Annotated in this window: 42 protein-coding genes, 1 tRNA gene and 1 pseudogene; 21 read left to right on the top strand and 23 right to left on the bottom strand. The window is 62.7% G+C overall.

Annotated features, from left to right (window positions below):
• Positions 1-187: 187 nt before the first annotated feature.
• Positions 188-556, bottom strand: a complete 369-nt coding sequence (locus tag ILT44_RS22095; protein ID WP_204241771.1) for a hypothetical protein — start codon at positions 554-556, stop codon at positions 188-190.
• Positions 557-801: 245 nt separating this feature from the next.
• Entirely contained in the window at positions 802-1,029 is a 228-nt protein-coding gene (locus ILT44_RS22090; RefSeq protein ID WP_204241770.1) for a hypothetical protein, read from the bottom strand.
• A gap of 454 nt (positions 1,030-1,483) precedes the next feature.
• Here ILT44_RS22090 and ILT44_RS22085 point away from each other — a divergent pair, with 454 nt between their 5' ends.
• The gene (locus ILT44_RS22085) at positions 1,484-1,651 is read left to right on the top strand and encodes a hypothetical protein (protein ID WP_204241769.1); all 168 of its coding nucleotides are present in this window, start codon (positions 1,484-1,486) and stop codon (positions 1,649-1,651) included.
• 20 nt (positions 1,652-1,671) lie between these two features.
• Here the strand turns inward: ILT44_RS22085 and ILT44_RS22080 are convergent, their stop codons facing one another.
• The 4 genes from ILT44_RS22080 to ILT44_RS22065 form a co-directional block, all read right to left on the bottom strand.
• Positions 1,672-1,887: a hypothetical protein gene (locus ILT44_RS22080; RefSeq protein WP_204241768.1), complete on the bottom strand. Its 216-nt coding sequence runs from the start codon at positions 1,885-1,887 to the stop codon at positions 1,672-1,674.
• 255 nt (positions 1,888-2,142) lie between these two features.
• A tRNA-Ser gene (locus tag ILT44_RS22075) sits at positions 2,143-2,233 on the bottom strand.
• 196 nt (positions 2,234-2,429) lie between these two features.
• Positions 2,430-2,693, bottom strand: a complete 264-nt coding sequence (locus ILT44_RS22070) for a hypothetical protein (protein ID WP_204241767.1) — start codon at positions 2,691-2,693, stop codon at positions 2,430-2,432.
• Between the two features lie 677 nt (positions 2,694-3,370).
• The gene (locus ILT44_RS22065) at positions 3,371-3,874 is read right to left on the bottom strand and encodes a YidB family protein (RefSeq protein WP_204241766.1); all 504 of its coding nucleotides are present in this window, start codon (positions 3,872-3,874) and stop codon (positions 3,371-3,373) included.
• A gap of 369 nt (positions 3,875-4,243) precedes the next feature.
• Between ILT44_RS22065 and ILT44_RS22060 the strand changes: the two genes are divergently transcribed.
• The 3 genes from ILT44_RS22060 to ILT44_RS22050 all read left to right on the top strand — a co-directional run bounded on the left by ILT44_RS22060 (position 4,244) and on the right by ILT44_RS22050 (position 7,966).
• Positions 4,244-5,479, top strand: coding sequence for a calcium-binding protein (locus tag ILT44_RS22060; RefSeq protein ID WP_204241765.1), 1,236 nt, complete (start codon positions 4,244-4,246; stop codon positions 5,477-5,479).
• A 196-nt stretch (positions 5,480-5,675) separates the two neighbouring features.
• Positions 5,676-6,851: an N-methyl-L-tryptophan oxidase gene (gene solA / locus ILT44_RS22055; protein ID WP_204241764.1), complete on the top strand. Its 1,176-nt coding sequence runs from the start codon at positions 5,676-5,678 to the stop codon at positions 6,849-6,851.
• On the top strand, positions 6,848-7,966 hold the full coding sequence (locus tag ILT44_RS22050) for an ABC transporter substrate-binding protein (RefSeq protein ID WP_204241763.1): 1,119 nt from the start codon (positions 6,848-6,850) through the stop codon (positions 7,964-7,966). Before solA ends, ILT44_RS22050 begins: the two co-directional genes overlap by 4 nt.
• Positions 7,967-8,021: 55 nt before the next feature.
• Here the strand turns inward: ILT44_RS22050 and ILT44_RS22045 are convergent, their stop codons facing one another.
• The 3 genes from ILT44_RS22045 to ILT44_RS22035 all read right to left on the bottom strand — a co-directional run bounded on the left by ILT44_RS22045 (position 8,022) and on the right by ILT44_RS22035 (position 9,776).
• On the bottom strand, positions 8,022-8,453 hold the full coding sequence (locus tag ILT44_RS22045) for a hypothetical protein (RefSeq protein WP_204241762.1): 432 nt from the start codon (positions 8,451-8,453) through the stop codon (positions 8,022-8,024).
• A gap of 145 nt (positions 8,454-8,598) precedes the next feature.
• Complete coding sequence (locus ILT44_RS22040) at positions 8,599-8,877, bottom strand: hypothetical protein (protein WP_204241761.1); 279 nt, start codon at positions 8,875-8,877, stop codon at positions 8,599-8,601.
• Between the two features lie 152 nt (positions 8,878-9,029).
• Complete coding sequence (locus tag ILT44_RS22035; RefSeq protein WP_204241760.1) at positions 9,030-9,776, bottom strand: Crp/Fnr family transcriptional regulator; 747 nt, start codon at positions 9,774-9,776, stop codon at positions 9,030-9,032.
• A 384-nt stretch (positions 9,777-10,160) separates the two neighbouring features.
• On the opposite strand from ILT44_RS22035, the gene ILT44_RS22030 reads away from it, so the two are divergent.
• The 6 genes from ILT44_RS22030 to ILT44_RS22005 all read left to right on the top strand — a co-directional run bounded on the left by ILT44_RS22030 (position 10,161) and on the right by ILT44_RS22005 (position 16,201).
• Positions 10,161-11,579: an amidase gene (locus ILT44_RS22030; RefSeq protein WP_204241759.1), complete on the top strand. Its 1,419-nt coding sequence runs from the start codon at positions 10,161-10,163 to the stop codon at positions 11,577-11,579.
• Positions 11,580-11,750: 171 nt separating this feature from the next.
• Positions 11,751-12,503 (top strand): oxygen-dependent tRNA uridine(34) hydroxylase TrhO, encoded by a 753-nt coding sequence (trhO, locus tag ILT44_RS22025; protein ID WP_204241758.1) that lies wholly within the window; start codon positions 11,751-11,753, stop codon positions 12,501-12,503.
• Positions 12,490-12,711 carry a SlyX family protein gene (locus ILT44_RS22020; protein WP_204241757.1) on the top strand — a complete coding sequence of 74 codons (222 nt, stop codon included), beginning with the start codon at positions 12,490-12,492 and terminating at the stop codon, positions 12,709-12,711. The genes trhO and ILT44_RS22020 overlap by 14 nt, the downstream gene beginning before the upstream one ends.
• Positions 12,712-13,030: 319 nt before the next feature.
• On the top strand, positions 13,031-13,345 hold the full coding sequence (gene groES, locus ILT44_RS22015) for a co-chaperone GroES (RefSeq protein WP_204241756.1): 315 nt from the start codon (positions 13,031-13,033) through the stop codon (positions 13,343-13,345).
• Between the two features lie 55 nt (positions 13,346-13,400).
• A complete protein-coding gene (groL, locus tag ILT44_RS22010) occupies positions 13,401-15,026 on the top strand; it encodes a chaperonin GroEL (protein WP_204241755.1) in 1,626 nt (541 codons plus the stop codon).
• A 104-nt stretch (positions 15,027-15,130) separates the two neighbouring features.
• Positions 15,131-16,201: a S66 family peptidase gene (locus ILT44_RS22005; protein WP_204241754.1), complete on the top strand. Its 1,071-nt coding sequence runs from the start codon at positions 15,131-15,133 to the stop codon at positions 16,199-16,201.
• A 120-nt stretch (positions 16,202-16,321) separates the two neighbouring features.
• On the opposite strand, the gene ILT44_RS22000 is transcribed toward ILT44_RS22005, so the two are convergent.
• Positions 16,322-17,023 carry a hypothetical protein gene (locus tag ILT44_RS22000; RefSeq protein ID WP_204241753.1) on the bottom strand — a complete coding sequence of 234 codons (702 nt, stop codon included), beginning with the start codon at positions 17,021-17,023 and terminating at the stop codon, positions 16,322-16,324.
• 550 nt (positions 17,024-17,573) lie between these two features.
• On the opposite strand from ILT44_RS22000, the gene ILT44_RS21995 reads away from it, so the two are divergent.
• Positions 17,574-18,572, top strand: coding sequence for an LLM class flavin-dependent oxidoreductase (locus ILT44_RS21995; RefSeq protein ID WP_204241752.1), 999 nt, complete (start codon positions 17,574-17,576; stop codon positions 18,570-18,572).
• 231 nt (positions 18,573-18,803) lie between these two features.
• On the opposite strand, the gene ILT44_RS21990 is transcribed toward ILT44_RS21995, so the two are convergent.
• The 4 genes and pseudogenes from ILT44_RS21990 to ILT44_RS21970 all read right to left on the bottom strand — a co-directional run bounded on the left by ILT44_RS21990 (position 18,804) and on the right by ILT44_RS21970 (position 22,654).
• Entirely contained in the window at positions 18,804-19,646 is an 843-nt protein-coding gene (locus ILT44_RS21990; RefSeq protein ID WP_204241751.1) for an ABC transporter permease, read from the bottom strand.
• Positions 19,643-20,590 (bottom strand): ABC transporter permease, encoded by a 948-nt coding sequence (locus ILT44_RS21985; RefSeq protein ID WP_204241750.1) that lies wholly within the window; start codon positions 20,588-20,590, stop codon positions 19,643-19,645. Before ILT44_RS21985 ends, ILT44_RS21990 begins: the two co-directional genes overlap by 4 nt.
• A gap of 150 nt (positions 20,591-20,740) precedes the next feature.
• Positions 20,741-21,151 (bottom strand): annotated as a pseudogene (locus ILT44_RS31065) (endonuclease domain-containing protein).
• A 21-nt stretch (positions 21,152-21,172) separates the two neighbouring features.
• Positions 21,173-22,654 (bottom strand): ABC transporter substrate-binding protein, encoded by a 1,482-nt coding sequence (locus ILT44_RS21970; protein WP_204241748.1) that lies wholly within the window; start codon positions 22,652-22,654, stop codon positions 21,173-21,175.
• Between the two features lie 197 nt (positions 22,655-22,851).
• On the opposite strand from ILT44_RS21970, the gene ILT44_RS21965 reads away from it, so the two are divergent.
• Complete coding sequence (locus tag ILT44_RS21965) at positions 22,852-23,139, top strand: DUF2218 domain-containing protein (RefSeq protein WP_204241747.1); 288 nt, start codon at positions 22,852-22,854, stop codon at positions 23,137-23,139.
• A 2-nt stretch (positions 23,140-23,141) separates the two neighbouring features.
• Here the strand turns inward: ILT44_RS21965 and ILT44_RS21960 are convergent, their stop codons facing one another.
• The 4 genes from ILT44_RS21960 to ILT44_RS21945 all read right to left on the bottom strand — a co-directional run bounded on the left by ILT44_RS21960 (position 23,142) and on the right by ILT44_RS21945 (position 27,889).
• On the bottom strand, positions 23,142-23,687 hold the full coding sequence (locus tag ILT44_RS21960) for an ankyrin repeat domain-containing protein (RefSeq protein ID WP_204241746.1): 546 nt from the start codon (positions 23,685-23,687) through the stop codon (positions 23,142-23,144).
• A gap of 69 nt (positions 23,688-23,756) precedes the next feature.
• A complete protein-coding gene (locus ILT44_RS21955) occupies positions 23,757-24,506 on the bottom strand; it encodes an SDR family oxidoreductase (protein WP_204241745.1) in 750 nt (249 codons plus the stop codon).
• Between the two features lie 284 nt (positions 24,507-24,790).
• Positions 24,791-26,263, bottom strand: a complete 1,473-nt coding sequence (locus ILT44_RS21950) for an aldehyde dehydrogenase family protein (protein WP_204241744.1) — start codon at positions 26,261-26,263, stop codon at positions 24,791-24,793.
• Between the two features lie 12 nt (positions 26,264-26,275).
• A complete protein-coding gene (locus ILT44_RS21945) occupies positions 26,276-27,889 on the bottom strand; it encodes an ABC transporter ATP-binding protein (protein ID WP_239468441.1) in 1,614 nt (537 codons plus the stop codon).
• Between the two features lie 245 nt (positions 27,890-28,134).
• On the opposite strand from ILT44_RS21945, the gene ILT44_RS21940 reads away from it, so the two are divergent.
• Positions 28,135-29,613 carry a coniferyl aldehyde dehydrogenase gene (locus tag ILT44_RS21940; RefSeq protein ID WP_204241742.1) on the top strand — a complete coding sequence of 493 codons (1,479 nt, stop codon included), beginning with the start codon at positions 28,135-28,137 and terminating at the stop codon, positions 29,611-29,613.
• On the opposite strand, the gene ILT44_RS21935 is transcribed toward ILT44_RS21940, so the two are convergent.
• Positions 29,597-31,663, bottom strand: coding sequence for a sensor histidine kinase (locus ILT44_RS21935; RefSeq protein WP_204241741.1), 2,067 nt, complete (start codon positions 31,661-31,663; stop codon positions 29,597-29,599). The genes ILT44_RS21940 and ILT44_RS21935 overlap by 17 nt on opposite strands.
• A 112-nt stretch (positions 31,664-31,775) precedes the next feature.
• On the opposite strand from ILT44_RS21935, the gene ILT44_RS21930 reads away from it, so the two are divergent.
• Both ILT44_RS21930 and ILT44_RS21925 read left to right on the top strand, forming a co-directional pair.
• On the top strand, positions 31,776-33,581 hold the full coding sequence (locus ILT44_RS21930; protein ID WP_204241740.1) for an ABC-F family ATP-binding cassette domain-containing protein: 1,806 nt from the start codon (positions 31,776-31,778) through the stop codon (positions 33,579-33,581).
• A gap of 131 nt (positions 33,582-33,712) precedes the next feature.
• A complete protein-coding gene (locus ILT44_RS21925; protein WP_204241739.1) occupies positions 33,713-34,678 on the top strand; it encodes a DUF6454 family protein in 966 nt (321 codons plus the stop codon).
• A 28-nt stretch (positions 34,679-34,706) separates the two neighbouring features.
• Here ILT44_RS21925 and ILT44_RS21920 read toward each other — a convergent pair whose 3' ends face one another.
• From ILT44_RS21920 to ILT44_RS21905, 4 genes are all read right to left on the bottom strand, one after another.
• Positions 34,707-34,922: a dodecin gene (locus ILT44_RS21920; protein ID WP_204241738.1), complete on the bottom strand. Its 216-nt coding sequence runs from the start codon at positions 34,920-34,922 to the stop codon at positions 34,707-34,709.
• 80 nt (positions 34,923-35,002) lie between these two features.
• On the bottom strand, positions 35,003-35,740 hold the full coding sequence (locus tag ILT44_RS21915; protein WP_204241737.1) for a tellurite resistance TerB family protein: 738 nt from the start codon (positions 35,738-35,740) through the stop codon (positions 35,003-35,005).
• 144 nt (positions 35,741-35,884) lie between these two features.
• Entirely contained in the window at positions 35,885-36,238 is a 354-nt protein-coding gene (locus ILT44_RS21910; protein WP_204241736.1) for a VOC family protein, read from the bottom strand.
• Positions 36,238-37,257, bottom strand: coding sequence for a fumarylacetoacetate hydrolase family protein (locus ILT44_RS21905; RefSeq protein ID WP_204241735.1), 1,020 nt, complete (start codon positions 37,255-37,257; stop codon positions 36,238-36,240). The genes ILT44_RS21910 and ILT44_RS21905 overlap by 1 nt, the downstream gene beginning before the upstream one ends.
• 73 nt (positions 37,258-37,330) lie before the next feature.
• On the opposite strand from ILT44_RS21905, the gene ILT44_RS21900 reads away from it, so the two are divergent.
• From ILT44_RS21900 to ILT44_RS21875, 6 genes are all read left to right on the top strand, one after another.
• Positions 37,331-38,419 (top strand): TRAP transporter substrate-binding protein, encoded by a 1,089-nt coding sequence (locus ILT44_RS21900; protein ID WP_239468443.1) that lies wholly within the window; start codon positions 37,331-37,333, stop codon positions 38,417-38,419.
• A 2-nt stretch (positions 38,420-38,421) separates the two neighbouring features.
• Positions 38,422-39,189, top strand: a complete 768-nt coding sequence (locus ILT44_RS21895; RefSeq protein WP_204241733.1) for a hypothetical protein — start codon at positions 38,422-38,424, stop codon at positions 39,187-39,189.
• A 105-nt stretch (positions 39,190-39,294) separates the two neighbouring features.
• Complete coding sequence (locus ILT44_RS21890; RefSeq protein ID WP_204241732.1) at positions 39,295-39,798, top strand: MarR family winged helix-turn-helix transcriptional regulator; 504 nt, start codon at positions 39,295-39,297, stop codon at positions 39,796-39,798.
• The gene (gene maiA, locus ILT44_RS21885; protein WP_204241731.1) at positions 39,795-40,421 is read left to right on the top strand and encodes a maleylacetoacetate isomerase; all 627 of its coding nucleotides are present in this window, start codon (positions 39,795-39,797) and stop codon (positions 40,419-40,421) included. The genes ILT44_RS21890 and maiA overlap by 4 nt, the downstream gene beginning before the upstream one ends.
• 86 nt (positions 40,422-40,507) lie before the next feature.
• A complete protein-coding gene (hppD, locus tag ILT44_RS21880; protein ID WP_239468440.1) occupies positions 40,508-41,623 on the top strand; it encodes a 4-hydroxyphenylpyruvate dioxygenase in 1,116 nt (371 codons plus the stop codon).
• 503 nt (positions 41,624-42,126) lie between these two features.
• Positions 42,127-42,290 (top strand): porin (locus ILT44_RS21875; protein ID WP_204241772.1); only part of this gene is annotated, 164 nt, incomplete at its 3' end.

Here is a 42,290-nt window from a genome sequence, read left to right as displayed (position 1 = left end):
GTCCACTCCGCGCCCGGCCTCGGCTCATGCCTCAGCTTAACGACACCGTCTGTCAGATTAAGTCCAAACTACTTCAAGTTACTTGAGTGCCGATTGGATTAGACCTGCCTGACCGAGCCGCCGCACATGATAAAGCATTGAGGATTACGCCAATCCCTCCGCGCGGCAGTCGTTCAAGAGGGAGGACTCACTTCGGAGAAAGACCCCTCACGCGAAGCTCAAGACGGATAGCGCGCAGCCGCCGCTTAAACTCAGCCTCCCGCCGTTTGAACTCATCACGCAACTCGCTGAGTCGGGTGAGTTGGCGCTCATGCTCCTGGAGCAATTCGGCATCGCTCAGCTCTGTGGTTGCTGAGAAGAATTGGACCCCGCCTTGGATGAGGAGGCGAATCTTCCGAATGGTTGACGGTCCAACCCCTGGGAGTTTCAGCAGCTCATCATCAGAGATTTTTGCCATTTCAGATATGGATGGACTGCGACCGCCAAAGTGCTCCCGGATGCTGGCCTGAACTCGGTACTCCAAAAGCTCGATTGGAAAGACATCCTCTTGTGGCACTCATACCCTCATCACAAAGCCGTGGACCACTACTGTAACCTTGGCTTTGTGGAGCGACAGGACCACTATCCTAATGCTCTGATGCCTATCCCAAAAGAAGCGCTGAGGTAGACTATAACAACGGAATGGAACCAAGCCGCCTGAAGGTCTTGGACAAGGACAAACCCAAGTACAATTATTCCAGCCTCACCGCTTCTGGGCCTGTCTGGCAGGTGCAACTTCGATGTCTTCCTTCATCAGGATGGCTACATGCCGGTGAAGCGCCGCGTTCCCTGAACGCCTTGAGGTAACTGACTCACTTCGGGCGGGGTGATAACAACCATCGCCTGGGTGCCGGACTGGGACCTGTTGGAGGCCAACATGAGGGCTGCCCAACGGGCCTCTTCCTCGGATGAGTAGAGGTGCAGGGTACGTCCTTGGCAGGATACAGACCAGAGGTCCTCCTGCTCCTGCTTCACCTCGAAGCACTCCATCTTGGTCGCTCCTTCCAAGCATAATAGGAGCGTACCAGTGCGCCTCATCTCAGCAACAACTCAGGTGAGGTAGGACGCCTCAGGAGGCTAATCTAAACCGCAGGCACGAGTGATAGGTGCTTTGCTGTCTGCGGGTGCGCAGTCTGCTTTTGTGGCGGTCCTCACCGTGTGCTCTCTCCAATTCTCCCGAGGCAATGCTCGCCATAGCCCCGTTAACAGTTCAGTTACCTTTCGGGCGCAGCCTCGTCCCTGTGCCATGTGGCACAGTCGTTCTCCCTGGATGGTCGCACCAGCGGCCCACCTAGAGCGCCAGCAGAATGGGCGCTCTTTCTTTGCAGCCCCTCGTCACCAAGAGCTAATCCAAGCTCGTCGCTCGCATGATGCGTTTGCGCACGGTTCGTTCAGGGGAGGGGGTGTAAAATCATCGCTGACATCCCTTTCAAGGGAGGGGATCATGTCTCGCGAACGGCAAGCGCAGTGGACCCATCGGCTTGAGCGCCTGCACGCCCTGAGGGAGCGCTTTACGGCAACCCACCGCTATGACCAAGCATACGAGGCCTACCTCGCTATCCAGCGTGTGTATGACCGATGGGCTGATGAGATGTTTCGCTCAGCGCGATAGCCCTCCGGCTCACGGGGCGGCTACCCCTCAGTACGCGGCTGGATGAGAGGCTGCGACCGATTGAGCAGCCAGCGCGGACGCAGGCTGACAACCCAGTGCCGGGCCGAGGCTTTGGCGATGGACAGCCCCGTATCACATTCGGTGGGCTTGGGAGCCCGAGACCGGTCGTAGTGAAAGAGGTCATCCTCGGGACGATGGCGGGCTGTGCAGGTGTAGGCGGTGCTCTGCAGGCTCATGAGCGCTCCCCATTCTTTGGGTCAGGACAACGGCAGAGCTTCTGCAGAGTTCCAGGGGCGCCATGAAGAAGGCTGCGTTGGTGAGAAGCTTGGAAGTCCGCCCACTGCTCAAGCAGCACAGGGGCAGGCATCTCTGGGTACCCGAGCCTTGATGGTTGGATAGCCAAGCCTAGAGCAAAGGTGGGGAAGAAGGTGGGGAAGAGTTTTGTTGTCCATCATCTTTCGTAATCTTTTCAGTATCTTACGATAAAATGATGGCGGAGACGGAGGGATTCGAACCCTCGATACCCTTTTGGGGTATGCTCATTTAGCAAACGAGTGCCTTCAGCCGCTCGGCCACGTCTCCACGCGGCAAGGCAGGATCGGGATCCTGCTTCGCAGGTGGCGCAATAGACGCGAAGAGGGTCCTTTCGTCAAGGTGCAAAATCGCCTGCTCCGAGGCTGAAACGTGGCGTTTCGGACAAGGGCGGCAAGCAGCGTTCCGAGACTGGGTTGCGCCCTCAAGCATCTGGAAGGCGCCGGAACGACAGGCCGGAGACTTCTCAGGAAGCAGGGGCAGCCTCCGCTTGTGCATAGAGGTCCCTGATCTCTTCCAGGCTGCGGATTGGAGGACCCGAAGGTCTGACGATGACGGCGCTCAACTGCCTGAACTTGTCGTCGGACCACTCCTCCACGACCAGGGTCACCGCCTCTCGAAGAGGCAGGGTCGCGACCTTGCCCGTCATCGTGAGGCTGCCCGATCCCTCGATGGGGCGGTTCAGGGCGAGGAGATCAACCATCTCGTCTAGACTGTAGGCTCCTGTCACAATCCTCTCCAATGAACATTCAAAGCAATCTTGGCTATTGGGCATCCAATTGTGGCAACTGAATGCCCAAGCTTGCGGCAAGCTTGCCAGGTTGGAGAAAGGGAGCCGACAGGCGTTCTCTCCTGATGGAACCCGGAGACGGGATGCACGCCAGAAGTTCAGTTCAGATTTGTCTGCCGTGAGCTTCCTCGAGAGCCCATGACAGCTCCGGCAGAATCGTCCGCATCATCCGGGATGATGAGTACGGATACGGCGTGGCCGCTGGAGGCGAGAACGTCCGCCGCATCGAAGGCGGAGCGCTCAGCATCCTCACGTGTTGCAAATGCTGTCTGCCTTCGATCTGAGTAGGTGACCAGCCACTCGCCCTCGAACTTAAAGACGACAAACCGATCCGTATGCATCAGCCTCTCCCCCGCCTCGTTGCGAAACGAAGTCAGACAAGCCTATCCGATTGGCCGGTCAGATGGAGGAAACGATAGAGGTAGTGGCAGGTACAAAAGGATGAACACCTTCAAGCCGAAGGAGGAGAGACTCGATTGCTGCCTGTTGGGAGATAACGTAGTTCTGGGAGCGAAAGGTGCGACGGACGCAAGGGAAGCGCCGGACGAGTGCGCTCTCAGGATGGATCCCAGGAGCGCACAATCATCCATACATGCTCGGTATAGGCTACCGCTCTGCTAGAGGTCGTTCTCGGTCGGAAGCCGCCCCTGCGGAGTGTACTTGTCCACCGCCTGCGGAAGATTCTGCGACAGGCGCGAGAGAAGCTCCTCGCGCGACAGGCCGGTCTGCTGCGTGAGGGTCGCCAGCACATCGGGACCGATCGCTTGTTCCAGCTGTTGGGGGGCTACTTCCTTGTTGGGGCCGGTGCCGACCCAGGAATCGGCCACGTCCCCGTGGCCGCTCTGGCGGAAGCTGTTGATCAGCTCGCCCAAGCCGCCGCTCACCAACCCTCCCGGGCTGGTGTTGCCGCCCAGGCCGCCCAGCAGGCCGCCGAGGCCCCCAAGACTCCCCATTCCGCCAAGGCTTCCCGGTGCACCCGGCTGCTGCCCTTGGCCTCCCGGCGCACCGCCTGCATTGCCCGAGAGTCCGCCGAGCATCTCGGCAATCTTGTCCCTGTTCTGGTACCCGGCGACAGCCAGAAGTCCCAGAAGAGCTGTCATAGATGGAAAGCCGCGACTCATGTTGTTTCTCCTCGTTCGATGGACGGGAATTGCAGTTGGGCTAAAAGAGTTCCCGCAAAAAGCACAGGACCCGCGGAGCCGACCGACTGTATCGCGACAAAAGCTCCGCCAGGGGGAGCACTTCCAGTGGGAGAGGCCACTTAAGGAGGATCATCCCTAAAAGTATTCCTGCTCACGCCTGCTGGAAATTATTCTAAGGAGCCCAATGGAGGTCTGTTCGCGGCATATGCATAAGCCGAAATGACAGCCTTAAGTTTAGCGGAGCAAGGCTGAGCCTATAACCAATGCCAACGCGTAATCCCACTGAAAACGGCTTGTACCATATGCGGGGCAACACTTTCTGAAAACTCGTGCAGGGAGTAGCCAGCCATGGAAGAGGAACTGCGATACATCTTTTACGGTGGTGTCGAGGGTGCGTTTCAGAGAACAGACCTTTCGGATCTCTCGCTCCTGTCGTCCCAATTCGGTGCAGCTGCCTTCGGCTACACTGAAGGCCAGCTTTTGACCGGCTTCATCAGCTTTACGGGAGCGGCCCTCCAGCTGGTTGAGGATAACCTGCCGCCGGTGCCGCTGACAGCCATCGAGATCCCTATCGGCACCGAAGGACTCGACCTGTTGTTCCCGCAGCCACTCGTGGGCGATTACACGGAGGATGATCTCGTCGGCATCGATGATCCGATCCGCAATGCCATCGACATTCAGTTCACCGGCGCGCCGGATGATCCGCTCGCCTCCCTGTCCATGCGTCTCAGAGATCCCGGGTTGGGGGTCGGCGGGTTCGTAAGAGAGTCCGGCGCCACCTTCTCCAGCGATGCCGCCGCTCAAGCCCAGGTAGACGGCATATGGCTTCCCGAAAGCATTGTTCCGGACTTCAAGTCGGGCGGCTCGGGGAAAGACAATCTGCAGGGCAACGCCGACTACAACTTCCTGGCGGGTCTTTCAGGCAACGACACGCTCACCATCCAGAGCGGCAGAGGCTGGGCATGGGGCGGCAACGGTAACGACGTGATAAAGGGCTCGGAGGACGGTGCCGCCGGCCTCTTCCGCGGCGATTTCCTCTATGGCGGTGCGGGATCCGACACTATCTACGGCGCACGCGGCGGCGATGTCATCGAAGGGGGAGGCAATGCGGATGATCTGCGGGGCGAGGAAGGTGACGACATCGTTGGCGGCGGTGTCGGCAACGACACGGTGAGAGGCGGCAGCGGGGACGACTTCCTCGGCGGCCAAAGCGGATCTGATCGCATCTACGGTAACAGCGGTGCTGACAATATCGACGGCGATTCCGGCAACGATAAGATCGATGGTGGCAGCGGAAACGATACCATCCGCGGGAGACAGGGCAACGATCATCTGCGCGGCGGGCCGGGCAGCGACATCTTCGTGTTCGATATGGAGAACGAGGGACACGACACGATCTACGGGTTCCAGCGTGGCATCGATACAGTTCGGATCGGAGCAACCGGTCTGGAGAGCTTCGCGCAGCTGATCGCGACGGCCGTGGTCGACGATGGAGACGTCACCATCACCTACGGCGCAAACACGCTCACCTTCGCCAACACGGCGCTGTCGTCTCTCAGGGCATCTGATTTCGATATCCTGTGATACGCCCGGGGAAAGCTCTACCCCCGACCTTCAAGGCGCCTGCGCCCCGGCTCTTCCGGGGCGCTTCGTTTCCTGCCGATCAGGCTCCGTAAGCAACAAAAAACGGGTTGGCACGGGTGCAGAAGACTTTACTTTACCGGACGGTACCCGAAGCCGGGTGCCGATCAGCCGCATGGTGCTCGGCAAAGGGGACTCGATGAAGACGTTCGATGTGGCGGTGATTGGGCTCGGAGCCATGGGCAGCGCCGCTCTCTTCAACCTGGCACGACAGGGGCGGCGCGTCGTCGGCATCGAGCAGTTCGAGCCCGCGCATGACAAGGGATCGTCGCATGGGGAGAGCAGAATCATCCGGCTCTCCTATTTCGAACATCCGTCCTACGTTCCCCTGGTTCGCCGTGCTCTCGAGAAATGGCGCGAGTTGGAGGAGTTGTCCGGCCAGACGATCCTGACCGTGACGGGCGTTCTCGAAGCGGGCTATCCCGGAGCATCCATCGTAAGCGGATCCCTTGAGGCCTCCCGGCAGCACGATCTCACCCACGAGGTGCTGAGCGCGGCCGACATCACCCGGCGCTTTCCGGGCTTTAGGGTGCCGTCGAACTGGACCGGCCTGTTCCAGCCTGAGGGCGGGTTCCTGCGGCCGGAGTTGGCCATCCGGGAGTTCATGCGTCAGGCGGAGAACCATGGAGCCGAGACCCGCCTGAGCACACGCGTTCTGGCGATCGAGCCCTTCGGAGCCGGCATCCGCGTGCGGACGGAGGCCGAGGTGATCGAGGTCGGATCGGTAGTCATCGCGGCCGGTGCCTGGATCGGCGATTTCGCGCCCGAACTCAAGCCCCATCTCAAGATCACGCGCCAGGTGCTCGGCTGGTTCTCGCCACTGGATCGGTCTCTCTTCACCCCGGATCGCTGCCCGGTCTTCCTGCTCGAATCCGAGGACGACGCCTGCTACGGCTTTCCCGACTTCGCCGGCACCGGCGTCAAGATGGCCTCCCATCGGGAGGGGCTGGCCCTGCCTGCGGCGGAAGCCCTTGTGCAGGATGGCAATTCCGCCGACGAGGCGCAGATCCGGCGGATGCTCAAGCTGGCGATGCCCGATGCAAACGGTCCCCTCCGGCAGATGCGCACCTGCATGTATACCCGCACGCCGGACGAGGATTTCGTGATTGATCTCTCGCCCGCCGACCCGCGGGTCGTCCTGGCATCGCCATGCTCGGGGCACGGCTTCAAGTTCGCCAGCGTGATCGGGGAGGTGCTCGCTGACCTTGCCTTAGGGAAGGCTTCAAGGAGCGACATCTCCCGTTTCCAGATCAGCCGGTTCGGAGCACAATCGTCTCGAGGCACCACGCATAAGAAGCAGGAGGCAACCCCATGAAGAAAGGCTATGTCCATTCCCTCTCTGCCCTGGCTCTGCTCGCCGGCATGGGCTTCGCCCGGGCGGAGGAGATCAGAATCGCCGTGGCGGGTCCCATGACCGGAGCCGTGGCCAGCATCGGCGAGCAGCTCAAGAACGGAGCGGAGCTTGCCGCACAGGCCGTCAACAAGAACGGCGGCGTGAACGGCAACACCATCAAGGTCGTCGTCTATGACGATGCCTGCGATCCCAAGCAGGCCGTGGCCATCGCCAACCGCATCGTGTCGGATGGCATCAAGTTCGTGGACGGGCATGCCTGTTCCGGATCGTCGATTCCCGCATCGGAGGTCTATGCCGAGGCCGACGTGCTGATGATGAGCCCGGCCTCCAGCAATCCGGCCATGACGGACAAGGCGGCGGAGCAGGGCTGGACGACGATCATGCGCCTCTACGGCCGCGACGATGCGCAGGGCAAGTTCATCGGGCCGTGGATCAAGCAGAACTATGGGACGAAGAAGATCGCCATCCTCCACGATAAGAGCGCCTACGGCAAAGGGCTCGCGGATGTGGTGAGAGCCTCCTTGAACGCTGCAGGCGTCAAGGAGGTGCTCTACGAGGGCATCAATGCCGGCGAGAAGGACTACACGGCGGTGGTCAACCGCCTCAAAAGCCAGGGCGTCGAGTTCCTCTATTTCGGCGGATATCACACCGAAGGCGGCCTCTTGATGCGACAGGCCGCCGATCAGAACTATAAATTCCAGCTGATGATGGGCGACAGCCTCGCGACGCCCGAATTCGCATCGGTGGCAGGGCCTGCTGCGGACGGTACCCTGTTCACCTTCCCGCCGGATGCCCGCGGCAGCGAGACGGCCAAGGAGGCGCTGGGCCAGTTCAAGCAGATCGGTTTCGAGCCGGAGGGCTTCACCCTGTTCTCCTACGCGACGGTCCAGGCTATCGCCGGCGGGATTGCCAAGGCGGGCAGCACGGATCCGAAAGCCGTCGCCAAAACGCTGCGCAGCACCACCGTCGATACGGTTATCGGGCCGGTCACCTTTGATCAGAAGGGCGACATCAAGGATCCGAAATACGACATCAATGTCTGGAAGGGCGGTGCGTACACCAAGCTGACCCAGTAAGCACCGGCTCGGTCAACCAGGAAGGGCGGCTCGGGGATGGGCCGCCCTTTTCTGTTCAGTCCTGTGCCACGACCTCGTCCGTCTTGGCAGGCATGAGGTGCTCGATCGAGACCCAGTCCGTGCAGGCTCTGAGTATCGGAGCGAGATAGGCGCGGTTGCCCTCGATCTCGACAACGCGACATGGATAGGCCCTGCGGTCTCCTGGCGGGCGATAGATCACCGTTGCCCCAGGCCTGATGTCCTCGCCGGTGTGAGCGGGCGGCGCCTTGATCGCCGGGGATTTTTGAGCCTTCTGGTTGTCCTGAGTGAGAGAATTTTGCCGGGCAGCGCGGTAGCGCTCCAAAGCCTCGATCGCGACCCTGGCACGGTCTCGATAGCGATCGCTGACCACCCTCATGAGAGTCCCCTTCTCCCGTCCCGGATACCAAGTCACGCCACCGATCTTGGCCAACTCTTCTGCAACGACTTCAATCTCTTCCTCTGTCATTGGCTACAATCCCACTTGAGCATTCATGAAGTGCTCAGGTCTTGTGACGGCACTCGTGTGACCTGTTCATCGAGTGCTTTAGCCCCCAGAAATTTCTTGTTCTTCAGTCCGGCGCTTGGCGTCTGGTTGCGTCGAACAGATGAGATCAGGCTCTCAGTTCCATCATGCGCTGCTGCAGGATGGCGAGTTGCTGGATGTAGGGTTCGCGCCGCTCTTGGTGCCGTGTTTTGAGCTTCTCGAGGGCACGGATCTTGATGTTGGTGTCTGGTGATGCGCTGCTCAGCCTCTCGCGCTCCTTTTCGTAGTCGAAATCCAGATCGGCCAGGGTTGCTAGGAGCGATTGCATCAAAGGTTGGTAAGTAGGCGAGTAGATTCTTGGAGCCCCATTATTGGGTTTATCTTTATGAAACTTAATATCATCCATTTTCTTCCTCGTATTAACTTAGCGTTAATAGAGTTTTAAGGTACTAAGTCGGGGTTACCTCGTCTGTTGGGTTCCCGACATAACTAAAAGAAATCCTCCTTCGTTTTCATGCCTATGTGTTCCTTCACACATAGTTGAACGGTCACATGGGTTCAGTCGCACCGGAGCGCACCGGGCAGAAGTCTGTCGAAGCTTTGGCAGATCGCCTGGTAGCACTCGCACACCATTTCCTCGAGGCCCTGCCGGTTGGTGATTCTGATGGTGCCCCTTCCCTGGACGATGAAACCTCCTTTCTGAAGTACGCTCGTGACGCTGCTCACCGTTGATCGCTGAACGCCCAGCATCTCGGCCAGTGTTTCGTGGGTGAGGGGAATGTCGTCCTTATCGGTCCGGTCGCGTGTGCTCAGGATCGCGCGGCAGCAACGGGCTTCCACGCTGTGGACGGCGTTGCAGGCGACCGTCTGCAGCGTCTGCGCGAGAAATGCCTCGGTAAAGCGGAAGAGGACCTGCCGCAGGTTCGGCCTGCTTGAGACTGCCTCGTTGAGGCGTTCCAACGCGACGCGGGATCCGGTGCCCGGCACCTGGGTGATGTAGCGCCCGAAGGATTGTCGGGTAATGAGCGCAGAGATGAATCCAAGAGCGCTCTCCCTGCCGAAGACGGCCATTTCGACCGACCCGCCGCTTTGGAGAACCGTCACGAGAGAGACGACTGCATCATGGGGAAAATAAGCATGCCGAATGGGCTCCCCCGTCTCGTAGAGAACCTTGCCGCGCGGCAGATCCACAATCTCGAGATGAGGCTCAAGCCAATAGAAGTCTTCTGGCTCCAGAGCGGCAAGGAGCCGGTTCTTGCGGTTAATGGCAGACTTCGGACCATCCCTCACGGCACGGGTCACCATGTTGCGCAGATTTCCATCAAAGGAAATCAAGCATCTGTGCAGGATTATAGTAACACAACTTGAAGCTGAGGTATGGCCTTTACCTCTTTTGAACCGGCAATTCGGGCCTGACGCTCCGCTCCTCCAAAAAACGATCTTGATGCGCTTCCGGCATCATCCATAGCTGACAAACGCCTCCGGCCAAGCTTTGTGCCATCCCCGGTGTGCATGCCTCCAAAGAGCAAGGCGGAGCCGGCCCTTGGAGTTTCTCTCGGAATTCGAAGGACGTGGTTCGGTGCTGGCGTCATAGGCCCATGCGCTGAGATGTTGGCTAAACGGGTTTACCGTTCGCAAGGATGGCTTCAGCATGGCTGAAGATCGAATCCATGAGCTGGAAACTTCGCATTGAGCACGCCATCATCTTCGTCTCTTCAGGACTTCCCCGCAGACCTTGCCGACTGGTCGGGCGTTCAGCTTCTTGAGGCTTATGCCCGCAAGGCGACATCGCCTGTTGACGTCGCAAAGGCCGTGATCGCCCGGATCGAGGTTTGTGAGCCGCAGCTTCAGGCGCTCTACGCTTTCAGCCCGGAGGCTGCGCTCCGCGACGCACAGGCGTCCGAGCAGCGCTGGATGAAAGGCGAGGCGAGGGCGCTCGACGGAGTTCCGGCGACGATCAAGGAGAACATCGCCACCAAGGGAACGCCCGTGCCGCTGGGCACCGCCGCGCGCCCGCTCGTTCCGGCCGCAGAGGATGCTCCTGCCGCGGCGCGCCTGCGTGAGGATGGTGTGGTCGTTCTCGCCAAGACGACGATGCCTGATTACGGGATGCTCTCCTCAGGCCTCTCCAGCTTTCATCCGCTCACGCGCAACCCGTGGGATCTCTCGAAGAATCCCGGCGGCAGCTCCGCGGGTGCAGGGGCCGCGGCGGCCGCCGGCTATGGCCCGTTCCACATCGGGACCGATATCGGCGGCTCGATCCGCCTGCCGGCATCGTGGTGCGGGATCTTCGGCTTGAAGCCGAGCTTCGGCCGCATCCCCATCGACCCGACCTATTACGGCCGGGTGGCGGGGCCGATGACCCGCACCGTGCGCGATGCGGCGCTGATGATGCGAAGCCTCACGCGTCCGGACGTGCGCGATCCCATGAGCCTGCCTTATCAGGACCTGCCGTGGCTCGACCTCGGCCTCGACATCAAGGGCTTGAGGATCGGCGTCATGATGCAAGCCGGCATCGGCATGCCGCTCGACCCGGAGATCCGCGCCGTCATCGAGCGGGCCGCGAAGATTCTTGCCGATGCCGGCGCCGTCATCGAGGAGGTGCCCGCGTTCATCACCCGCGAGATGCTCGACGGGCTCGACGATTTCTGGCGCCAGCGCGCCTGGATGGACATGGCTCCCTTGAGCGACGAGGAGCGCGGAAAGATCCTGCCCTACATCCTGCAATGGGCCGAAGGCGGGAAGAACCTGACGGGCTCGCAGGTCTATACCGGCATGAACCAGATGATGGTGATGCGCCATGCGGCGGTCGCCGCCACGCAAAGCTTCGACTTCGTGATTTCGCCCGTGGCGCCCTGCGTCGCCTACCCGGCGGAACTCGCATCGCCGATCCACAACCCGGAAGAGCCGTTCGAGCATATCGGCTACACGGTCGCCTTCAACATGTCGGACCAGCCGGCCTCATCCGTGAATGCCGGTTTCACGCAGGCGGGCCTGCCCATCGGCCTCCAGATCATCGGCCGCCGATTCGACGACGTCGGGGTGCTCCGGCTCTCCCAGGCCTGGGAGGAGATGTGCCCGGACAGGCGGCCCTGGCCGAGGGTTTAGCCCGAAGAGCGCCATCCTCTGCGTCATCCCCGGACTTGTTCCGGGGATCCACGTCTTCGAGACCTCAAAAACATGGATGGCCGGGACGAGCCCGGCCATGACGGATGTGAGCGACATCGAGGACAAGGTAAACGGGTTCCCCGTTCAGGCTCGTGCTGATAAACAGCGGCCATGACGTACAAGGTTGCCGCTCTCTATCAGTTCGTTCCGCTGCCCGATTTCCGGGAGGTGAAGGATCCGCTTCATAGGCTCTGCACGGATCTGGAGATCCGGGGCACGCTCCTGCTCGCCCAGGAGGGGATCAACGGCACCGTGGCCGGAACGGAGGAGGGTATCGATGCGCTGATGGTCGAGCTGCGGGAGGGGCCGCTGTTCTGGGGCCTTCTCGACAATCTGGAGCTGAAGTTCTCCACCGCGTCCGAGATGCCGTTCAAGCGCATGAAGGTGCGGCTCAAGAAGGAGATCGTCACGCTGGGCGACCCGCAGACCGATCCCCTGCGCCGGGTCGGCTCCTATGTCTCGCCCGCCGAGTGGAACAGGCTCCTGGAGGAGCCCGGTATCGTTGTCCTCGACACGCGCAACGACTTCGAGGTCGAGATGGGCACATTCGAGGGTGCCATCGATCCCCGGATCAAGCGCTTCAGCGAGTTCAAGGATTTCGTGAGGAACGAACTCGATCCGGACAAGCACAGGAAGGTCGCCATGTTCTGCACGGGCGGCATCCGCTGCGAGAAGGCCAGCTCTTACATGCTGGCCCAGGGCTTCGAGGAAGTCTTTCACCTGAAGGGCGGCATCCTCAAATATCTGGAAGATGTGCCGGAGGCTGAGAGTCGGTGGAAGGGTGAATGCTTCGTGTTCGACGAGCGGGTTGCACTTGGCCATGGGCTTGTGGAGGCAGGAGGACTGAGCGATGACCAATCCTGATTCCGTCCATGCCCATATCGAGGCCCTGGAGGTGCGCGTCGCCTACCAGGATAAGATGATCGAGGACCTGAACCAGGCCGTCATCGATCAATGGAAGCAGATCGACAGCCTCAAGCGCCAGCTCAATGAGGTGCTGGACCGGGTCCAGGAGGTCGAAGACAACGCTGGGGGGGTGGCCGCGCCGGAGCCCCCGCCACCTCATTATTGAAACTAGAATCGGTCGTCCCGGGGCTGCGCAGCAGAACCCGGGATCACAAGCTGATACTGGCGCTGGTTCACCTGTCCTTGAGGAAGAGGGAGGTCATCGCCTCTTCCTGTACGCGATCCCGGATCTTCGCTGCGCTTCATCCGGGATGACTCCAATGCTGGACGCTCAGAAGCAAGCCGGCCCTCAGTTCCCACAAGTGCCAAAATTTTTTTCACACCCTCTTGAACGGTGAAGTTCGTCCAACCAAATCATCGACCGCGGAGGCCCGAACGGCTCCGCTTGAGCGAGTTAACAGACTGATATCATTGGAGGAAGCTTCATGAAGTTCCGTCCTTTGCATGACCGGATCGTGGTCCGGCGCATCGATGCCGAGGAGAAGACCGCAGGCGGGATCATCATCCCCGACACCGCCAAGGAGAAGCCCCAGCAGGGCGAGGTGATCGCCGTCGGACCTGGCGCCCGCAACGAGCAGGGCCAGCTCGTCCCCCTCGACGTCAAGGCGGGCGACACCGTGCTCTTCGGCAAGTGGTCCGGCACGGAGGTGAAGATCGATGGCGAGGATCTCCTGATCATGAAGGAGAGCGACATCATGGGCGTGCTGGAAGAAAGCATCGCCCAGAAGAAGGCCGCCTAAGGCCAATCCCACAATCAGAGTCACATATCGTTACGTCTCATAGGAGTGACGAACAATGGCTGCTAAGGAAGTCAAATTCGCCCTGGACGCTCGTGACAAGATGTTGCGAGGCGTCGATATCCTCGCCGATGCCGTGAAGGTCACGCTGGGTCCCAAGGGCCGCAATGTGGTGATCGAGAAGTCCTTCGGGGCGCCGCGCATCACCAAGGACGGCGTCACCGTCGCCAAGGAGATCGAGCTCGCCGACAAGTTCGAGAACATGGGCGCCCAGATGGTGCGCGAGGTCGCATCGAAACAGAACGACCGCGCCGGCGACGGCACTACGACTGCCACCGTTCTGGCCCAGGCCATCGTCCGCGAGGGCGCCAAGGCGGTTGCCGCCGGCATGAACCCGATGGACCTCAAGCGCGGCATCGATCTGGCTGTCGAGGCCGTGGTGGCGGATCTCAAGAAGAACGCCAAGAAGGTTACGTCCAACGACGAGATCGCCCAGGTCGGCACCATTTCGGCCAACGGCGACGCGGATGTCGGCCGCATGCTGGCCGAAGCCATGCAGAAGGTCGGCAACGAAGGCGTGATCACAGTTGAGGAGGCGAAATCTCTCGAGACCGAACTCGAAGTCGTCGAGGGCATGCAGTTCGACCGCGGCTATCTCTCGCCGTACTTCATCACCAACGCCGAGAAGATGCGCGTGGAGCTGGAGGATCCCTACATCCTCATCCACGAGAAGAAGCTGTCCGGCCTCCAGGCCATGCTGCCCGTGCTGGAAGCCGTGGTGCAGACCGGCAAGCCGCTCCTCATCATCGCTGAGGACGTGGAAGGCGAGGCGCTTGCGACGCTTGTGGTCAACAAGCTGCGTGGCGGCCTCAAGATCGCGGCCGTGAAGGCTCCAGGCTTCGGCGACCGCCGCAAGGCCATGCTCGAGGACATCGCCGTCCTCACCGCCGGCCAGACGATCTCCGAGGACCTCGGTATCAAGCTCGAGAACGTCACCTTGCCGATGCTCGGCCGCGCCAAGAAGGTGGTGATCGAGAAGGAGAACACCACCATCGTCGACGGCGCCGGCCAGAAGGCCGACATCGAGGCCCGCGTGGTTCAGATCAAGGCGCAGATCGAGGAGACCACCTCGGACTACGATCGTGAGAAGCTCCAGGAGCGTCTGGCCAAGCTCGCAGGCGGCGTCGCGGTGATCCGCGTCGGCGGCGCGACCGAGGTCGAGGTGAAGGAGAAGAAGGACCGCGTTGACGACGCCATGCACGCCACCAAGGCGGCGGTCGAGGAAGGCATCCTGCCCGGCGGCGGCGTGGCCCTGCTGCGCGCCCTGAAGGCGCTCGACGGCGTGAAGCCTGCCAATGACGATCAGAAGACCGGCGTCGAGATCGTGCGCCGCGCGCTCCAGGCTCCGGCACGCCAGATCGCCATCAATGCAGGCGAGGACGGCTCCGTGATCGTCGGCAAGGTGGCGGAAGCTGCTGGCTACTCCGCCGGCTGGAACGCTCAGACCGGCGAGTATGGCGACCTCTACAAGTTCGGCATCATCGACCCGGCGAAGGTCGTGCGTGTCGCGCTCGAAGACGCCGCCTCCGTCGCAGGCCTCCTGATCACCACCGAGGCGATGATCGCCGAGAAGCCGAAGAAGGAAGCGGCTCCCGCCATGCCTGCCGGCGGCATGGACTTCTAAGCTCCGGCTTCGACCGACAAACCGGGACGGCGCCGTGGAAGCGGCGCCGTTTTCATTGTGCCGATGATCTGCCAAAACGGAGCGCACGCTTCGCACGAGACATCATGGCAGATCGCTGGTGGCAAAGGCCTCTCGTCAAACCTCAGGCCCTTCAGGCTGGAGATCGTGTTGCCATTGTCTCCACGAGCTGGGGCGGGCCTGCCGTTTTCCCTCACCGCTATGAAGCGGGTAAAAAGATTCTGGCAGACTCCTTCGGGCTCGAACCTGTCGAGATGCCTCACGCCCTGCGCGAGGCAGATTGGCTCGACCGAAACCCGCAGGCGCGGGCCGAGGACATTCATGCCGCTTTCGCCGATCCGTCGATCAAAGGCGTCATCGCCAGCATCGGCGGCGACGATGCGATCCGGCTGATCCCGCACATCGACCTCGACGTCATTGCGGGCAACCCGAAGGTCTTCCTCGGATACTCGGATCCCACCGTGCTCCATTTCGGCTGCCTCAAGGCCGGCCTCGGCTCATTCTATGGTCCGACGATCATGGCGGGTTTCGCCGAGAATGGCGGCATGCATGCCTTCGCCGTGAATGCGTTGCGCAAAGCCGTCTTTCAGACGGCTGCCATCGGTGAGATTGAGGCGAACGGGGAAGGATGGACCGTCGAGCACCTGCCCTGGAAAGATCCCGAGAACCAGAACCGGCGCAGGAGGCTGACGCCTTCGACCGGGCCTCGAACCCTGCAGGGAAGCGGCATGGCGCAAGGCCATCTCATCGGAGGCTGCGCCGAAGTACTGGAGATGCTGAAAGGCTCCGACTGGTGGCCGCCTCTGGATTACTGGAACGGCGCGATCCTCTTCATTGAGACGTCGGAGCATGCCCCGTCGGCTGCCCAGATGCGCTGGTGGTTCCGCAACTACGCGGCTCAGGGAATCCTGCGCCGCCTGTCCGGCATCGTTTTGGGACGGCCCGGCGGGCAGACCGACGAGCCCTATCGGAGAGATCAGGAGGCAGCCGTCGTCCGTGTCCTGGACGAGGCCGGCTTGCCGCATCTGCCCGTGCTCGCGGAACTCGATTTCGGGCACACCGATCCGATCGCGACGCTGCCCTATGGGGCGATGGCCGAGATCGATTGCGCCCGCTCGCGCCTGTGCATCCTGGATGCGGGCGTTCGTGATGCGTAGCACATCAGGCGGATCCCGCCTTTGAAGCAGTCCTGTATTCCCTTTCCTCACGCGCGTCTTTGGACGGCGTGAAAAACCGGATCCCCTACGCAGCGGGACGATGCACGAACTGGGCAGAGACTAGGGTTGGGCGTCGGCAAATTCCGGCTGTCCGGTCTTCGGTGTGATCGAGCCCACTGCATCCTCGGGCGCAGCCTTGCGCAGTTGCTTCACAAACGCCATCAGGCTGTTGCCCGGCCCTAGCTCAGGGTCGAGATGGGTCAGCATGCTGCTGTCGAAAGGCTCCTCCTCGACCGCACCATCGATCATGATCGTTGTCTTGATCCCGGTTGCGACATCGAAGGTCACGGACTTGATCCTGGTCTGGAACCGCTCCGTGAGCGGCTCTGCGATGGCAGGAGCCGTGGTCGGGCGTGACGTTGCGGCCCGGATTGCGGACACCTTGAGGGGAGCGAGCGTCTGTTTAGGGGTCTTGTTGTCCGAGATCTGACCAAATTGCTTGTCCTGCGGCTTGGGACCTTGGCCTGTCCGGCGCTCCGGGACGGGTTTCGGCGCCTCGGCAGCCTGATCTTTTCCGGAAAGCAGTTGCTCAAGCTGCTTCTGGGCCTCTGCGGCCTCCTTTTGGGTCTGAGAGCCGAAAGCTGCGGCTAACGGGAACTTGGTCTTTTCCTCCTCGGCCCTGGCTTTCACTGCTTCTGCAGCCTTGGCGGCCGCGATCCGCCTTTTGGCCTCGGCCGTCTGGGCGATGTTGTTCGTGCTGTAGGAATACTGCTTGCCGTTGATCTCGTAGCGAACCAATCGGGCTTCGGCTTGATGGGGCATGGCTCCCAGCATGAGGACTGAGGCTCCAAGCAAAATAAACGTCTTGTTCACTGGCCTATAAGAGCCTGTTGGCCCTTCCCCTTGTTCCAGTAGAAATTCAATGACTGAATGTGGCGGACCTGTGACGCGATATAACTTACTTTATGACTCCTTAGAGGTATGCTGAGGAAATACTGATAATTATTTGCGGTGAAGTTTCTCATGCGTGGAATTTAATTGCATTTGATTTTTTGCTTGCGATAAGATTTACTTCAAATACTTTATAACATGGTATTTACTCCGGCGTTCATGTCGTGACCAATGCCGATCTTCGCCTCGGCGCGTTCCTCGGCCATTCCCTGCAGGCAAGATTGGCAGATGCTCTGCACAGAGATCAGACTGCGCAATATGCGTCCGGCCGGATTGTCTGGTGCGGGGTTTTTGTTTGGCTGCATCCAGTGCATGGCTCAGTTGACATCGATCGGGCTGACGTTGCCTTGCGGACCGGGCGTGCAGACCTGATCTGTTAGATTGAAACCGCCCGCCTCATGCATGTGAAAGACGCTCCGCTATGCCTCCCTTTTCGATCCTCGACCTTGCGCCGGTTCCCGAAGGCTTCACGCCGTCGGATGCTCTGCGCAATTCCCTCGATTTGGCGCAGCATGCCGAGAGGTGGGGCTACAATCGCTTCTGGCTGGCCGAGCACCACAACATGGTGGGCATCGCCAGCGCGGCGACGAGCGTTGCGATCGGCCACGTCGCTGGCGGCACGAAAACGATCCGTGTCGGGGCGGGCGGCATCATGCTGCCGAACCATTCGCCGCTGGTGATCGCCGAGCAGTTCGGCACCCTGGACGCCCTCTATCCGGGCCGCATCGATCTCGGCGTCGGCCGGGCGCCGGGAACCGATCAGCGCACGCTGCGCGCCTTGCGCCGCGATCCCGCCGCCGCCGATACCTTCCCGCAGGATGTGGTGGAGCTGCAGGCCCTGCTGGGGCCAGTGCAGCCGGATCAGGTGATCCAGGCCGTGCCGGGGGCGGGCTCGAACGTGCCGATCTGGATCCTCGGCTCCAGCCTGTTCGGCGCGCAGCTTGCGGCCATGCTGGGCCTGCCTTACGCCTTCGCGTCGCATTTCGCACCCGGCGCTCTGATGCAGGCGCTTCAGGTCTATCGCGAGCGCTTCCAGCCCTCCGCGCAGCTTGAGCGGCCTCACGCCATGGTCGGCGTCAACGTGATCGCGGCCGATACCGACGAGGAGGCGCGGCATCTCTTCACCTCGGCGCAGCAATCCTTCACCAACCTGTTCCGCGGCGCCCGCGGCAAGCTGCAGCCGCCGATCGACGACATCGAGAGCTATTGGGCGCCGCACGAGAAGGCGCAGGCGATGAACATGCTCTCGTGCTCCTTTGTCGGCTCAGCCAAAACTGTGCGGGAGGGGCTGGAAGGCTTCATCGCTGAGACCGGCACGGACGAGCTCATCGTCGCTTCGGCGATCTACGATCACGGCAAGCGCCTGCGCTCCTACGAGATCCTGAGCCAAGTTCGTGAAGCATTGAGCAAGGCGGCTTAGACGCAATCTTCCCTCCCCCTTGCGGGGAGGGGTAGGGGTGGGGGTCGCAAAGTCAGAGCACCGCGCTTCAAGGGTCAATCAAGCAAGCCGATACAGCGTCTAAACTGCAGACCGGGCACCCAGTCATACCACCCCCACCCTTCATCCCTCCCCGCAAGGGGGAGGGAAATACGCGCCATGCCTTGATGAGGAAGCCTCTGAGGAGGTCGAGTGTAGTCCTCATGGGTCCTCTCAAGCGGCCGCGCCTCTTCCCTTCAATGTCGGGTCGAGCGCATCGCGCAAACCATCACCCAGCAGGTTCAGGCCGAGCACCGAGAGCGCGATGGCGATGCCCGGCGCGATGGCGAGGTGAGGGGCCTGCGAGAGATAGGTCTGCGCGTCGCTGAGCATCCGCCCCCAGCTTGGATTCGGCGGGCGGACTCCGAGGCCGAGATAGCTCAGGCCCGCTTCGGTCAGGATGGCGAGCGCGAGCTGGATCGTCACCTGCACGATCAGCGCGCCCGCGATGTTGGGCATCACGTCTTCCCAGGTGATGCGCAAGGGATGCTTGCCGATGGCGCGCGCGGCCGCGATGTAGTCGAGCGTCCAGACCTGAAGCGCGACGCCGCGCGTGACGCGGGCGAAGACCGGCACGTTGAACACTGCAATCGCCAGGATGGCCGCCAGCGGCCCGGAGCCGACGAGCGCGCCGATCATGATGGCCGAGAGCACCGCCGGGAAGGCAAAGACCACGTCCGACACGCGCATGGCGATCTCGTCGGCGATGCCCTTCCACGCCGCCGCAGCGCAGCCGATGGCGGTGCCGATGGCCGCACCCAGCAGAACCGCGGGCCAAGCGATGGAAAGCGAGTTCCAGGCCCCGACCATGAGCAGCGAGGTGACATCGCGGCCGAAATGATCCGTTCCGAGAAGGCCCATCTCTCCAGGGCCTTTGAGGCGCATGGCGACGCGTACTCGTGTCGGCACTTCCGGCGTCCACACCAGCGACACGAGGGCGGTAACGATGAGAAGCGCCGTGAGAATGCCGCCGACGACGAGAGCGGAGTTCAGCGGAATGCGCGAACGCTTGCTCATGACCGCCCCCTCAGGCGCGGATCGAGGATCGCGTAGCCGATGTCGACGAGGAAGTTCACCACGATCACGAGGCCGGAGAAGATCAGCACGATGTCCTTGATCACCACGAGGTCGCGCTGGTTGAGCGCCTGATAGGCGAGCCGGCCGAGGCCGGGCAGGTTGAACACGTTCTCGACCAGGATCGCGCCGCCGAAGAAAAAGGAAAGCTGCAGGCCCAGGATCGTCGTGACGGGAATGAGCGCGTTCGGCACCACGTGGCGGCGCAGCGTCGCGCCCCTGTCGACGCCCTTGGCGCGGGCGGTGCGCACGAAATCGGCGCCGATCACTTCGAGCGTTGCCGAGCGCGTCACCCGGGTCAGAACGGCAGCCTGGGGCAGGGCTAAGGCGACCGCCGGCAGGAGGAGCGCCTGCAGGGCAGGGCCGATGCCGGCGCTCCAGCCGGGAAAGCCGCCGGCCGGAAACCAGCCGAGCCACGTGGAGAAGAACAGGATGAACAGGAGCCCGATCCAGAAATTCGGCACCGCAACCCCGAGCTGGCTGAACACCAGCACGGCGCGATCCACAGCTCCGTCCCGGCGCGCGGCTGCCGCAACCCCGAGCGGAAGCGCAAGCGCGGTCGAAATCAGGATGGCGAGCAGGCTCAACGGCAGCGTTACGTTCATGCGTTCGGCGACCAGCGTCGAGACCGGCATCTTGTAGGTGATCGAGGTGCCGAGATCCCCGTGGAGAAGGCCGCCGATCCAGTGCAGGTAACGCACGAGCGCCGGCTGATCGAGCCCGAGCTCCTGCCTCAGGGCGGCGAGCGTATCCTCCCGCGCGGCGGTGCCGAGCATGATGGCGGCCGGATCACCGGGCAGAACCTCCAGGATCAGGAAGATCGCCAGCGACACGAACAGCAGCGTCACCGCGAGGGAAATGAGGCGTGAGAGGATGAGGCGCAGCATGTGTTTACGCTCGGCCTTTTCCCTCCCCCTTGCGGGGAGGGGTAGGGGTGGGGGTGGAACGACCGGGTGAGCGGTCAGGTAAGAACGGCGCTGTATTGACCTCATGCTTCCATGATAAGGCGCAAAATCCCGACTTTACGACCCCCACCCTCAATCCCTCCCCGCAAGGGGGAGGGAACCCGCGTTCAATGCCGCCAGAATTGTGTCCAGAACACTCTCGATCGCAGTCATTACTTCCCTGTTCGTGAACCGGACAACCCTAAATCCATGATTGCTAAGATAGCTTGTTCTGCGTTCATCGTGAGGAGCATTGGCGTCGTAGCCATGCTGATTTCCATCGACCTAAATGATTAGCTTCGATGCCAGACAGCAGAAGTCTGCCACATAAGGACCAATCGGAATCTGACGGCGGAAGTGTCCCCGCTCCATAGGGAGTCTATATCGCAAGTGCCACCAGAGTTTTTTCTCAGGCTCAGTGAGGTTTCGGCGTAAGAACCGCGCGCGGTTCCGTAGCCTCACCGAGGGTCTGTTCGAAACATCCGTGATCCAACCGTTCGTCATGGCTCCGACTGCGCCGTCAGATCACTCCGTCCACGAAACCTCGGTCACGTCGTTCGACGGGATCGGCGAGTTTTCCCACAGGCCCTGCACCTTCGCGTTCCACACGCCGAGCTTCGGCAGCTGGAAGAGAAAGAGGGCAGGCACGTCCTCGGCCAGGATTTTCTGCGCCTCCGCATATTTCGCGAAGCGCGCCTTCTCGTCGGTGGTCTTGGCGGCCTCCGCGAGCACGGCTTTGAACCTGTCGTTCTTGTAGTTGAAGTAGTAGGTGTCGCGGGCGAAGATATCGATGTCGAGCGGCTCCGTGTGGGACACGATGGTCATGTCGTAGTCCTTGTTCTTGAACACCTCCTCGATCCACTTGGCCGGAAACTCGGTGGGGATGATCTTCAGATCGACGCCGGCTTCCGACAGCATGGCGGAGAGCAGCTCCGCCGAGCGGCTGGCATAGGCCATCTGGGGCGATTTGATGGTGATCGACAGGCCGTTGCCGTAGCCCGCCTCCTTCAGCAGAGCCTTGGCCTTCTCGACGTCGTAGGGGATCACGTTCGTGGTATCCACGAAGGCAGGATTATTCGGCGAGAAGAAGCTGCCGATGGGCTTGCCGAGACCGGAATAGGCGCCTTCGACCAGCGCCTTGCGGTCCACCGCATGCATCAGCGCGCGGCGCACGCGCACGTCGTCGAACGGCTTCTTGGCATTGTTCATGCCGGCGACCGTTTCGCCCTCCGTGTTGCCGGCGACCGCCTTGAAGCGGGCGTCCTTCTGGAACTCGGCGAAGAGCTCCGGTGCGCCGAGATTGGGGAAGGCATCCACGTCGCCGGCCTTGAGCGCCGCGACCTGCGCCTGCGCGTCGCTGATGAAGCGGAAGGTGACGCTCTCGAGCTTCACCTTGTCCTTCTGCCAGTAATCGGGATTCTTGGTCAGCTCCACCCGGTCGCCGCGGGTCCAGGACTTGAACTTGAACGGCCCGGTGCCGACCGGATTGGCCGCATTGTTCGCCGCCGTCTCGGGCGCCACGATCACCGCATCGCCCCAGCCGAGATAGTAGAGGAAGTTGCCCGAGGTCTCCTTCAGCTTGATCACCACCGTGGCGGGATCGGGCGTCTCGATGGAGGCGATGGGCGCGAAGATCTGCTTCTGCGCATTGGTCGATTTCGGATCGCGGGCGCGGTCGAAGGCGAATTTCACATCTGCGGAGTCAAAAGTAGTTCCGTCGTGGAACTTCACGCCCTCCTGCAGGCGGAAGGTATAGGTCAGCCCGTCCGGCGCAACCTCCCAGCTCTTGGCCAGCAGCGGCTGGACCTTGCCGGTCCGGTCGATGCGCACGAGGCCTTCATAAAGATTGACCCAGGTGACCTCGCGGATGGCAACGGGTGCGGCGACCGTCGGGTCGAGGCCCGGCGGCTCGATGGGCATGCCCACCACCAGGGAGGTCTTGGCGGCATAGGCCGGGATGACGCTGACGGAGAGGAGGAGGGCGGCAGTCAGGAAGCGCTTCGTCATCAGGCTTGAACTCCATCAGGCTTGGGCTGCGACAGGTCGCGATGACCGTAAGCTTACGCAGGATGGCGCCGGATGGAAGACCGTCATTACGGATTGTTCACTTAACTTCGGCTTCGGGGAGGCCTAAGCAGCTCCGGCGAAGACCCGCCGGTGCTGGCCCTTCCGGGAAGCTCCTGCCGGCATGGAAAGGCTTTGAGATGGCATTTGAGACCGCCCGGGTGCCCACCGCGAACGGCGCCCGATATCTCCAGCAGCTCTGCAAGCACTGGAGCCACAAGCTGGACGTTGAGCTGTCGGAAAACGAGGGTATCGTCCGCTTTCCGAGTGCGGTTGCGACCATGAGGTCGGATTCCGACGCCCTGACGGTGAAAGTGGAGGCCGAGGACGACGAGACGCTGCAGCGGATGAAGGGCGTCGTCGCCGCGCATCTCGACCGCTTCGCGTTCAAGGAAGCGCCGCTTCCGTTCGAGTGGCAGAAGCAATAGGTTCAGCCTGAACGAGGCTCGTTCGACCGAGGACCTACGAGGCTCCGCAGCGCCTCGATAGCCTGGAGGCGGCCGAGAAGCTCGGCTTCCTCGAGCGGCGTCGCGTAATGGTCGATCCGGGTGCGGGCCTGCGGATCCGCTCCGTGCCGCATCAGGATCTCGACGGCCACCGCGTCGTCCATGCAGGCGGCCTGATGCAGAGGCGTGTAGTCGTTGATGCCGCGCTGCTGGATGTCCGCCCCATGGTCCAGCAGCAGCTTCAAGCGCTCATGCCGGTCTTCCTGGTTTGACCCCAGAGCGGCAAAGAGCGACGGGAAACCGTCGGTCGCCGGGTAGTTCGGGTCGGCGCCGAGTTCCAGAAGCTCTCTCACCAAAGCGATCGGGCCGTGAGCGATGGCATGGTCGAGGCAATACTCCTGATGGACGCGGATTTCATAGGGAAGGGGACCATTCGGAAAATCGGGAAGATCGCCGAGGAGTGCCCGGATGGCCTTGAGGTCACCGGCCTTGATCGCCCTATCGAACTCTATCGACAGCCTCGAATCCATCCAGGCAATCGCTCCTCTAAGGGCTGCCAGCAGGGCCAATCCCGTGTGACAGAGTTGCAGGACTTCAGCCTAGATGCAACGTCCGCCATCGACCTCCAGCACCACGCCGGTGATCATGCTCGCCTCGTCGGAGGCGAGGTAGAGTGCGGCGTTGGCGATGTCCTGCGGGGTGGAGAAGCGGCCGAGCGGGATGGAATTGACGAATTGCTCGCGCTTCTGGGGCGTGTCCTCGCCCATGAAGGTGGCGAGCAGGGGCGTCTCGCCTGCGACCGGCGCAAGGGCGCAGACGCGGATCCGGTCGGGTGCCAGCTCCACGGCCATGGACTTGGTCATGGTGTGCACGGCGCCCTTGGTGCTGTTGTACCAGGTGAGGCCTGGGCGAGGGCGAAGGCCCGCGGTCGAGCCCACATTGATGATCACGCCGCCGCCCTGACCCTGCATGAGCGGAACGGCCGCCTTGGCGAAGAGGTAGATCGACTTCACGTTGACCGCGAAAACCCGGTCGAACTCGTCTTCCTCGACCTCCAGCATCGGTCGGTTGCGATGGCTGATGCCGGCATTGTTGACGACGATGTCGAGCCTGCCGAAGGCGGAGACCGTCTTCTCCACCGCCGCGTTCACGTCGGCTGCTTTCGACACGTCGGCGGCAAGTCCGATGGCGGAGGCGCCGATTCCCTCGGCGGCGCTTTTTGCTGCGGATTCGTTGATGTCGAGGATCGCGACCTTGGCGCCTTCACGGGCGAATGTCTGCGCAATGCCCAGTCCGAAACCGGAGCCGGCGCCCGTGATCAGCGCCACCTTGCCTTCAAGGCGATTCATGGTTCTTTCCTTTCAAACATTGGTTTATTTCATCCTCGCCCTCATCCTGAGGAGGCGCTTTTCTTTCCCCTCCCACTTGCGGGGAGGGGCAGGGGTGGGGGTCGCAAAGTCCGAACACTGAGACCGATCCAGAAAGCCCGAAAGCCGCTACAGCTTACCTATCTATCACTCACCCAGTCGCACCACCCCCACCCTTTATCCCTCCCCGCAAGGGGGAGGGAAACGCGCGTCTCGGCCTCTATGAGCTGGCACCCAGGATGAGGTGATTGATATTCAAGCCCGTTCTACCCGTGTGCGATAACCAGCGTCTTGGTCGTGGTGAACTCGACCAGACCCTCGAAGCCCTTCTCGCGGCCGTGGCCGGAGCGGCCGAAGCCGCCGAAGGGCAGTTCGATGCCGCCGCCGGCCCCGTAGCAGTTCACGAAGACCTGGCCTGCGCGCATGGAGCGGCCGACGCGGGTGGAGCGCATGGCGTCCCGTGTCCAGACGCCCGCCGCAAGACCGAATGGGGTGCCGTTGGCAAGCCGGATCGCCTCCGCTTCGTCCTCGAAGGGCGTTGCCACGAGAACCGGGCCGAAGACCTCTTCCTGCGACAGGAGGCTCTCGTGCGGAACCGGGGCGAGGAAGGCCGGGGCCACGTAATAGCCGCCCGGAGGCGCGTCGAGCGCCACCACGCCTTCGCCGATGATGCTCAGCCCCTCGTTGCGGCCGCGCTCCAGATAGCCGAGGACGCGGCGCTGCTGGGCCTGGTTGATCATCGGGCCGAGATCGGGCTCACGCTCCGGATGCCCGGCGCGCAAGGCGCGGAAACGCTCCGCGATGGCGTCGACCACATCCCGGAAGATGCCGCGCTGGATCAGCAGGCGGCTGCCGGCCGAGCAGGTCTGGCCGCCGTTCTGGATGATGGCGTTGACGAGAGTCGGCAGGGCGCGCTCGAGATCGGCATCGTCGAAGACGATCTGGGCCGACTTGCCGCCGAGTTCCAGGGTGACGCCGACGTGGTTCTGCGCGGCAGCCGTCTGGACCGCCGTACCGGTTTCCGGGCTGCCGGTAAAGGACAGGAAGTCGATGCCGGGATGGCCGGCGAGCGCAGCGCCCGCCGTGCGGCCGAGGCCCGTCACCACGTTGAGTGCGCCATCGGGGAGCCCGACCTCGCGGGCCAATGCGGAAATGCGCAGAATCGTCAGCGAGGCATCCTCCGCTGGCTTCACCACCGTGGCATTGCCGGCAGCCAAAGCTGCGCCGACGGAGCGCCCAAAAATCTGCATCGGGTAGTTCCAGGGCACGATATGCCCGGTGACCCCGTGCGGCACCCGCTCGACGCCGATGAAATGGGTGTTGAGATACGGAATGACGTCGCCGTGCAGCTTGTCGGCGGCGCTGCCGTAGAACTCGAAATAGCGGGCAAGCGCGATGGCATCGGCGCGGGATTGGCGCAGGGGCTTGCCATTGTCGCGGCTTTCCAGAAGCGCCAACTCGTCGGCATGGGCTTCGACGATTGTGGCAAGCTTCATGAGCAGGCGTCCGCGCTCGGTCGCCGTCAGCTTGCCCCACTCACCTTCGAAGGCGGTCCGAGCCGCCTTTACGGCCTCGTCGATGTCTTGAGCCGTCCCGGCGGCGATGCGAGCCAGGAGCGAGCCGTCGACGGGCGAAAACACGTCGAGCGTCATGCCGTCGGAGGCCGAGCGCTCGCGCCCGCCGATGAAATTCTGGAACACCATGCTGGGCGCGACCGACGCGCTGACCTGATCGTTCATGGGCTCGTCTCCCTAAATCATCTTGTTCATGCCAGGCACTGCGGCCAGAAGCTGGCGGGTATAGGCATCCCGCGGATGGGCGAAGAGTTGCGCGGTTTCCGCCATTTCGACAATCCGCCCTTTTTGCATGACTGCCACGCGGTCGCAGATCTGGGCTGCCACACGCAGATCGTGGGTGATGAAGAGAATGGCAAGCCCGAACTCCTCCTGAAGTCCTTTCAGCAGGCGCAAAATTTCGGCCTGGACCGACACGTCGAGGGCCGAGACGGCCTCGTCCGCCACCAGCACGTCGGGCTTCATGGCGAGCGCACGGGCAATCCCGATGCGCTGGCGCTGGCCGCCGGAGAACTCGTGCGGGTAGCGATCGATGGCCTGGGCCGGGAGCCCCACCTTCTCCAGGAGGATCCGCGCATCGTCCAGGGCCTTGGCCGGATCCGCTCCTTGCGTGACCGGCCCCTCGGCGATGATGCGGCCCACGGTGCGCCGCGGATTGAGGGAGGCGAAGGGATCCTGGAAGACCATCTGGATCCGGCGCCGCTGGGGCCGCAGGTCGCGCTGGGACAGGGTGCCGAAGGGCACATCCCCGATGACGATGGCGCCCCCGTCGGGTTCGATCAGCCGCAGCACGCAGCGCCCGACGGTCGATTTGCCGGAACCGGATTCGCCCACGAGGCCCAGGGTCTCGCCGCGCCGGATGTCGAAGCTCACGGCATCGGCCGCCTGGACCTCGCGGCCTTTGCGGAAGAAGCCGCGCCCGCCATAGGTCTTGGTCAGGGCGTCGACCTTCAGGGCGATGGGTTCCCCTGAAAGCTGCTTCGGGGATGGAGGGGTCAGGGACGGCACCGCCGCCAGGAGCCGCTTGGTGTAAGCGTGCTGCGGGCGGGTGAGCACCTCCTCGACCGTGCCTTCCTCGACGAGTTCGCCCTGCTGCAGCACGGCGACCCGGTCGGCGATCTCGGCCACCACGCCGAAATCGTGGGTGATGAACAGAACCGCCGTGCCCATCTTGCGCCGAAGATTGTCGAGCAGCTTCAGCACCTGGGCCTGGGTGGTCACGTCGAGCGCGGTGGTCGGCTCGTCGGCGATGAGGAGCTTCGGCTCAAGCGCGAGCGCCATGGCGATCATCACGCGCTGGCGCTGGCCGCCGGAGAGTTCGTGCGGATAGGCCTTCGCGATCAGCTCCGGATGGGGCAGGTGCACCTCCCTCAGGAGGTCGAGCACCCGCCTGTCCCGCTCGGCGGGGTTGAGCAGGCCATGGGCGCGGAAGGTCTCGGCGATCTGGTCCGCCACCCGCATGACGGGGTTGAGCGAGGTCATCGGCTCCTGAAAGACGGTGCCGATCTCACGGCCGCGCACATCGCACCAGCCTGCCTCGTCAAGGCCAAGGAGATTGCGGCCAGCGAGCCTGATCGCGCCCGACAGCACCCGGACGCCCCGTGGCAGCAGGCCGATGGCCGCCATCGCGGTCAGCGATTTGCCCGAGCCGGATTCTCCCACGACGCAGAGCGTCTCGCCCGGATTGATGGAGAGCGATAGGTCCCGGATCGCATGCTGCCGGTCGGCCAGGGCGGGCAGGCCGATGGAGAGATTCTCGATCGACAGCACGGGGGAGGGGCTGCTCACCATCATTCTCCTGCGGAAGAGGCCGGACGGCTATCCTTGCGATCTCTCACGCTCCGTCAATCCGCCCTGACGGATGCCATGTTGAGAATGGTATCCGCTCCACCATATCATGGCCTGAGTATTTGGCTTATGGCTGCTTTTCATCCCAAGCCCTCATCCTGAGGAGGTCATGTGAGTGACCGTCTCGAAGGAGGATTCAGTGCTCTCTGGACCCTCCTTCGAGACGCCGCTTGCAGCGGCTCCTCAGGATGAGGCTGAACATCGACGAACTGGCCTTGTTCAAGCGGAGCCTCCGATACGTGCACGACGTCGTTCCCCATCCGGCCGGAGACAGGCTGCAGGCCTGCCTCGATGCGCAAAGGCTTGCCCTGGTCGAGCGCGGGGCTTTGTCGCCTGAGCGGCGCGACGAAGCGCTCGGGGCGCTGGCCGACTCCATCGTGCGTCATACCGACGATTTCGTGACAGCCGTCGCAGCCGATTTCGGGCATCGCTCCGCCCACGAAACGCGGCTTGCCGATTTGTACCCGGTCGTGGCGAGCCTCCGCCATGCGCGCCGGCACTTCCGCAAATGGATGAAGCCGCGGCGGCGTCCGATCCAGTGGATGTTCAAGCCGGGAACGGGGCGCATTCTCTATCAGCCGCTCGGTGTCGTCGGCATCGTCAGTCCCTGGAACTATCCGGTCCAGCTCACGCTTTCGCCGCTCACTGGCGCGCTGGCGGCTGGCAATCGGGTGATGATCAAGCCGTCCGAGCTCACGCCACGCACGTCCGCTCTGCTGGAGCAGGTCATCACTGAGGTCTTCGATCCGACGGAAGTCGCCGTCCTGCAGGGCGGCCCCGATGTGGCGAAGGCCTTTTCACATCTCACCTTCGATCACCTGCTGTTCACCGGCTCGACCCATGTGGGGCGTCAGGTCATGCAGGCAGCAGCCGAAAATCTGGTGCCGGTGACGCTGGAGCTCGGCGGCAAGTCGCCGGCTCTCATCGCAGGGGATTATCCTGTCGAAAAGGCGGCTGAGCGGATCGCCGTCGGCAAGCTGTTCAATGCCGGCCAGACCTGCATCGCACCCGATTACGTGCTCGTGCCGCGTCGGAGCGAAGAGGCGTTCGTCTCGGCCTACCGGAAGGCGGTGTCGAGCCTGTACCCGACGCTTGCGGACAATCCCGACTACACGGCCATCATCGACGAACGGCACCTCGAGCGCCTCCGTCACCTGATCGCCGATGCGCGGGAGCATGGCGCTTGCGTGCACGAGATCAATCCGGGTGAAGAGTATCTGAACCCGGCGCTCCGCAAGATCGCGCCTGTCGTGATGACCGGGGTGCCGGAGCATGCGCAGGTTCTGCAGCAGGAGATCTTCGGACCTTTGCTTCCCGTGGTCGCCTATGACGATGTCGAGCAGGCGTGCCGCTTCATCGGCGCACGCCCGCATCCGCTGGCGCTCTACCTGTTCAGCCATGAGGGGCAGGCGATCGACCATGTGCTCGCGCGGACATCGTCCGGCGGCGTCGCGATCAATGACACGCTGCTGCATTGCGTGCAGGAGGAGCTGCCCTTCGGCGGTATCGGCGCGAGCGGCATGGGCGCCTATCACGGCGAGGCTGGCTTCAGGACCTTCAGCCATGCCCGCTCGGTGTTTCATCAGGCCCGCTTCAACGGGGCCGGCATGACCAAGCCGCCCTATGGCAGCCGCATGAACCGCATGCTGTCTATGCTGCTGCGCTAGAGCTCTGCTGGGCCAGCGGCACGGAGATGTCGTAGGCGACGCCGCTCTCGGCAAAATTCAGCACCATGTAGCCCCCGAGCTCGCCCTCGATGCTGCGGCGGATGAGGCGCGAACCGAAGCCCTGGCGCTTGGGCGGCGCCACAGGCGGCCCACCGGTTTCGGTCCAGTGAATGCGAAGCTGATGCGGACGTTCCTCGCTTTCGATGACGGACCACGTCACGTCGAGATGGCCCGCATTGGTCGAGAGCGCACCGTACTTGGCGGCGTTCGTCACCAGTTCGTGCAGAACCAAGCCCAGATTGATGGCGTAGCGGGCCGGCAGCCTGACATCCGGCCCCTCCAGCACCACCCTCTCGTCGCCCTGCTTGCGGTAGGGGGCCAGTTCCTGTTCCGCCACATCGCGCAGCTCCGCCTCGCGCCAGGATTTCCGGGTCAGCAGATTGTGCGTCTTCGACAGGGCCAGCAGACGGCCCTCGAACGCTTCCTTGAACTGAGCCGGAGATTCCGTGGTGCGCAGGGTCTGGGAGGCGATGGACTGCACCGTCGTCAGGGTGTTCTTCACCCGATGGTTCAACTCGTCGAGGAAGAAGCGCTGCTGCTCCTCCGCATGCTTCTGCTCCGTGATGTCGTGGAAGATTCCGACGAAATAGACGGGCCTTTTCTTCGTATCGAGGAAGACGCGGCCCTTGGAATTGATCCAGCGGATGTTCCCGTTCTTGTGGCGGATCCTGTACTCGTCCTCGTAGTCGCCACGGCTCCTGACGGCAGCCCGCCATTTCTCGACCGCGCGATCCACGTCTTCGGGATGAAGGATATCCAACCATTCCTTGGGATCCATGGTCGATGTGGACTCGGGAAGCCCGATCATGGCTGCAGCCTGGCTCGACCAGCCGCCTGCATTCTTCTCGGGATCGTACCACCACGTTCCCATGTGTCCGGCTTCCAGGGCGAGACGTGCCCGCTCTTCACTGACCTGCAGGGCCTGCTGACGTTCGGCCACGTCGTCCATGAGGTCGTTGAAGGCCTTGGCCAGAATGCTGAACTCGCCGGCCTTTCGCGGCAGCGCGATCCGCGCTCCGTAATCGCCCCGCCGCCAGGCCTGGATGCCTCCCGTCACCATCTCGAAAGGCTTGGTGATGAAGGCTCGGCTGAGCAGGGCCGAGAGGGACAGGGCCAGAATGAGCGCCGCCGCGATCAGCATGAAGCCGCGCCGTGCCGCCTGGTTGATGGAGGCAAAGGCGGCTTTTGTCGACAAGCCGACATTGACGTAGATGTCTCTGGGAGGCAGTTGCAGCGGCACGTGGGCGAGCACACGCTTCACCCCGTCAGGGATCGTGCTCTGAAGGGTTGTGGTTTCCCTTGCTCTGGCCTGGACCAGAAACTCCTGTGGCAGCAGTCTCCCGACGAAACGCTCCGGCTGCGGTTCCTGTACGAGGACGATGCCGTTCCGGTCGGCGACAGTCACCGAGCCGTTCTCCGGCACGGTGCGCTCCCTCAGCTTCTGGCTGAGCCACTTCAGATCGAGGGCTGCGGCCAGCACGCCGACCACATCACCTTTGTCATCCCAGATCGGCAACGCCAGAGGCATCACCGGATGCGGTCCGAGCCCGCCCTCGTCGAAGACCGTGGTGTATTCGCCGACGACGAAACCCCTCATGCCCAGGGCTCTGTGGAAATAAAGCCTGTCCGCATAGTAGTGCTGGGTGTCGATCGTCCCGGTCGGGCGGCACCGGATGTGACCACTGATGTCCATGGCGGCGAAGGACAGGATGTACGGCACCTTCTCCTGAACCGCCTTCAGGTAGGGGCTGCAGGCGGGCGTATCGAAGGTGCGGATGGACTGGGTCTCGTCGATGGCGAGCAGAAGGCTCTGGACGCCGTCGAAGATCCTTTCGAGTTCCGCGCCCACCAGCTGCGCCTGCCGGACGGCAAGGTCGTTCACCTCAGCTTCCCGGGCCCGGCGCAAGGAGACTTCAGTGTAAGTCCAGATGACGATGGCCGGCAGAACCGAAATCAACGCCAGAAGGAGCAGACGCTTCGTCAGTGTCATGCAAACGCTCAGCTTAACCTCAGCAGGGGAGCACAAAGATGGAAGACCGTCCACCCCGTAGCAGACCGGATGCGTCTTGCATCTGCGACGAAGAGGTGTCAGGGGAGCAGGAATGGCGCTTCCTCCTCTTCTTTCTCTCCAAGACATTGCTCTCACCTTCGGCGGAACACCCCTCATCGAGAGCGCGGAACTGTCCGTCTCCCCCGGCGAGCGGGCCTGCCTCGTGGGTCGTAACGGCTCGGGCAAGTCCACCCTCCTAAAAATCGCCGCAGGACTGATGGAGGCCGATCGCGGGAAAAGGTTCGTGCAGCCGGGAGCGACCGTGCGCTATCTCGCCCAGGAGCCGGATCTCTCGTCCTATCCGACCACGCTCGCCTATGTGGAGGCGGGGCTCGGGCCGGGCGACGACCCGTACCGGGCGCGCTACCTCCTGGAGCAACTCGGGCTGACCGGGGAGGAGAGGACCGCCGATCTCTCGGGCGGAGAGGCCCGCCGCGCCGCGCTCGCCCATGTGCTGGCACCCGAGCCGGATATCCTGCTCCTCGACGAGCCGACTAACCACCTGGACCTGCCGGTGATCGAATGGCTCGAAGGCGAGCTGAGGAGCCTGCGCTCCGCCCTCGTGCTCATCAGCCACGACCGCCGCTTCCTGGAGAGCCTCTCCCAGGCGACCGTCTGGCTCGATCGGGGCCGGACGCGGCGCATGGAGCGGAGCTTTTCTCATTTCGAGGAGTGGCGCGACCAAGTCCTGGAGCAGGAGGAGGCCGAGCACCACAAGCTCGGGCGCAAGCTCGTGGCCGAGGCCGACTGGCTGCGCTACGGCGTGACCGCCCGGCGCAAGCGCAACGTGCGCCGCCTCGGCAACCTCCACGCCATGCGCCAGCAGTACCGGGAGCGCCAGCGGGCGATCGGCACGGTCAGCATGAGCCTGGCCGAGGCCGAGCAGTCAGGCACCCTCGTGGTCGAGGCCGAAGGCATCTCGAAGGCCTATGACCGGCCCATCGTCACGAACCTCTCCTTACGCGTTCTGCGCGGAGACCGGCTCGGAATCATCGGGCCGAACGGCGCCGGCAAGACCACCCTCATCAACATGCTGACCGGCGTGCAGGAGCCCGATACGGGCCGGGTGCGGCTGGGTGCCAATCTGCAGATGGTGACCCTCGACCAGCGCCGCGCGAGCCTCGATCCCGACGCCACCTTGGCGGAGACCCTCACCGGCGGGCGCGGCGACACCGTCACCATCGGCGGCCAGACCAAGCACGTCATCGGCTACATGAAGGACTTCCTGTTCTCGCCCGAGCAGGCCCGCACGCCGGTGGGCGTGCTCTCAGGGGGGGAGCGCAACCGTCTCATGCTGGCCCGCGCCCTGGCCCAGCCCTCCAACCTGCTGGTGCTCGACGAGCCCACCAACGATCTCGACCTCGAGACCCTCGACCTTCTCGAGGAGATGATCCAGGACTATGCCGGCACCGTGATCCTGGTGAGCCACGACCGCGACTTCCTCGACCGCACGGTCAGCTCCGTTCTGGTGTCGGAAGGCGAGGGGCGCTGGCTCGAATATGCGGGCGGCTACACGGACATGGTGGCCCAGCGCGGACGCGGCGTGCAGGCGCGCATCGTCGAGAAGGAAGCCAAGCCCAGAACCGACAGGCCGGCTCCCTCCGCCCCAGCGCAGAACAAGCGCAAGCTCTCCTTCAACGAGCAGCACGATCTCAAAACGCTGCCGAAGCGCATGGATGAACTCGGCGCCAAGATCGCCAAGGTTCAGGAAATCCTCGCCGACGCTGATCTCTATTCCCGCGATCCGGACCGGTTCCAAAAAGCCATGGACGCGCTCACGCAGCTGCAGACGGATCTGCACGCGGCGGAGGAGCGCTGGCTGGAGCTGGAAATGCTGCGCGAGGAGCTGGAGGGTTAGAAACCATCGGTTGCTGCTCCACTTCAATCTTTCGAGTGAGTGATGGCCTGTCGAAATGCAGGCACCGAACCCGACATGAAAGCGACACCACCCGCTCGCTAGAAGCGAATTGTCACTGATGGAGGAACGCGATGGAGTACTTTTCGAGACGTTGCCTGACCACAATTCTGACGTTGCTCTGCGTCGGGGTTGCACCCGTTGCTCTTCGAGCCGCAGAGCCTGATCGCAACGTTCTGGCCGACCGTGTGACGAAGCTGTCGCGAGGCACGCCATGGAAGCCAGTTTCGGCCGTGCCGATCAACTTTCTCACACACCACCCGCAGGGCATGGTGAAGATCGGCGACACGCTGTTCGTGTCGTCCGTGGAGATCCAGCAGCCAACCAAGCGCTTTCCGCAGCCGGTAGACGGCTATGACCGGGATACAGGTGCCGGCGTCGGGCACCTGTTCAAGCTCGACATGAAGGGCAACCTCATTGCCGACATCACTCTCGGCGAGGGCACGATCTACCATCCGGGCGGGATCGATTACGACGGGAAGTATATCTGGGTTCCCGTGGCCGAGTATCGCCCGAACAGCCGCTCCATCGTCTATCGCGTCGATCCGGAGACCATGAAGGCGGAGGAGATGTTTCGCTTTGCCGATCACGTGGGCGGCGTTGTGCACAACACTGACGACAAGGCCCTGCACGGGGTCAGCTGGGGCTCGCGTCGCTTCTACCGCTGGTCTCTCGATTCAGACGGAAAGCCCACAAACGCGAGCGAAGCCCCCGAGAAGCTGAGAGCGCTCAACACCTCGCATTACCTCGACTACCAGGACTGCAAATATGCCGGCAAAAGCCGCATGCTGTGTACAGGCGTGACCGAGATGCGAATTACGCCGGAGGCGACTCCGTTCCGCCTCGGCGGGCTCGACCTCGTCAACCTCACCGATGGCCGCCCGATCTTCCAGACGCCGGTGCTGCTCTGGTCCGCGTCCGGAATGGACATGACCCACAACCCGGTCTGGTTGGAAGCGAGCGATGCAGGGATCCGCGGCTACTTCATGCCCGAGGATGACAAGTCTACTCTCTACATCTACGAGGCCGAGGTGAAGTAGAGCACGGACGGGAGCGGCCGGCAGCGCGTCAGCCGCCCGCTTCCAGCGTGAACCCGGCCTTCAGCACCACCTGATAATGGCGCACCTCGCCATTCTCCACATGGCCGCGGGTCTGGATGACCTCGAACCAGCGCAGGTTTCGCAAGGTCTCGCTGGCACGCCGGATAGCGGTCTGGATGGCATCCTCGATGCTGGTGTCGGACGAGCCGACGAGTTCGACGATCTTGTAGACGTGGTCGCTCATGAGGCGCTCCATGGGTCGTGAGGAGAGGTGGGGCTCCATGAGATTCTCACGGAGCCTCCTTGGTTGGATCGAACTCCCGTTCAGCCGGCGACCGTCCGGCGGACGGCGCCGATCTGCGCATCGAGATGGGTGACCAGATCAGCCGGAAGGTCCATCAGCGCGACCAAGCGGTCGAGATAGGCCTTCTCTTCCGGCGTATCCGCATCGCCGATGGCGACCCGCGAGGCCACGTAGAGCTCGGCGGCCTGCTCCTTCGTCTTGGGAAGGCGGGCGATGGCGGCAGCGTCGGCGGGCTTGGCCATCATGTCGAGCAGGAAGCCCTTCTCCGCGTTGCCGAGGCCGAGCTGCTGGATCTGCTCTTGGATCCGGGTGGTTTCCTCGCCGTCGAGATGCCCGTCGGACTTCGCCGCCGAGATCATGGCCTGCACGAGGGCGAGGCCCATCTCATGGCCGTTCTTGTCCTTTTCCTCTTCGAGGTGGAATCCGCTGCCCGCCGGTGGCTGCGAAGGCAGGGCCCCGGATCGCCCGGCGCCCGGCGCCTGTTTGTCCTGCCAGTCCTGATAGGCCTTGAAGGCGACGCTCGCGAGAACGGCGAGGCCGCCGGCCTTCATCAGCGAGCCGCCGGCCGAGCGTCCCCCGCGCGAGCCCAGGATCAGGGACAGGAGGCTTCCTGCGGCCAAGCCGCCCATGCCGCCCGGGATCTGGGAGCCGAGGCCGCCGGACCCGCCGAGCATGCCACCCAGGCCGCCTTGCTGCGGGCGCCCGCCGAGCGAGCCCTGGCTGCGCATGAGGCCGTCAATGATGCTGCCGAGATTCATGTCACTTCTCCCTGTGCTGAGGATGTTCCGGGTGGAAAAGCCAGGGCATTCCCGAGAGTTCCGTTCGGCTGCGTTCACCGATTGGTTAGGCCTCTGCGGCTTTGTTCAGCATCTGTGACGGCGCTCCAAAGATTTTGAAGGATCTCAGCCTTCCATGAATTCGATCCGGTTGCCCACCGGGTCGTGGACATAGAAGCGCCGAACATCCGGAATGGCTGCGTCCCATGCCGGCTCATGGCCTGCCTCGGACATCCGCCGCGCCAATTCCTCGAGATCGGTGACGGCAATCGCCGGATGGGCCTTGCGGGCCGGGCGGAAGTCCTCCTCGACGCCGAGATGGATCCGCACGGAGCCGCTCTCCAGCCAGAGGCCGCCGCGTCCGTCAAGCGCCGCGGGCTTCGGCACCTCCTTCAGGCCGAGCAGGCCGACATAGAACGGCCTGCACAGGTCCTCCGCTCCCTTCGGAATGGCGAGCTGAACGTGATCGAGGCGCAGCATCACGCCTCTTTCCGATACGCCACCACCTCCTGCTCGATGGCTCCGAAGATGGAATGGCCCGCCCTGTCCTTCATCTCGATGCGGATCGTGTCGCCGAAGCGCATGAACGGCGTCCTGGCCTCGCCGTGATGGATCGTCTCCACCGTCCGCATCTCGGCCAGGCAGGAATAGCCCAGGCCGCCTTCCGCGATGGGCTTGCCCGGGCCGCCGCCCTCGTCCTTGTTCGAGACCGTCCCGGAGCCGATGATCGTGCCCGAACCCAGCGGCCGGGTTCTCGCCGCATGGGCGATCAGGGTCGGGAAGTCGAAGGTCATGTCCGCCCCTGCATTGGGCTTGCCGAAAGGCTGACCGTTGAGGGTGGAGAGCAGGGGCAGATGCAGCCGGCCCCCGTCCCAGGCCTCGCCCAGTTCGTCGGGCGTCACGGCCACGGGGGAGAGGGTGGAGGAGGGCTTGGCGTGGAAGAAGCCGAAGCCCTTCGCCAGCTCGGCCGGGATCAGGTTTCTGAGGGACACGTCATTGACGAGAGCGACCAGCCTGATGGCCGCCGCAGCTTCCTCACGGCTGGCGCCCATCCGCACGTCGCCCGTGATCACTGCGACCTCCGCTTCGAAGTCGATGCCATGCGCCTCGTCCATGGCCGGGATGGGGTCTCGCGGGCCGAGAAAGGAATCGGAGCCCCCCTGGTACATGAGCGGATCGGTCCAGAACGAGGCCGGCATTTCGGCGCCGCGGGCCTTTCGCACCAGCTCGACGTGGTTCACATAGGCCGAGCCGTCGGCCCATTGATAGGCGCGCGGCAGGGGCGAGGCGCAGTCGTGCTCGTGGAAGCGGAAGGCCGGGACCGAGCCGTGCTCCAGCTGTTCCGCAAGATCGCGTAGCCGAGGCTCGACTTTTTCCCAATTGTCCAGGGCTTGCTGGAGCGTCGGAACAATGAAAAATGCATCCGTCGCGCGAGTCAGGTCCTTCGAGACGACGACGAGGCGGCCATCACGGCCTTGATTGAGGGAGGAAAGCTTCATTGCCACCGACCGGGTTGTTATGGTCCATTCAACTTGCAACGAAATGCTTTCCGGGGAAACGCCAATGACGACGATGAAGAGAAGAAACTTTCTGAAAGGCGCCGGCCTGGCTGCAGCGGCCGGCACCCTGGCCGCTCCCGCGATCGCACAAAGCATGCCGGAAATCCGCTGGCGTCTGACCTCGAGCTTCCCGAAGTCCCTCGACACCATCTTCGGCACGGCCCAGACCTTCGCCAAGTACATGGCCGACGCCACGGACAACAAGTTCCAGATCCAGGTCTTCGCGCCCGGCGAGATCGTCGGCGGCCTGCAGGCGATGGATGCGGTGCAGAACGGGTCCGTCGAATGCGCCCATACGCCGACCTATTACTGGGTCGGCAAGGAGCCCGCGCTCGGGATGGGAACGGGCCTGCCCTTCAGCCTCAATGCACGCCAGCTCCATTCGTGGTGGCATTTCGCCGGCGGCAAGGAGATCATCAACGAGATCCTCGCCAAGTATAACTGCACCTCCCTCGTCTGCGGCAATTCCGGCACCCAGATGGGCGGCTTCTTCCGCAAGGAGATCAACACCGTCGAAGACTTGAACGGCCTCAAGTTCCGCATCGGCGGCCTCGGCGGCATGGTGCTGGCCAAGCTCGGGGTGGTGCCGCAGCAGATCGCACCCGGCGACGTCTATCCGGCCCTGGAGCGCGGCACCCTCGATGCGGCCGAGTTCGTCGGCCCCTACGACGATGAGAAGCTGGGGTTCCTGAAAGTCGCCAAATACTACTACGCTCCCGGCTGGTGGGAGGGCGGCGCCATGCTGCATCTCGTCGTCAATCAGCAGAAGTGGAACGAACTGCCGAAGCCCTATCAGGCCATCATGTCCCAGGCCTGCGAAGCCGCCAACAACTGGATGCTGGCGAAGTACGATGCGGTCAACGGGCAGGCGCTGCGCCGCATGGTCGGCGCCGGTGCGGAACTTCGCACCTTCTCTCCGGCCATCATGGAGGCGTCGCTCAAGGCTGCCAACGAGCTCTATGCGGAACTGTCGGCCAAGAATGCGGACTTCAAGAAGGTCTACGATTCGATGGTCGCCTATCGCAGCGATGTTCTGCCCTGGTGGCAGCTCAACGAATACGCCTTCGACACCTTCATGATCCGCACCCGCGGCCGCGGGTAGTCATGGCAAGCGACCGGCTGAGGCTGGCTTCTTGCCTGATCGTTGTGTCTGCCTGCCTTGCCTGTGCCGCTGCCTTCGTCCTTCCCGGAAACGCGGCGGCCCAGGATGTCGCCATCCCTGAGGTCGTTTACCCCAGCCTGCCCAGGCAGGCTGGGACGGCGGAGGGCTTTGTCCCGCCGGGATGGACGCTTGAAGTGCAAGCATCCGGCGATCTCAATCGGGACGGAAAAGGCGACCTCGTTCTGGTCATCCGCCAGAACGATCCCGACAATGTCATCCAGGATTTCGAGGGACTCGGCGAAAAGCCATTCGATACCAACCCTCGCATCCTGGCCATTGCCTTCCGAGACGGGCCCTCGGGCGGCTATACTCTGCAATCCGAGAACCATACCCTCATTCCCCGCCGCACAGATCCGGCGGCCGCGGATCCCTTCGACAAGGAGATCAGCATCGCCGTTCTGCGCGATGGATTTCAGGTGCGCCTGGATTGGTTCATGAGCGCGGGAGGATGGGAGACTTTCAGCACGACCTACACATTCCGGCACAGAACCGGGCGCTTCGAGCTGATCGGTTATGATCGGGACACGACTCATCGAGCCAGCGGCGACACGGAGTCCATCAGCATCAACTACCTGACGCGGAAGGTGAAAACGGTGTCGGGCCATATCAGTCGCGACGTCGACAAGGTTCGCTGGCTGACGCTGCCGCAGAGACCCGCCCCGACGATCAACAGCGTTGGCGATGGCTTGAGCTTCAGGCCCGAATTCTAATTCCCGTCGCTTCGAACCGAAACAGCTTGACGTATCGTCATGTTAATCTAGTTGCTCATGCAACGAATTGTGCTATTGGTTGCGAAGGCAACGATTGACGGGATGATGGCAAGCGGATCTGCAGCAAGGAAGCCGACATCCGAACCCCTGGTGGTTCTGGAGGAATTCCTGCCTTACCGGCTCAATGTGCTGGCGGGTCTGACGTCGAGCGCGCTCGCCCAGATCTATGCCGAACGCTTCGGTCTTTCGATTCCGGCATGGCGGGTGATTGTAACGCTCGGGCAACATGAGTGCCGGACGGCCAGGGACATGGCTCCCGACGGCGTCATGCACAAATCGACGGTTTCACGGGCTGTTGCGGCGCTTGAAAAGCGCGGCCTCGTCACGCGCCGTCCGAATCTGGATGATCGCCGCGAGGAGTGGCTGACCCTGACATCGGAGGGACGGGCGATCTACGAGGCGGTGGCTCCCGAGGCCCTCGCCGTCGGGGAGCGCCTCCTGTCGGTACTGACGCCCCAGGAGCAGAAGACGCTCTCCACCCTGATCGAGAAGCTCACCCGGCAGGCGCGACTTCTGGCGCCACGGGATGCAGGGGAGGGCGAGGCGTGAAGCTCTATACCTATTTCCGCTCCTCTGCCGCCTACCGGGTCAGGATCGCCCTCAATCTGAAGGGCGTTTCCTACGAGTCCACGTCGGTCAATCTGCTGAAGGGGGAACAGCGCGAGGCGCAGTACCAAGCGATCAACCCTCAGAGGCGGGTGCCGTCCCTCGACATCGGCGGAACAACACTGATCCAGTCCCCCGCCATTCTGGAATATCTCGACGAAGTCTATCCGGAGCCGCCCCTGCTTCCGGTGGGTGCTGTCAATCGCGCGAAGGTCCGGGCCATCGCCAGCCTGATCGCCTGCGATATCCACCCGCTCAACAATTCCGCAACGCTCGGCTACCTCAAGAAACGCCTCGGGCACGATCAGGCTGCGGCGGACGAATGGTATGCCCATTGGGTGCGCGAGGGGTTCGATGCGATCGAGGCTCTACTCGGGTCGGGACCTTACGCCTTCGGCTCCAAGGTCACGCTGGCCGATGTCTACCTCGTTCCCCAGGTCTTCAATGCCCGGCGCTTCAACGTGCCGCTCGATGCCTACCCGAAGATCGTAGCAGTGGATGCGGCCTGCGCCGCTCACAAGGCCTTTCAGGATTCCGCGCCGGCCAACCAGCCGGATGCCGCCTGACGGAGACGTGCATCCGCCCGGATGGCGGATGCGTTGGTTTCACGAGCAAAGCCTCTCATCGCCGGAGGCACAACAGGAGGAAAACCATGGGACCATTCCCGCACGATGCACCCCCGGCCGCCATTTCCGAAGAGAACCCGATGGGTACGGACGGTTTCGAGTTCGTCGAATACTGCCATCCTGACCCGCAGGCCCTGGATCGTCTCTTCAAGACCATGGGCTTCAGCGTGGTTGCCAAGCACTGCTCGAAGAATGTGATGCTCTACCGCCAGGGCGACATCAACTTCATCGTCAATGCGCATCCCGGCTCTTTTGCCGAGCGTTTCGCCGCCCAGCACGGCCCGTCCGCTCCGGCCATGGCCTTCCGGGTCGCCGACGCGAAATATGCCTATGAACGTGCGCTCTCCATGGGTGCCAAGCCCGTACAGACCCAAGTGGGCCCCAACGAGCTCGAGATCCCGGCCATCGAGGGTATCGGTGGATTGCAGATCTACTTCGTCGATCGTTATGGCGCGAAGGGCTCGATCTACGATGTCGATTTCGAGTGGCTCGGCGAGCCGGATCCGAAGCCCAAGGGTGTCGGTCTCTATTACATCGATCACCTGACCCATAATGTTTATCGCGGGCGGCTGAACGAATGGGCCGGGTTCTACGAGCGCCTCTTCAACTTCCGCCAGATCCGCTACTTCGATATCGCGGGGAAGCTGACGGGCCTTCACTCCCGCGCCATGACGAGCCCGGATGGCAAGATCCGTATTCCCATCAACGAGGATGCAGGCGAAACCGGGCAGATCGAGGAATATCTGCAGGAATACAAGGGCGAGGGCATCCAGCACGTGGCGCTGGGCTCGCACGATCTCTACGAATCCATCGAAGCGCTCATCGATGTCGGGCTCGAGTTCATGCCGGCGCCGAACGAGATCTACTATTCGCGGGTCGACAAGCGCCTGCCCAAACATGAAGAGCCTCTCGACCGCCTCAAGAGGAACGGGATCCTCATCGACGGGGAGGGCGTGGTCGAAGGCGGCTTCACGAAAGTCCTTCTCCAGCGCTTCGGCAAGACGGCCATCGGGCCGATCTTCTTCGAGTACATCCAACGCAAGGGTGACGACGGATTCGGCGAAGGCAACTTCAAGGCCCTCTTCGAATCAATCGAAGAGGATCAGATTCGCCGCGGTGTGCTGGGCCCGAAAGTGGCCTAGCCCTCGCCAGCCTTACGATTCGGAGGAGGCCGGGCCTGCCCCGGCCTCTTTCTTTTGGTCCGGCAAGGACAATCTGCCCAAAATGTGAAGGGTGTTATGCACAGAGCCGGTCTATGTTCTCCCGGCACAGGACTTCTATCCGAAGGGTACGAGGGGGATCTACGCTGCGGTGAAGTCCTTGATGATTAAGGATTTCCTAAAATCCGGCTCCAAATCCTAACGATGAGTAAAGAGCCTGAAGCGGAACGTTGCGTTTGTGCAACATGCCCCTGAAAAGCCCTGCCTTGTGCCCGTTTTACGCCTTCATTCGGTTGCTTGCGGGGCCGTCATGGATAATGTGGCTGCAGCGACGGGGGCACCCCGGTCGTGATCCTGGTGAGTTTAGCCGATAAGGCAGGCTGCCGGGTACTTAAGGGGAAAAGGGACGTGTTTAGGGCTTCGTTGAAGTCACCGAAGCACAAAAACCCGGCCCCCCAGGGTCTCGAAACTTTGGAGGTTTAACCATGAAGCTCGTTAAGAGCCTCTTCCTCGGATCGGTCGCAGGTCTCGCGGCTGTCGCCGGGGCTCAAGCTGCCGATCTTCCCGTGAAGAAGGCCGCTGCTGTCGAATACGTTCGCGTCTGCTCCACCTACGGAGCCGGCTTCTTCTACATCCCGGGCACGGAAAC

Source organism: Microvirga arvi, from assembly GCF_016892765.1.
GTDB classification, from domain to species: Bacteria; Pseudomonadota; Alphaproteobacteria; order Rhizobiales; family Beijerinckiaceae; genus Microvirga; species Microvirga arvi.
This window is presented reverse-complemented; position numbering and strand designations above follow the sequence as displayed.

What these genes read in the sequence shown, in the direction of transcription:
- ILT44_RS22090 (WP_204241770.1), bottom strand. Translation starts at nt 1,029, where the DNA reads ATGGAGTGCTTCGAGGTGAAGCAGGAGCAGGAGGACCTCTGGTCTGTA.
- ILT44_RS22085 (WP_204241769.1), top strand. Translation starts at nt 1,484, where the DNA reads ATGTCTCGCGAACGGCAAGCGCAGTGGACCCATCGGCTTGAGCGCCTG.
- ILT44_RS22080 (WP_204241768.1), bottom strand. Translation starts at nt 1,887, where the DNA reads ATGAGCCTGCAGAGCACCGCCTACACCTGCACAGCCCGCCATCGTCCC.
- ILT44_RS22065 (WP_204241766.1), bottom strand. Translation starts at nt 3,874, where the DNA reads ATGAGTCGCGGCTTTCCATCTATGACAGCTCTTCTGGGACTTCTGGCT.
- ILT44_RS22060 (WP_204241765.1), top strand. Translation starts at nt 4,244, where the DNA reads ATGGAAGAGGAACTGCGATACATCTTTTACGGTGGTGTCGAGGGTGCG.
- solA (WP_204241764.1), top strand. Translation starts at nt 5,676, where the DNA reads ATGAAGACGTTCGATGTGGCGGTGATTGGGCTCGGAGCCATGGGCAGC.
- ILT44_RS22050 (WP_204241763.1), top strand. Translation starts at nt 6,848, where the DNA reads ATGAAGAAAGGCTATGTCCATTCCCTCTCTGCCCTGGCTCTGCTCGCC.
- ILT44_RS22045 (WP_204241762.1), bottom strand. Translation starts at nt 8,453, where the DNA reads ATGACAGAGGAAGAGATTGAAGTCGTTGCAGAAGAGTTGGCCAAGATC.
- ILT44_RS22040 (WP_204241761.1), bottom strand. Translation starts at nt 8,877, where the DNA reads ATGGATGATATTAAGTTTCATAAAGATAAACCCAATAATGGGGCTCCA.
- ILT44_RS22035 (WP_204241760.1), bottom strand. Translation starts at nt 9,776, where the DNA reads ATGGTGACCCGTGCCGTGAGGGATGGTCCGAAGTCTGCCATTAACCGC.
- trhO (WP_204241758.1), top strand. Translation starts at nt 11,751, where the DNA reads ATGACGTACAAGGTTGCCGCTCTCTATCAGTTCGTTCCGCTGCCCGAT.
- ILT44_RS22020 (WP_204241757.1), top strand. Translation starts at nt 12,490, where the DNA reads ATGACCAATCCTGATTCCGTCCATGCCCATATCGAGGCCCTGGAGGTG.
- groES (WP_204241756.1), top strand. Translation starts at nt 13,031, where the DNA reads ATGAAGTTCCGTCCTTTGCATGACCGGATCGTGGTCCGGCGCATCGAT.
- groL (WP_204241755.1), top strand. Translation starts at nt 13,401, where the DNA reads ATGGCTGCTAAGGAAGTCAAATTCGCCCTGGACGCTCGTGACAAGATG.
- ILT44_RS22005 (WP_204241754.1), top strand. Translation starts at nt 15,131, where the DNA reads ATGGCAGATCGCTGGTGGCAAAGGCCTCTCGTCAAACCTCAGGCCCTT.
- ILT44_RS22000 (WP_204241753.1), bottom strand. Translation starts at nt 17,023, where the DNA reads ATGCCCCATCAAGCCGAAGCCCGATTGGTTCGCTACGAGATCAACGGC.
- ILT44_RS21995 (WP_204241752.1), top strand. Translation starts at nt 17,574, where the DNA reads ATGCCTCCCTTTTCGATCCTCGACCTTGCGCCGGTTCCCGAAGGCTTC.
- ILT44_RS21990 (WP_204241751.1), bottom strand. Translation starts at nt 19,646, where the DNA reads ATGAGCAAGCGTTCGCGCATTCCGCTGAACTCCGCTCTCGTCGTCGGC.
- ILT44_RS21985 (WP_204241750.1), bottom strand. Translation starts at nt 20,590, where the DNA reads ATGCTGCGCCTCATCCTCTCACGCCTCATTTCCCTCGCGGTGACGCTG.
- ILT44_RS21970 (WP_204241748.1), bottom strand. Translation starts at nt 22,654, where the DNA reads ATGACGAAGCGCTTCCTGACTGCCGCCCTCCTCCTCTCCGTCAGCGTC.
- ILT44_RS21965 (WP_204241747.1), top strand. Translation starts at nt 22,852, where the DNA reads ATGGCATTTGAGACCGCCCGGGTGCCCACCGCGAACGGCGCCCGATAT.
- ILT44_RS21960 (WP_204241746.1), bottom strand. Translation starts at nt 23,687, where the DNA reads ATGGATTCGAGGCTGTCGATAGAGTTCGATAGGGCGATCAAGGCCGGT.
- ILT44_RS21955 (WP_204241745.1), bottom strand. Translation starts at nt 24,506, where the DNA reads ATGAATCGCCTTGAAGGCAAGGTGGCGCTGATCACGGGCGCCGGCTCC.
- ILT44_RS21950 (WP_204241744.1), bottom strand. Translation starts at nt 26,263, where the DNA reads ATGAACGATCAGGTCAGCGCGTCGGTCGCGCCCAGCATGGTGTTCCAG.
- ILT44_RS21945 (WP_239468441.1), bottom strand. Translation starts at nt 27,889, where the DNA reads ATGGTGAGCAGCCCCTCCCCCGTGCTGTCGATCGAGAATCTCTCCATC.
- ILT44_RS21940 (WP_204241742.1), top strand. Translation starts at nt 28,135, where the DNA reads ATGAGGCTGAACATCGACGAACTGGCCTTGTTCAAGCGGAGCCTCCGA.
- ILT44_RS21935 (WP_204241741.1), bottom strand. Translation starts at nt 31,663, where the DNA reads ATGACACTGACGAAGCGTCTGCTCCTTCTGGCGTTGATTTCGGTTCTG.
- ILT44_RS21930 (WP_204241740.1), top strand. Translation starts at nt 31,776, where the DNA reads ATGGCGCTTCCTCCTCTTCTTTCTCTCCAAGACATTGCTCTCACCTTC.
- ILT44_RS21925 (WP_204241739.1), top strand. Translation starts at nt 33,713, where the DNA reads ATGGAGTACTTTTCGAGACGTTGCCTGACCACAATTCTGACGTTGCTC.
- ILT44_RS21920 (WP_204241738.1), bottom strand. Translation starts at nt 34,922, where the DNA reads ATGAGCGACCACGTCTACAAGATCGTCGAACTCGTCGGCTCGTCCGAC.
- ILT44_RS21915 (WP_204241737.1), bottom strand. Translation starts at nt 35,740, where the DNA reads ATGAATCTCGGCAGCATCATTGACGGCCTCATGCGCAGCCAGGGCTCG.
- ILT44_RS21910 (WP_204241736.1), bottom strand. Translation starts at nt 36,238, where the DNA reads ATGCTGCGCCTCGATCACGTTCAGCTCGCCATTCCGAAGGGAGCGGAG.
- ILT44_RS21905 (WP_204241735.1), bottom strand. Translation starts at nt 37,257, where the DNA reads ATGAAGCTTTCCTCCCTCAATCAAGGCCGTGATGGCCGCCTCGTCGTC.
- ILT44_RS21900 (WP_239468443.1), top strand. Translation starts at nt 37,331, where the DNA reads ATGAAGAGAAGAAACTTTCTGAAAGGCGCCGGCCTGGCTGCAGCGGCC.
- ILT44_RS21895 (WP_204241733.1), top strand. Translation starts at nt 38,422, where the DNA reads ATGGCAAGCGACCGGCTGAGGCTGGCTTCTTGCCTGATCGTTGTGTCT.
- ILT44_RS21890 (WP_204241732.1), top strand. Translation starts at nt 39,295, where the DNA reads ATGGCAAGCGGATCTGCAGCAAGGAAGCCGACATCCGAACCCCTGGTG.
- hppD (WP_239468440.1), top strand. Translation starts at nt 40,508, where the DNA reads ATGGGACCATTCCCGCACGATGCACCCCCGGCCGCCATTTCCGAAGAG.